Raw genomic sequence first — 57,671 nt, forward strand, 5'->3', positions numbered from 1 at the left:
CCATAGCGGTGTGGCACCACCTGAATCCATTCCGAACTCAGAAGTGAAACACACCAGCGCCGATGGTAGTGTGGGGTCTCCCCATGCGAGAGTAGGTCACCGCCAGACTACAAATAAAACGACCCCGGTGCTAACGCGCCGGGGTTTTTTTATGTCTGTCGGTTAACCTCCCGGCAGGCTGACTCAATGCCCCTCCCCCTCCTTTCGTATGTGAAGATCAGGCGACTATAACTTTTGTTTATATGGCATCACTTTCTGGACTGAACCATAGCTTAAATCTCCTGCTATATTAGTACTATATTTATAAGGGAGAGCAGTATGAAACGTTTTAATGCAATTACTCTTGCTATAGCAAGTTCCTTTTTAGTCGCGCCCACCGTCTCTGCTCAGCAAAACTCTGGAGCGGAAGTAGAAGAAGTTATTCAGGTAGTGGGTTCTCGTCTGTCTATGCGAACAGCAACTGACGGTGCGGCACCAATTGATATCATAAGTGGCGAAGACTTAGCCGCTACAGGTATTACGGAAACGGCTAAAGCACTTCAGTACGCGGTACCGAGTTTCAGTTTCCCCTCCTCGTCAATTACTGACGGCAGTGACGCTGTAAGACCAGCCTCACTAAGAGGTCTTTCACCTGATCACACCTTAGTGTTGATTAACGGAAAACGCCGCCACAGCTCTGCGTTAGTTCACCTCAATGGTACAACAGGCAGGGGCAGTTCGAATGTTGATCTAAATGCCATACCAATGTCAGCGATTAAGCGGATAGAAGTGCTGAGAGACGGTGCCGCCGCTTTATACGGTTCTGACGCAATTGCCGGTGTTATCAACATTGTTTTAAAAGACAACAGCGAAGGTGGCGACGCCAGCTTCCAAGTGGGTCAGACTCATAAAGGCGATGGAGAACAATGGAGACTTTCCGGAAGCACCGGCTTTTCCATTGGAGAAGAGGGCGCATTAACGCTATCAGGCGAACTACAGCACAAAAATAGAACTAATCGTGCGGGTTTGGATCTTCGTCAACAATACCCCTTATTAGAAAATGGGGAGCTGGACCCAAGGGAGGAAACCTTTAACAGACAAAGTTTCCATATTGGCTCAGGGGAGTACGAGAATGCTTCGTTGTTTGCCAACTTGGATATGAGCCTGGGTGAAGGAAACTTGTACGCGTTTGGTGGAGTGAGTGATCGTAAGTCTGAGTCGGGAGCGTTTTACCGCAGGGCATTACAGGATGGCAACTTAACGTCGATTTACCCCGATGGTTTTCTGCCTATTCTGGCTCCTGATGTTAAGGACTACTCCGCCTACCTTGGTTATGAATGGTTTATCAAAGAATGGACACTGGACTTAAGCGGCGGCTACGGCGTTAGCGAGTTTCAATATAACGTAGAAAATTCACTGAATGCCTCAATGGGTCCTGAGTTGACGCCTACCTCATTTGATGCCGGAACCTTAAGCAATAAAGAAGCGAACATCACTTTCGATGCACAACGGTTCATACCGTTTGCGAATAATTCGGAGTTATCTCTTGCCTTTGGTGTGAGTTATCGAGAGAACACTTACCAAATAGAAGCTGGAGAGAGAGCGTCATACCTTGACGGTGGTTACCAGGGAAGACCAGCAGGAAGCCAAGGCTTTACCGGCTTCAAACCTGAGTCAGAAGTTGATCAAAGCCGCGATAACACTGGGGTTTATATAGAAGCGGAAAACCAATTGACCACAGACTTCATGTGGGGAGCGGCAGTTCGCCATGAGAATTATTCAGACTTCGGTAACAACACCAGTTGGAAACTGTCTAGCCGCTATGATGTTACCGATAGAATCGCTATTCGCGGCACGCTCAATACGGGCTTCCGCGCACCGAGCGCTCAGCAACTCTACTTCACTAATATTTCAACTCTAGCGGTTGATGTTAACGGCGAAACGGTATTGGAACAATCCGGAACATTCAATTCGCTGAGCCCTATTACCGAAGCACTAGGCATTCCTGAATTACAACCTGAAGAGTCTGAAAGCTTAAGTGCGGGCATTGTCTGGAATGGCTATGACGGACTCGCAATTACCGTTGATTACTTCCAGATTAATATTGATGACAGGATCATCTTGTCTAATCAGGTTCGTCCGGCAGATTCGCCTGCGGTTGCTAATGCACTGAGTTCTGCCTCCGCAGAGAATGCTCGCTTTTTTATTAATGCAGTAGATACCAAAACCAATGGGTTAGATATTGTCGCGAGTAAGACATTCAACCTGAATCAATATGGCGATTTAAAAGCTCAATTTGCATACAGTTTTAATAATACTGAGATAGAGTCAGTTAACCTGCCTCCTTTATTTGACGGACTAGAAACTGTTTTATTCGATTACGATGAAAAAGTACGTATGACAGATTCAACTCCTGATAATAGTGGTTCGTTTGGTTTAACCCATAGCCTGGGGAATTGGCGAACCGACTTGAGATTCAGCTATTTCGGAACTTATATTATTGGTGACTATGATGAAGGTGAGACTGCCGAAGAAGCTAATGAATCTTATGGGCCTAATTGGATAACGGATTTATCCGTCCAATACGCATTTTCTGAGAATGTTAATTTAACGGTTGGTGGTCAGAATATTTTCAGCCAGTATCCTAAAGAGCAGGTAATTGAGAGTCCATTTGATCGGATATTTAAATACCCGAATACGAACTCCCCAATCGGCTTTAACGGCGGCTACTTTTACGCAAAAGTAGAGTATAAATTTTAGGGATCGTGACAATGAATAGTAGTAAAAACCGCCAATATTTGGCGGTTTTTTTATTTATTACGGATGCGGTAAAAGTTAAGTTGATGAAATAAAAAGAATAAATAGTTGGCACGGTAGTTGTAACTCCAATAGTAGTTGTGTCTATTACGTCGTTATTGGAGTTATCATCATGTCAAATCGAAACTTTGGTTGGTTACTGGTTTTATCTATCGTTGGTCTCTTATTCTTTGCCGAAGAGATATTCTCTTTTCTGGGAATAGCGGTTGGCTCAGTTATCGAGTTGTCAGTCAGTTTATTGGTTAGTCTATTTGTTGTTGGCCTTGTTTTCTTTATCGTTGTCAGCGTATTTGGAAGTGTGCTATTAGGTGTTGGTGCCGCTTTCGTTACTCTGCTACTGAGTGGAATCGGCTTTTTCTGGCCATTGCTCCTTTGTCTATTGGTTCTTTACTTTATTTTTCGCAAACCAAAGGTTTCTAGAATTGGTTAATCACGTGTAATATAGAGCCTTAGTTAAATAAAGGAGCTAAGGCGATGCGTAAAATGATGTTGGTTCTGCTTTGTTTGTTGCCGGCGACAGCAATGGCAGAGTCATTAAACGTTAGTGATGGCTGGGCTCGTGCTAGTATTCCGGGGACTGAAAACGGTGCGGCTTATGCTACGCTTGAAAACCCTAATAGTGACGCCGTTAAAATTACCAGTATAAGCTCAGATATAAGTGATGTTGCCGAAGTGCATCGTCATGTTGTGTCTGGTGATGTAATGAAAATGGAAGCGGTTAGCCCACTCGTAATTGCCCCCGGCGAGATTATTAAATTTCAGCCAGGCGGCCATCATTTTATGCTGTTCGATTTAAATTCACCTCTTAAAGCCGACGAAAGCTTCTCTCTGATTCTACACTTTGATTCAGGTAAACAGCAGAAAATTCAATTTACAGTTCAGTAATAGACATTCGAAACCTAATAGGGATAGTTATGTATAAAAAGACCTTAGTGCTAGCCGTAACGTTAGCGGTTGCTCCTGCCAGTGCCATGGCCGACACGCTTTTCGGTGTTTATGCCGGTGGGCAAGTTTGGAGTGCCAATAATGAAGGGCAATATGCTGTTGGCTCTAATTTAATCGATCCGAATTTCGAGGACGAAAATCACAGCAGCTATTACATTGCAGTTGAGCACCCTATTCCATTAATTCCTAATATTAAGGTTCGGGAGAATACGTTAGAAGTTAATGGCGGATATGGACAAAACGACTTTAGCCACAGAGATTATATTTTTTACTACGAAATTTTCGATAATGATTTAGTCTCTTTTGATATTGGTGTCAATGCCATGGATTTTGATGGAACATTGCGCACTGGTTTAGGTAATAGCATCGGTCGCCAGGACTTTTCTGTGACTGTTCCAACAGCCTACGCCGCAGCGAGAGTCGGTATACCCGCTACAGATTTGACGTTTTTTGCTGATGTCAGCGCTCTAAGTGTGAAAGACAGCAAAGTTCAGGATGCTCAAATTGGTCTGGAATATCGCTTAGTTGAAAATCTGGCTGTCGACATTAATCTTAACGCTGGTTATCGTCATTCGGTTATTGAGCTTGATGATGTGGATGAAATTTATTCGGATGTAACCTTCAAAGGTCCTTTCGTTGGAGTAGAAGTTCATTTTTAATCGAATATTTAGGTTATTCTAAGCTTGCAGGTCATTCATTATATAAGCTAGATTGTTATATGTTTGTAACTTATTATAAATGGATGGCCTAGGCGAATGGTCAGTAGTCAAGACGAACCTCTATTTCTTCATGATGATGAAGTAACTCAGGCAGAATACAGTAAAGGTTTTTGGAAGATATTGATCGTCGATGACGATCAGGAAATCCATGCAGTTACTAAAATGGCGCTTGCAGACGTAATTATTTGCGGACGTCAGCTTGAGTTTCATCATGCTTACAGTGGTAATGAGGCTCTGGATCGCTTAAGCGAACACGATGACTTCGCTATGGTATTGCTCGACGTTGTTATGGAGACTGATAACGCTGGGTTAGAGGTCGCTAAAGCAATCCGGGAGCAATTGGGAAACGATGAGATTCGAATTGTATTACGAACCGGACAGCCAGGATACGCGCCCGAAGAAAGTGTCGTTAAAAATTACGATATTAATGACTACAAAACAAAAACAGAGCTTACCCGAAGCCGCTTATTAACGACGGTATTTTCTGCCGTTCGCTCCTATCAACAACTCTGCACTATTAACGAAAACCGCCGAGGTTTACGTAAAATTATTCATTCAGCCTCGAACTTAATGGAAAAGCACTCCATTGTGAATTTTTCCGAGGGGGTCGTTACACAAATAGCGTCACTGCTTGGCTTGAATGCAGAAGGTATTGTTGGTGCCCGGGCTCCTCATAAAGATAACGATATTTTGGTGTTAGGCGCTGCAGGACATTTTGCCGATAGCATCAATAAAAGCCTGTCGACTCTTAATTCCGAAGAAATAGAAAAAAGTGTAAGACGATGTCTTAATGAACGTCGGCATATACACACAGACAATGCTACGGTATTTTTTATTGACGGACAGGTTCATCAAGCGGCGGCTTATATTGAAACAAAAAATATTGTTGCTGAGTACGATCAAGAATTGTTGGAAGTGTTTTTAGCGAATATCGCGGTTGGTTTTGAAAACGCGAATTTATTCGAAGAGTTACAAACTGCAGCGTACCTTGATCCTTTAACGGGTATTCCTAATCGTGCTGAGTTCACGCGTAACCTTCAAATGCTGTCGGAGAAACCCGACAAAGAGATCATGATAGCGGCCATCGACATTGATCATTTTTCTGACGTTAATGATGGTTTAGGACAAGATGTCGGAAACTTACTGCTGCGTTCTGTTGCATTGCGTTTAACCGAGCAGCTTGGTAGTCATGTGTTTGTTTCACGTATTGCCGCCGACGTATTCGGTATTTTCGGTCCCACAAGTATTATTACACCTGCGGCTTTCAACGAGCTATTCGCTTTACCTTTTCGAGCGGGCGAGCACTATATTCCGCTGCGTGTCACCTGCGGCTTAGCCTCGGCAGGTAACCCTGAGAAGGTGAATGGCAAAGGGCTGTTAAAGCAAGTTTACATCGCTCTAAAGAATGCCAAAAATAATTCTTTCGATCGTTACAATTATTATCAACCGTCGATGGAGCAGGACACCCAACGCCGGTTACACCTTGTGCGGCGCTTACGTGCTGACTTTGCGAACCGGAAACTGCAGGTCTGGTACCAGCCGCAAGTTGACCTTAAGACTCAAAGAGTTATTGGCGCGGAAGCGCTCTTGCGTTGGCCTCAGAGCGACGGCTCTTTCATTTCTCCGGCAGAATTTATTCCTTTAGCAGAGTACTCCGGACTTATTGTGGAAATAGGTTCCTGGGTTATTGAAGAAGCTTGTCGGCAAATCAATGCATTCGACGAAATCGGCTTGCCGGAATTACGGGTAGCAGTCAATGTATCAGTGCCACAATTCCGGAAGCGCGACTTTCCGGAGTTGGTTGAAAAGCAGATAGATCAATGGGGTATCGATCCCAAAAGAATTGAACTTGAGATTACAGAAAGTATTGTCATGGAAGATCCTGACTTAGTTGCTGATATTTTACGACGTTTGAAACAGCAAGGTATTCAGGTCGCTATTGATGATTTTGGTGTTGGTTTTTCATCGTTAAGCTACTTACAAAAATTGCCCTTGGACCGAATAAAAATAGATAAAACCTTTGTCAGTAATTCGGATCAGAGCAGCGGGCAGATAATCATTGAGACTATTGTCGACATGGCAGGACGCTTAGGGTTAAAGGTTTTAGCAGAAGGTATCGAAGAGCAATCACAGCTTGATTACTTTCTTGGCTTAGAATGTACTGAGGGGCAAGGCTACTTCTTTGCTAAGCCTATGCCCGCTAACCAGTTAATTAGTTTGTTGCAAAAGCAGATGAACGACTCTTAGTTATAAACTTCAACGTTATCAGCGTTCATTTGATAGCCGGTAACCGCCAGATCGCCTTCTTTTCGTTCTACTTTAAGGGTGCCCTCAATCCAAACCGCATCATAGGTCTTTTCGTAAGGAACACCTTCCTCGTATTTAACATGGATAATCTGGTTTGGTGGCGGTGGCGGCACGTGAATACAAGCCCCAAAGTAGGGAACTAGTAGAAACTCTGTCACTTTATCCGCATCACCTTCCAGTTGAACAACATAGCCGGGAATACGTACCTTTTTACCATCCAGCGCCTGAACGACAGGGGCGTCCAGATTCGACTGCCGGTCTTCTTCAGGATTCGCATCATAGTACGATTGAGGCTTAACCGGAGGCGGAGTAAAGCCCTCAGGAATTAAGTCTTTCCAACCAATTTTTTCTGCAGCTGCGAACGCAGGCAGCGTCAGCATGAGTAATACGACAGTTAATAACCTCTTCATATTTTCACCGTAAGTCCGTCTGCTAAAGAATTGCGATAAGCTCGCCAGGCTGGAATTAAACTTAACAAGAAACCGGCAATAATAACGAGCGCGATACGCCACCATTCTGCACTGCTGGGCCAGGAACTACTGAGTATTAAGCCGGTTTGAGACTGAATAATACCAGCTAATGACCATTGCAGGCCATAAAGTAATAGTAAGCCGGAAAAAGCTCCGACGACTGTCAATAGCAGAGCCTCACTGAGCAATAAACCAAATATAGTCCCCGGTCCCGCTCCTACTGCTCTTAAGACAGCCATCTCCCGGCGGCGTTCCCGTAAACTGGCGAGCATAATCGTCAGCATGCCCAGTAAGCCAATTAACACAACCATAGCCGATATTGCGGTTAGCGCTTGTTCGAAGACTCTTAATGTTTTCCACAGCTGCTGCAAGGTCATGCCGGGTAAGAGGGCCGTTAAAGGCTCTTTTTCATAGGTATTAATTTGGCGCTGCAAGCGCAAAGCCAAGGGTTTGGCTTTTAATCCGAGCAAGGCTGCGCTGAGGCTTTCAGCCGGCGCTTCGCCGCGATGGTCATGACCTGAGTGGTCTTGCTCGCCGCTGTGAATCATTTCCAGACTGTGAAGTGTTACCAAAACGGCTTGATCAACCGGTGTGCCAGTTCGTTTCAGTATGCCAGTGACAGTGAGTGGATGCTGATCGTGCTGGCTAAAACTAATTCCGCCACTCCCATGGGCAATCACGATATCGTCGCCAATCGTTTTTGAGAGCTTCTCAGCAGCGTCAGCGCCTAATACAACGTCTTCAGCAGAGTGGAAAGGTTGGCCTTGTGAAAATTCCAGAGCCTGCTTCTTACCGTACTTAAAGTGCTCGAAATAATCACCGGTTGTGGCGACAACGGGCAGCCCCTGAACACTATCACCCAATGATATCGGAATTGCCCAACTGACTTCCGGGCGTTCTTTAATATCGGTAAAGCTTTCCCAACTCATGTTGTTGGTCATACTACCAATGTGGAAAACCGAAGAAAGTAACAGTTGGGTTTGTCCCGTCCGTGCTCCGATAATTAAATCGGTGCCCGATACAGTGTTTGCGAAATGACTCTGAACTTGCTCGCGAACGCGTTCTACAGCCAGTAGTAAAGTGACACTGACCGCTATAGCAATAATGGTTAACAGGACACTGGCGCGCCGGTTTAATAAGCTTTTCACTGCCAGGCGAATCATGATTGAACTCCTGCCTGGTTGAGCTCGTTAAGCTCGACGTGCTTATCAAAATAGGGAGATAAAGCGGCATCATGTGTCACAAATATCACCGTGGTGTCATTCTGTGCACTCAGCTCAAGCAATAATTGAATAAAGGTATCTCGGTGTTCAGCATCGAGTGCCGAAGTGGGTTCGTCAGCTATGAGTAGTTTAGGAGCGCCAAGCAGGGCTCTTGCCGCCGCAACACGTTGTTGCTGGCCAACGCTGAGTGTATGAGCGGGTTGCTGGATTTGTTCTGAGGACAATCCTAAGCGGAGCAACATCTGATTGGCGCTGGTTTGCGCTGAAATATTTTGCTTTGCTAGCCGTTGCTGTCGCATTTTCGAGAATTGACAGGCCAGCAACGCATTATCCAGAGCGGATAAATAGGGCAGTAAATTGAACTGCTGAAAGATATAACCAATATTGTCGGCACGGTAACGGTCACGCTGTCTACCGGACAAACTGGAGAAAGACGTCTCAAACAGGTCCAGCCGGCCTGTTTGAGGCGTATTAATTCCGGCTAACAGCGAGAGTAGTGTGGATTTTCCACTACCGCTGGGGCCGCGCAGCAACACTGTCTCACCTTGTTTCACCTGCCAGGCAGGAATGTACAAAATAGGTTTTTGTGCCGCCCATGAAAAGCTCAGCTCTTCAATGTTGACGGCATTTGTTGCGCTGGTATTACTCAAAACGTTGAATTAAGATTTTTTAGCACGTTCAAAAGACGATACGATTTCTTCTTTTGCAGCGGCGGCATCACCCCATCCGTCAACTTTAACCCACTTACCTTTTTCCAGCTCTTTGTAGCGCTCGAAGAAGTGAGTAATTTGAGCTTTTAGCAATTCAGGCAGATCATCAACGTCATTAATGTGGTCGTATTCTTTCGTCAGCTTACTGACTGGAACCGCGATGACTTTTGCATCTTCGCCTGCTTCGTCGGTCATTTTTAACACACCAACCGGGCGGCATTTAATGACTGAACCCGCCTGCAATGGATACGGAGTCGGGACTAACACGTCGACCGGGTCGCCATCTAATGACAGAGTCTGATTAACAAAACCATAGTTAGCCGGATAGAACATCGCTGTCGACATAAAGCGGTCAACCCAAAGCGTTCCGGTATCTTTATCCACTTCGTATTTAATCGGATCTGCGTTTGCCGGGATTTCGATGATGACATTTACTTCTTCAGGCATGTTGGTGCCCGCGGAGACGTTTCCTAAGCTCATAGTACTTCCTGCTCTAGTAAAAAATTGAATAATAAAGTCATGGTTACTGCGCGATTATAGCGGCTCGCCCCAATCACGCAATAGTCATTCAGTCTAATAGGGTCTGGGATGCTGTTTATGGTACTCCATGCACATATCCACTTCGTTCGCCGATCCCATCACCACCGAAACTCGCTGGTGAATATGCTCAGGTACAATTTCCAGCAAACGGCGGTAACCATCAGACGCTTTGCCACCCGCTTTTTCAACGAGCATGGCCATAGGCGCGGCTTCATATAAAAGTCGCAGTTTAAAAGGCTTTTCCGGGTTACGGGCATCCCATGGATAGGTAAACAAGCCACCACGAGAGATAACTCTATGCACGTCCGACACCATGGCCGCATTCCAGCGCATATTAAAGTTTTTACCTCTGGGGCCTTCTTCTCCATCCAGTAAATCACTGATATAAGAGCGAATTGGATCGGCCCAGTGACGGCGGTTTGACATATTAATGGCAAACTCTTTGGTGTCTTTGGGTATCTCTGCCTTTTCGTGAGTGAGTAAAAACTCACCTACCGTTTGATCCAGTGTATAAGTGCGAACGGATTTGCCCGTAGTCATCACCAGCATGGTCGCCGGCCCATATAATACGTAGCCCGCTGCGACCTGCGCTTTACCGGGTTGCAAGAACATAGCTTCGCTGGTTTCTTCTCCTTCGGGTTTGCGCAGGATAGAAAAAATGGTGCCGACGCCGCCGTTTATATCAATATTAGAGCTGCCATCCAGTGGGTCGAAAGCAACCAGGTAGTGTCCTGAATTTGGGCTTTCGACAATGGAGTCTTCCTCTTCAGAGGCTACGGCATGAACGTTAGGTGACTCAAGCAACAGCGTTTTTAACAACTGATTGGCAACCACATCGAGTTTTTTCTGAGTCTCGCCCTGAATATTTTCATCCAGCGTTGAGCCTAATACACCGGCTAATGCGCCTTGATGCAGGCGAAAAGAGATTTCCTTGGCCGCAATTTGAATGGTGTTAATAACAGAGATAAGCGACTCGCTGGTTTGATCCGCTCTCAGTGTTGGTAATAAACGTTTCATGAAGGTTCCTGCAGCTCTGGTTATTGGGTGCTAACAAATGTTTGTTCAGAGGGCGCAAATGATACCTTATTTTTTGGTAAAAATCCTGCTTGTCGGCGACTACGGTGGTACACTTTCGATATTTTAAAAGCAAACGGGTTTGGATAACGCATGCACATTCATATCGTTGGGATTTGCGGTACTTTCATGGGGGGCGTGGCGGCAATCGCTCAGCAGTTAGGTCACCGCGTAACCGGCTCTGATGCCAAGGTCTACCCGCCGATGAGTACGCAGCTGGAAAGTCTTGGTATTGAATTGATGCAGGGGTATTCCCATGACAATCTAAAGCCTCGTCCCGATATAGTGATCATCGGGAATGCCCTAAGCCGTGGGAACGATGAGGTAGAAGCTGTTTTACGCGAACGTATTCCTTATGTTTCCGGTGCGCAATGGCTGCACGACAATGTGCTGACTCAACGTTGGGTGCTGGCAGTTGCCGGTACGCATGGTAAAACGACTACGGCCAGTATGCTGAGTTGGATTTTGCATGAAAACGGTTTTGATCCTGGCTTCATGATTGGTGGTGTACCAGGAAACTTTCCGGTCAGTGCCCGGCTAACCGACTCGAATTTTTTTGTGATTGAAGCGGACGAATACGACACGGCTTTTTTCGATAAACGCTCGAAATTTGTGCATTACGCACCTGATACGTTAATTTTGAACAACCTTGAATTTGATCATGCTGACATCTTCCCCGATTTAGCCGCTATTCAGCGACAATTCGCCCATTTACTGCGTGTGGTTCCCGACACCGGACAGGTGATCTTACCCAGTGGTGACAGTGCGCTGGAAGAGGTGCTTGAACAAGGGTGCTGGAGTTCGTTGGTGCGTGCCGGTGAGCAAGGTGAATGGCAGGCAAAGTTACTGAAAGCTGACGGTACCGAGTTTGAAGTGCATCACCAGGGGCAGTGGGTTGCCACAGTCCACTGGGATGTGTTGGGGCAGCATAATGTCAATAATGCCGTAATGTCGATTATTGCGGCAGCCCATGTTGGAATTAAAGCGGAACACAGTGCACAAGCACTGACTCGTTTTAAGAGTCCTAAGCGGCGGATGGAGTTACTGGGCGAGCATCACGGTGTGAAAGTCTTTGATGATTTCGCTCATCACCCCAGTGCAATAAAAACAACCGTATCCGGGTTACGACAGCACCAGCCTGATAACCGTATTATTGCGGTGCTTGAGCCGCGGTCAAATACCATGAAAATGGGCGTTCATAGCGATAACCTGGCTGAGGCGCTGGAAGATGCGGATGATATCTTTGTGCTTCAGACCGAAGGATTAAAATGGCGTCTGGCTGAGAAAATGCCGAATGCGCACGTTTTCGAATCGACCGACGACTTACTGGCGGGCTTGTTAACCGAAGTGAATGCAGGAGATTCGGTACTCATTATGAGTAACGGTAGTTTTGATGGTTTGCATCAACGTTTTCTTGAAGCACTGCGACAAATGGACGACACAGGAACCGAGTAATGAAAACAGACAATAGAATCACGGTTGCGATAACAGGCGCTTCGGGTGCCCCTTATGCATTGCGTTTGTTACAATGTTTGCTTGATCAAGATCAACAGGTGCTGTTGTTGATTTCAAGTGCCGCCCGAGTAGTGCTGGCGACTGAGCAAGACATGCAAATTCCGGTTGCCCCGGAAAAAGCGGCGGCTATGCTGTGTCAGCACTTCTCTGTAGGTGCAGAACAACTCAAAGTGTATGGTAAAGAAGAATGGTTTTCTCCGGTCGCTTCAGGTTCAGCTGCACCTGCAAAAATGGTGGTCTGTCCTTGTTCAACCAGCACCTTGTCCGCAATTGCTAACGGCAGCAGCAACACGTTGATCGAGCGGGCGGCCGACGTCGTACTGAAAGAGCGCGGACAATTAATTTTGGTTCCGAGAGAGTCCCCGCTGTCGACGATTCACTTACAGAATATGCTGCAACTCAGTCAGCAAGGCGTAACGATTATGCCGGCTGCACCGGGCTTCTATCATCAACCAGAAAGTATTGATGACCTTATCGATTTTATGGTGGCCAGAATGTTAGACCACCTTGGCCTTGAACAGCGCTTAGTTAGCCGCTGGGGCTATGGAAAGGAGTCATAAAGAGATTTATGAAAGCGTTAGAAATTGAAAATTTGCGTAAGACATACGGCGGTGGTTTTGAAGCTTTAAAGGGCATCAATTTAGTGGTTGAGGAAGGTGACTTTTACGCGCTTCTGGGTCCTAACGGCGCCGGCAAGTCGACCACTATTGGTATCATTTCGTCGTTGGTTAATAAGACCTCGGGCACAGTGAAAGTCTTCGGTTACGATTTAGATACCCAGTTAACCGACTTGAAGCGTCAAATTGGCCTGGTACCGCAGGAGTTTAACTTCAATCAGTTTGAAACCGTGCACCAAATTGTTGTGAATCAGGCGGGTTATTACGGTGTCCCACGAGCATTGGCGAAAGAGAGATCTGAAAAATACCTAAAGCAACTTGGCTTGTGGGACAAACGCAATGAGCCCTCCCGCTCGCTTTCTGGTGGTATGAAACGACGCTTGATGATTGCCCGGGCCTTATTGCATGAACCAAAACTATTGATTCTGGATGAGCCGACCGCAGGTGTTGATATTGAACTGCGGCGATCAATGTGGGATTACCTGACCAAGATAAACCAGCAGGGAATTACCATTATTCTGACGACTCACTATTTGGAAGAAGCAGAAACACTGTGTCGCAATATTGGTATTATCGACAGTGGCCGGATTATCGAAGACACCTCAATGAAGCGCTTGTTGGCACAGTTAAGTCGCGAAACTTTTGTGTTGGATTTAGAGCCAGGTCACAAGGGTGCCGATATTAAAAACTTCAAGCATCAATGGAAAGATGATCACACGCTGGAGGTTGAAGTCGATAAAGACGCGGGGTTAAACGCGGTGTTTGAGCAACTGACAACACAGAAGGTTAAAGTCTTATCAATGCGCAATAAAGCGAACCGGTTAGAGGAATTATTTGTGTCTATGGTTGAACGGGGACGTCAGCAGGAGGAAGCGAAATGAGTCATTCCGCCGCTAACTTTATCGCGTTAAAAACCATTTGGATAAAAGAATGCACGCGTTTTCTTCGTATCTGGATACAAACGTTGGTGCCGCCTGCTATCACAATGACCTTATATTTTGTCATTTTCGGTAGCATAGTTGGCGAGAGAATTGGGGAGATGAGCGGCGTTGGCTATATGGAATTTATTGTTCCTGGTCTGATCATGATGTCGGTTATTACCAACTCCTATTCCAATGTAGCTTCGTCCTTCTTTAGCGCTAAATTTCAGCGCAACATAGAAGAAATGCTGGTGTCGCCGGTACCTACAGCCGTTATTATTGCGGGCTATGTCGGCGGAGGTATGGCCAGAGCCTTGATTGTCGCCGTTATTGTCACCTGCGTGTCTTTCTTCTTTGTAGAAGACATTCAGATTGCTCATATTGGCTATGTCATATTAACCGTTATTCTAACCTCTACCTTATTCTGTCTGGGTGGGTTAATTAACGCTGTTTATGGTAAAACTTTCGATGACATTTCTATTGTGCCGACCTTTGTTCTAACGCCATTAACCTACTTAGGTGGGGTGTTTTATTCGGTGAGTCTGTTGCCGGAATTCTGGCAGAAAGTATCAATGGCAAATCCTGTCCTGTATATGGTTAATGGTTTCCGCTATGGCTTTTTGGGTCAGTCTGATGTGGGGATTGGCCTTGCGATAAGTGTTTTAGTTGGCTTCAACATACTGTTCTTCGCAGTGGCCTATTATATCCTTGATAAAGGCATAGGAATTCGCTCCTGATGCAGCAGGCAAGACCGGTTACGACGAATCAAAATGGGCCGCACGAAGATACCGAAGCGGCCGTTCGTCGGCATTTAGACAGTGACTTTTTGAAGCCTATACAAGCGCACAATCAACAGGCCTTTGATGACATTAACGCGCAGGTTGAAAGCTGGGGTGGGCCGATTATTCTGGACTCCTGCTGTGGCGTGGGAGAAAGTACGGCGAAACTGGCTGAACTTTACCCCCAGGCGATGGTTATTGGCGTCGACAAATCAGCGCACCGAGTGGATCGTCACAGCCACTATCAGACCAATGAGAAAGGTCAGCGATATTGGGTTGTGCGGGCCGATTTAAATGACTTTTGGCGACTGGCCAACAGAGCGAGCTGGCAACCTCAGCAGCACTGCATCTTTTACCCTAACCCATGGCCTAAATCCGCTCACTTAGCGCGACGTTGGCATGGTAGCCCGGTATGGAAAGACGTTGTTGCGCTGGGCGGTGAATTGCAGATGCGTTCAAACTGGAGCTTGTACTTGCTTGAAGTGGCTCAGGCACTTAAGGTGAGCGGATACTACGCCAATATTTCGTTGCTGGCGGACGAAACGGATCCGATAACGCCGTTTGAACGCAAATATAAAAACAGTGGTCAGGCCTTATGGCAACTGCAAGCAAACTTATCTAAGGAGTCCTGATTGAGCCCGAAAACTGAGATAGCGGAAGTTAACCAAGAGTCTCTGTATCGCATCTTTACCATACCAGAAGCTCCTGATTCGACGCTGGGTAAAATCGAGAAACATCTTTCGGAAAACCTGATGGGCTTTTTGGGGGAGCACATTGTTGCCCGTGAAAAGCCTCTGCAGGAAATTGAACGCGACTTTGATAAGTCGCAAATTCCGGAAGAGCCTGCTTTCGTTTCTGACCATACAGAGTTTCTGTTGGATAAATTGGTTGCGCACTCAGTCCATACGGCGTCGCCACGCTTTATTGGCCACATGACGTCTGCTTTGCCGTATTTTCTTCTGCCTCTGGCTAAGCTCATGGTCGGGCTTAATCAAAACCTGGTGAAAATCGAAACCTCGAAAGCTTTTACGCCGTTAGAGCGTAATGTCATCGGTATGATGCACCACTTAGTCTATCAGCAGGATGCTCCTTTCTATAACCGCTGGATGCACAGCGCTCAACATTCACTGGGTGCTTTTTGCTCGGGCGGAACCATCGCTAATATGACAGCACTCTGGGTGGCACGTAACCGTTTGCTGCAGGCTGATGGAGATTTTGCTGGTATTGCAGCGGATGGCTTAGCGGCAGGGCTGCAGCATTATGGTTACTCTAAGCTAACCGTAGTGGTGTCTGAGCGTGGTCACTATTCGTTGAGCAAAGCGGCCGATGTGCTGGGTATTGGTCGTAAAAACTTAGTCTCGGTGGCAACCGACAGCGATAACCGCATTCGCATTGATGAACTTCGCAAAACTTGTGAGAAAATATCAAAAGAAGGTGGCAAGGTTCTGGCGCTTGTCGGTGTTGCCGGCACAACGGAAACAGGACACATAGATCCGCTGGACGACATGGCAACGGTTGCAGAAGAAGTGGATGCTCACTTCCATGTTGACGCCGCGTGGGGCGGAGCAACCCTCCTTTCAGAGCAGCACCGGCCGCTACTGGCGGGAATTGAACGGGCAGACAGTGTTACCATTGATGCCCATAAGCAAATGTATGTCCCAATGGGTGCCGGCCTGGTGTTGTTTAAAAGCCCGTCGTTGGTTAAATCTATAGAGCATCACGCGGAATATATTATTCGTCAGGGCTCGAAAGATTTGGGGTCGCATTCAATGGAAGGTTCGCGGGCAGGCATGGCGATGATGGTCTTTTCTGCCATGCATGTTATCGGTCGCCGAGGTTACGAGCTACTGATTAATAACAGTATCGATAAAGCGCGTTATTTCTCAACACTAATTGCCCAGCAGGATGACTTTGAGGTGATTACAGAGCCCGAACTGTGCATTTTAACGTACCGGTTTGTCCCTGCTAAGGTAAAAGCTGTGCTGGAAAAGGCAACGCCCCAACAGCTTGCCCGCTTAACACCGCACTTAAACGCATTAGTCCGTTATATTCAGAAGCGTCAGCGTGAAACAGGCCAGTCTTTTGTATCGCGGACCAAGCTAACCCCCGCGCAGTACCATCACGAACCGACGGTCGTCTTTCGAGTCGTTTTAGCAAACCCGTTAACAACGGATGAGATGTTGCAGGAAGTTTTAGACGAGCAGCGAAAAATCGCAGCGAAAGCCACCAGCTTGAGAGGCGCACTCCATAACGAAATGCGTGAACTGGGTATGCTTACGTAGCGCTGGTATTGGTCACCCGCAGGTTATCAATCAAGCGCGTTTTTCCCATAAAAGCAGCGGCCAGAATCACCCATTCAGGGTCCTCAGCTGTCGCTTCCTGCAAGTCTGCTGCATTGCGAATACTGAAGTAATCTGGGGTGAAGCCCGCTTCAGTTAAGTCTTTAAGTGCAGCTTGCTCCAGTTCTGCGAAGTGAGTATTTGCGGCTAACTCCGTTCTGACTTTTTGAAGCGTGCTATAAAGCGCTGCAGCTTTTTGTTTTTGCTCTTCTGTTAAATACCCGTTGCGCGAGCTCATTGCCAGACCACTGGTTTCCCGCTGGGTTGGGGTACCTAAAACCTCAACCGGTAAGCTTAGGTCCTGAGCCATTAAGCGAATAACCTGTAACTGCTGATAGTCCTTTTCACCGAAGACTGCTAACTGCGGCTGTACCATATTAAAGAGTTTGCAGACAATGGTGGCTACACCGGTAAAATGTCCTGGACGACTGGCACCACAGAGAATATCGCTAATACCTGGAACCTCTATACGAGTCTGCTTGTCGAGTCCTCTGGGGTAAACATCGCTGACCTGCGGCGTAAATACGGCAGAAACGCCAAGGGCATCAAGTGCCTGACAGTCGGCTTCTAAGGTTCGAGGATAACTGTCGAGATCTTCATTTGCACCAAATTGCATAGGGTTCACAAAAATGCTGACTACCACGTTATCGCAGCGCTCTAGTGCTGTTTTGACTAAATGCAGGTGACCGTCGTGTAGGTTGCCCATGGTCGGCACTAAAGCAACTTCAGACTGTTGCTGGCGCCATTTTCTTAATTCAGCAAGTGATTTTAGAACTCTCATTTGTAGCTGTGCTCGGAAGTTGGAAATTCACCTGAACGTACTTGCTCCGCAAAGGTTCGGAAGGCATCCGCAAGGGAGCCGCCCTGACCTAAGAAGTTTTTAGCAAACTTAGGCAAGTAGTCGCTGTTCATGCCGAGCATGTCGTGCATGACTAGTATTTGACCGTCAGTATCCGGACCGGCTCCAATGCCAATAGTCGGAATCGATACCTGCTCGGTAATGCGCTTGCCAAGTGAAGCGGGCACACACTCTAATACCAGGAGTTGTGCACCGGCCTTTTCCAGCGCCAGAGCCTGATTCAGCGTATCGTCGGCTTGTTGCTGCTCTTTGCCTTGTACTTTATAACCGCCCAGTACATTGACTGATTGAGGCAGCAAACCAAGGTGTGCGCAAACTGGAATGCCACGGGTTTTGAGTCCCTCAATGGTTTCAACCAACCACTGACCTCCCTCGAGTTTAACCATATTAGCGCCGGCCTGCATGAGCCTCGCGGCAACCTCATAAGCTTGCTCTGGTGTGCTGTAGGTCATGAAGGGCATGTCCGCTATAACAAAAGCATCGCTCACGCCACGGCGTACACACTGTGTGTGGTAAACCATGTCATCAGTAGTCACCGGCACGGTTGAATCCCGGCCTTGTACAACGTTACCTAACGAGTCACCGACTAAAATAAAGTTTACACCCTGTTCGGTCATGAGTTTCGCAAAGCTTGAGTCGTAGGCAGTAAGGGAACTTATCTTTGTCCCTTCCTTTTTCATTTTCTGTAGCGTTGCAATGCTGGTTTTGGTTGTTGCCATAACGCACCTTCAGCAGTATTAGATGGATATATCGGACCGACAGATTATCATGTCTAAGCTATCTTCGGTAAGAGTGTCTTTTTGTTGTGTAACTGTCCTGCCATTCGGTAGCAGCCAATCAGACGCTATGTCGGCTAAGGGGACAAGCACAAAGTTACGCTCATATAAGCCGGGGTGAGGTACTCGTAATTGCTCAGAGTGATGTTGTTGCTCGCCGAACAGCAGCAGGTCAAGGTCCAGAGTGCGCTCGCCCCAATGTCTCACGCGTTTGCGACCAAAAGCATCTTCGATATCGTGCAAGGCCTGTAATAGCGCAGCTGCCGTCAGCTTAGTGCTTACCGAGCAAACCGCGTTAACGTAGTCCGGTTGGTCTTGAGGGCCCATCGGTTTACTGCCGTAAAGAGAGGAGTACGCCAACAACTGCCAGCGGGGGTCTTCACTCAAAACCTTTAAAGCCGACAATATGTTTTCTGCCGGCTTGCCCAGGTTGCTGCCCAGTGCAATAAAGGCGTTAAGTTGACTCATTGCCTTTGTTTTCCTGAGGCTTTCGGCGCGGACCACGACGACGGCGTGGTTTGCGACGGCCTGATCCTGATCCCGGCCCCGGCTTTGATGCTTTTAGCTGAGCGGGATTGTCTTGTGCTTTGCTCCAGTGTGCCGCGAGCTCGGACAGTTTTTTATCATCGCTTTCAGCATGAGAGCGCAATAACAGGAAATCGTAGGCTGCTCGAAAACGTTTGTGCTCAAGTACTTTCATGGCACGAGCGCCTTTCGTCACATTCAGCCGGCGTTGTAACTGCCAGATATCTCTGGCCGGCAGGCTGAACCGTTTAGGCAGAGAGAGGCGTTGTGACTGTCGGTGGATGACATCAGCCGCTGCTACGTTGAGTGCGTCCATTGGTGGCAGGCCACCTTCGTTTTCAAGTTGCTCGCGACGAGCTTGCAGCGGCCACCATAGCAGCACAGCAATTAAGTACGCTGGCGTAACCCGCTGTTCTTCGGCTATACGTTTGTCAGTATCCTTAAAGGCTTTCAGCATCATCTGGTAAGGCGGCGCTTGTTCATCATCCAGGTAATCTTTTAGCATAGGGAATAGCTGCTGGAATAAGCCGAATTCCGTCATCATCAGGAAGTTAGCTTCGGCTTTACCTGCCATAAACATTTTTAGGAATTCGTCAAATAAACGGGCAGGCGGAATGTTAGTCAGCAGTGGGGCCAGCTCTTTCAACGGGCCGCTGACGGAACTATCCATCTGCATATTCAGCTTGGTGGCAAAGCGCACCGCTCGCAGCATCCTTACCGGGTCTTCCCTATAACGTACTTCCGGGTCGCCAATCATGCGTAAGAGGCCTGCGTTAATGTCATCAACACCGTTGGCAAAATCATAAATGGCGAAGTCGGCGATATTGTAGTAGAGCGCGTTGGCGGTGAAATCCCGACGTTCAGCGTCTTCTTCTATGCTGCCGTAGACGTTATCGCGAACCAGCTGGCCATGTTCGTCCTGGTCTGCCGTTCGGTTTTTCTTGTTTTCTTCCTGAGGACTGTCGCCATGGTGACCACGGAAGGTTGCCACCTCAATAACTTCCCGGCCAAACACTACATGTGCCAGACGAAAACGCCGGCCAATTAACCGGCAATTGCGAAACAGAGACTTTATCTGTTCCGGGGTAGCGTTAGTTGTGACATCAAAGTCTTTCGGCTCAAGCCCCAGTAAAATATCACGGATACAGCCACCCACCAGATAGGCTTCAAAACCACTGTTATGCAGCCGGTAAAGAACCTTGATGGCATTTTTACTGATATCGTTGCGAGATATCGGGTGCTTGTCCCTGGGGATAATTTGTAATTTTGGTAACCGGCTGGATTCAGGCTCTGCCGCTTTACTGGAAAAGGCTCGCTTCGCCAGTGCTTTAATTCGCTTAATAATGGTGGTTCTCCCTTACCATTGTTTTTAATTAGAATTAGTGGTTGTTTGTATATTGTACCGTTAACGACCCGTTTTATGCCACTTTTTGCGCCAACTTTGCAACGCTTGCTGCAATAGGTCAGTAATTGGACCATGCCGCAGTTCTGGTTCGGGGTGAATATCAAGGTACTTAAGGGCACTAAATACGTTGTTGCTGGCCTGGCTGGAGTCTACTGGCGGGGCGTGGTTCTGCTTACTTAGCTTGCGACCGTCGTTATTCATTATCAGCGGTAAGTGCATCATTTGCGGCTGCGTGCCGGTAAACTCCTGCCATAATGTCAGCTGCCAGAAGCTGGGAGTAATTAAGTCGCTGCCTCGCACAATATCGGTTATTCCCTGCTCAATGTCGTCGACCACCACGGCCAGTTGATAGGCATAAAGCCCATCCCGACGTTTCAGTACAAAATCTTCGCGAACGGAGGGCGCATTATCAGTGACCAAGCCATGCGCGCGGTCGGTAAATTCAGTAACAGGGTTTTTATTCACGAAACGCAGGGCGTAGGGTGCCGTTCGGGGTTGGCGGTTGCGACAGTAACCATCATAGTGACTACTGCGGGCACGAATGGCCTGACGACTGCAATCACACTGATAAAGCAGCTTGGCTTCCTGCAATTGGTTTAGTCGAGACTGGTAAGTCAGGTCGCGTTGGCCTTGAAATAAAACAGGCCCATCCCACTCTAAACCATGTGCTTCCAGCTGCGCTAATATGGTATTGGCTGCTCCGGGAACTGCTCTGGGCTTATCAACATCCTCGATACGAACTAACCATTCGCCATGGTGAGCTTTGGCATCTAAGTAGCTACCAACGGCAGCTACCAATGATCCCAAATGTAAAGGGCCAGAGGGGGTTGGTGCAAAACGGCCACGATACATGAGCCGTTAGGCTCCAGTCATTTGCTTCTCTTTGATTTCGGCTAGTGTTTTACAGTCGACGCATTGGTCAGCTGTAGGGCGTGCTTCTAAACGCCGGATGCCAATTTCAATGCCACACGAGTCGCAAAAGCCAAAGTCATCTTCTTCGATCTTTTGTAATGTCTTTTCAATTTTCTTAATCAATTTACGTTCGCGGTCGCGGGTACGTAATTCGATACTGAATTCTTCTTCCTGAGCAGCACGGTCTACCGGGTCAGGGAAATTCGCCGCTTCATCTTTCATGTGATGCACGGTACGGTCAACTTCCTGACGTAATTGACGACGCCATTCTTCCAGAATACGGCGAAAATGCGAACGTTGCGCATCGTTCATGTATTCTTCGCCCTGTTTCTCCTGATACGGCTCCAGGCCGGCCATCGCCAGGATGCCATGGGTTTTCTTATCCTTGCCTTGAGGCATCATGGATCTCCTACATTCTCTATATAAAGAGTGCTTTAAAAGCGTGCGTTTAAAAAAAGGACGCTACGTATACCAGAAAGGATCGGTATTGGCAACGTTATTAGCGTCAAATTTCTTGTTAAAAATCGCGAGTGTGCTGAGTTTCAAAGGGTTACGGGCACTGGTCTCTCCAGTTTAATTTCTTGGGGTGAGACAGTGCATTTCACTGCGTAGAACTCGACTCCTTCAGACACTGCCTTTTTACAGAGTTCCGCGTATTTAGGATCAATGTGCGATGCTGGTGTAACGTTGTCGATACCTTCATGCATGATCATATAAAGTTGTATTGCACGATGCCCCTGTTTAACAACTTGCATGAGTTCATTCAAGTGTTTATGGGCACGCTGACTGACCGCATCAGGGAAGTAGCCATAATTTCCATCGGCTAGCGTGACACTTTTTACTTCAACAAAACACTCACGACTATTTTTATCTATTCCCCACCAGTCGATGCGGCTTTTTTCTTTACCGTAACGTTGCTCAGGTTTGAGCTCTTGCCACTGGCTAAGTTCAGGTACTAAGTCGGTTTGCAGTAACTCTCCTGCCATACGGTTGGCGTGCTGAGTGTTTACTACAATCATATCGCCTTTTCCGTTCTGCGCCAGCTCCCAGGTAAGTGAGTATTTACGTTTCGGGTTATCAGAAACGCTGCACCACGCTTTAAATCCGGGCTCTGCGCAGCCTGTCATCGCACCTGTGTTAGGGCAGTGTACGGTGGTTATTTCGCCCTGATTAAAGCCGATGTCAGCCAAAAAGCGCTTGTACCTTTTTTGTAAAACTCCCTGGCGCAGGGGCTTGTTAAATTGCATCAGAGGCCTCATAACTCTAGTATAAACAGACAGCAAATTATCGGGAGAGGTACAGAATGTCCAGCGCACTCGCAATCTATTTAACTCAGGAAGCCCCCGCAAGCTATTGGAACCCGAAATCAAACTTAGTATTCGGTGAAAATAAAGCACAGATCGTTTTGGTTGAAGATGAGGCAGAAAACCTGCGGCGGATCCAGAAAGCAGGCCGGACTCTGGACAACACCGGAGCCGTAACCATTGAAGCGGCCGGCAACGACTGGAACCTGGAGCGTCAGTGGGCGTTGTCGCAGGGCTTTACGTCAACCTTGTCGACCAATCAGATTATCTGGAATAAAACAGATGAACCAGCGATCAGAGAGCTGGATGCTATGCGTGAAGCGACTCGATTCAGTCGCGAGCTGACTAACTTGCCGGCAGAGGATATCTACCCTGAAAGCTTGGCGAACCGTGTCATTGAGCATTTTAAAGCGCTGGCGCCAGACGCAGTGAGTGCTGAGTTCATAAAAGGTGAAGCACTGAAAGACGCCGGGTGGATGGGAATTTACACGGTAGGCCGTGCAAGTCAGCAGGAACCGGGCTTATTGGTATTGGACTATAACCCGACCGGTGATGACAACGCGCCGGTAGAGACCGCACTGATTGGTAAAGGCGTTACTTATGACAGTGGCGGTTACAGCATTAAGCCGAGCGAAGGCATGTTGTCGATGAAATGTGATATGGGCGGTGCAGCAACGGTATCCGGCGCATTATCATTGGCAATACGCCGTGGTCTCAATAAACGTGTGAAACTGTTGCTTTGCTGTGCAGAGAACATGATTGATGGTCGTGCTTATAAGTTAGGTGACATTATTCGCTACAAAAACGGCCTAACGGTCGAAGTGGTTAATACTGACGCAGAAGGACGTCTGGTGCTAGCTGACGGATTACAGGCCGCTGGTGAGTTTGGTGCTAAACAGATCATTGATGCAGCCACTCTGACCGGTGCCGCGCAAATGGCTGTCGGCAACGAGTACAACGCGCTGTTTAGTGTGGATGAAGTGGCTGCGACTAAAGCACTTGCCAATGCGGATCAGGAAAACGAGCTGTTGTGGCGCTTGCCGTTGGCACCATGGCACAGTGAAAACTGTCCGTCGGCCTTTGCTGACACTGCAAACAGCCGTCCTCAGAAAGGCGGTGGAGCCGGTGGAGCTAGTAATGCGGCGGGCTTTTTACTGCGCTTCGCACCGAATAAAGGCAAAGGTTGGTTACACTTTGATCTAGCCGGTGCTTACCAAAAATCGGCTACCGCCATGTGGGCCACCGGGGCAACTGCCGCTGGCGTCAGAACCATAGCCGCAACCGTACAAGGTGATTAATTTGGCATGACGTTGCCAATTGAGAGCGTGCTGCCGGCGTTGGCGAAAGCCTTTCCGGCAGCGCGTGTCGTTATAGAGGCGCCGCCCGGCGCTGGTAAATCAACACAACTTCCGTTATTTCTGTTGCAGCAGGGGATTGCTGATGACGGCCTTATCGTTATGCTCCAGCCCCGGCGTGTTGCCGCTCTCAATATTGCCCACTATTTGGCTAAGCAGCTCGGTGAGCCCGTGGGACAGCAAGTGGGTTACACCGTACGAGGCGACAGTAAACGAAGTAAAGCAACTAAACTCCTTATTATTACGGAAGGTGTCTTAGTACGATGGTTACAGGACGACCCTGAACTTAACGGCATTGGCACACTCATTTTTGATGAATTTCATGAACGCAATTTGCACAGTGACTTGAGCCTTGCTCTGGTAATTGATGCACTGCCGCTGCGCCCGGACTTAAACTTGCTGGTTATGTCGGCGACCTTACCGGCTGAAAACCTTAAGCTCTGGCTGGAAAACTACTGCGACAACGTGCAGGTTTTGCGCAGTGAGGGCCGGAGTTATCCCGTGGAATATCATTACCGACCTCCTTCTCATGTCACCCAATGGCTGGCGGAATTACCCAAAGTGGTGGCAGAAGCTTTTGCTGCCGCCGAAAAAGGTGTTCTGGTGTTCCTGCCTGGTGTTTATGAAATCCAAAAAGTGGCGACAGAACTGAGCAAACAGTTAAACGCAGATACGCCCATTTTTTCATTGCACGGTCGTATACCGCTGCAGAAACAACGGGAAGTATTAAACGCCACTGACGAAAAACGTATTATTCTGGCGACAAATATTGCGGAAACGAGCTTAACGCTCGACGGTATCGATGTTGTTGTCGACAGCGGCCGCGAACGCCGGTCTCAGTACTTACCTCAATATGGACTGAGCAAGCTGAGCACGTACCGGATTGCGAAAGCATCGGCAACACAACGAGCCGGGCGTGCAGGACGGCAGCAGGCCGGGCAGTGTTTTCGCTTATGGGCACGCTCCGATGAGCACGGCTTTGCTGAATATGCCCCACCCGATGTTGCAACACAGGATTTATCGGCCTTAGTGCTCGATGTTCTGCGTTGGGGCAGTCAGGTTAATGAGCTTGCCTGGTTTACTCAGCCTGAACCGGGACATTGTGCAGCCGCTGAAGACTTTCTGACTCAAGCCGGGCTGCTAGCGCAGCGACAGTTAACAGCGAAAGCCCGACAGTTAGAGTCAGGTGGTTCGGAACCCCGAATTTTACTCGTTGCTGATGCAGCAAAAGCGCTTGGGAAAGAGCAGCAGGCCGCTATGGCACGTGTTCTGGCGACACTGGAAGAGCCTCAAAGTGCTATTAAAGAGATTGATTTGGCGGAGCGGAGCCAGCGCCATTTCCAACAACGCCAACAGTCAGCTCTTTGGCAGCAGCGCTGGCGCCATTGGCTTAACTACTTTGAGTTGAAAGAGTCGTCGCAAACGAATAACGACGGGCTGATCACAGCTTTACTCCAGGGTTACCCCGACAGAGTCGCAAAGTATGATGCTGACCGGGGTGACTTTCAGCTAGCTTGTGGCGGGCGGGTGAGCGGCGACAACAGCCGACTTAAACAATTGCCCTGGGCCATTATTTTCGATGTGACCTTTCATGAGCAAAATAATTTAAGCCGCAGCCGCTGTCTGTTGCCAGTTGATGACATTCTGGCGCCGTTGAAAAAGGCCGGGATCCCACTGCAGAAAAAACAAACAACCGAATGGATAGGAGAACAGCTGCAACTTCGGCAAGTGGCCCGTACTGAACTCGGTGCCATTGTGCTCAGTCAGACCGTCGAGAGTGGCCCAATAAATGATGAACAAAGATTTGACGCCTTCTGTCGGTGGTTGCGGAGCAATGGTCTTGAAAAGCTGAACTGGAGCCGGCGGGCGCAACAGCTGCAAGCTCGGGTCTATTGGCTACAACAAGCCAATGAATTGAGTGTATACGACCTGACGGATGAAGGTTTGCTGGACAGTCTGGAACGCTGGGCTGCTCCTTACTGGACGACTATCCGTTCGTTAAAGCAATTGCAGCAGTGGGATCCCTACGAGGCGCTGTGCTACTTTCTTGACTATTCGGATTTGCAACGAGTTAACAAAGCGTGTCCTGAATGGTGGGAGACACCCACAGAACGTAAAGTGTTTATAAATTATCTGGACGCCAACCCCAGAGTTGAGGTCAAATTGCAGGAAATGTTCGGTGTGTCTGAGTCACCCAGAATTATCGATAATCGGCAAATAGTAACCCTTGATCTTCTGTCACCGGCGGGCCGGCTACTGCAGCGAACGAACGATCTTGGCAGTTTTTGGCAAAACGCCTATGCCGATGTGCGTAAAGAAATGCGGGGTCGTTATCCTAAGCACCCATGGCCAGAAGATCCGTTAAATGCGACCGCAACCTTCAAAACCAAAAGGCATCAGTAGTGATTAAAAGTCGGTGGTTTCAATACCTATTCTGGACAAGTGTAAAAATTGGTTTGGTATTTTCTGCCGTCATTGCGTTGTACGCAATTTATCTGGATGCCAGTTTATCGAAACACTTTAGTGATAAGCGTTACCAGGCTCCTGCCCTGGTTTACGCCGGCGAAGTCGTTTTGGCCAGAAACCGACCCATGAGTTTGCCGCAACTAGTCAATACGCTGGATAGAGCGGGTTATGTGCGCAACAGTAATACTGAACAGTCTGGCTATTACTCAGTCGCTGATAGTCACGTTATGGTGCATCGACGCCCTTTTGATTTTTCTGACGGTCCGCAAATGGCGCAACGGGTTCGGGTTAATTTTAGAGGGGAACGTATAGAGTCTATAGAAAGCTGGCCAAGTGGAGCAAAGCTTGAACGCTTTAGGCTGGAGCCTGAACTGATTGGCCGGATTAGCACCTTAAGTAAAGAGGATCGTTTATTAGTCGGGTTGGAAGTCGTTCCTAATCTACTGATAGAAGCCTTATTAAACGTTGAGGATAGAGAGTTCTATCATCACCAGGGAGTATCGCCCTGGTCAATTCTTCGCGCTCTGGTTGCCAATATAAAGGCGGGTAGAACCGTTCAAGGTGGCTCTACTCTGACTCAGCAGCTGGTCAAAAACATTTACCTCACAAGAGAACAAACATTGTGGCGTAAGTTTCACGAAGCCATGATGTCGTTGGTAATAGACTACCGCTTTGATAAGAATACGATTTTAGAAACCTATTTGAACGAAGTTTATTTCGGTCAGGATGGCCGCAATGCAATTCATGGTATTGGTCTGGCAAGTCAGTTTTACTTTGGGAAGCAAGTGCAGGAGCTAAACCCTGATGAAATTGCTCTGTTAGTGGGAATGGTAAAAGGACCGTCCTATTACGATCCAAGGCGCTTTCCCGAGCGAGCACGAGAGCGTCGTGACACGGTTTTAAAAGTGATGTTTGCCAATGATTTATTGAGCAGAGAAAGCTATGTGGCGGCGGTAGAGCAGCCAATTGATGTTAAGGAAAGCCGGCGTTTAGTGGAGCATCCTTATCCGCATTATATGGACTTGGTGCGTCGTGAAATGAAACGCATCGCCTTACCAGAAAACTGGCAAGAAACGGGATTGAAAATTTTTACTCACTTACAAGTTGATGTGCAAAATGCTGTGCGCCGCTCCTTGGCTCAAAGGCTCATGGCCGGCGATGCCGACCAACAAGTGGAAGGCGCTATGGTGGTGGCCAATTATCGTCGCGGCACAGTGACTGCATTGGCCGGAGCACGATTGAGTCAGGCAATAGGTTACAACCGGGCATTATTGGCATTACGGCCCATTGGTTCGTTGATGAAACCTATTATCTATGCAGCGGCTATGCAGGATAAAGGTATCGGTTTACACACCCCGGTTGCGGATGAACCTATTACTTTGCCGGGTAAAGACCAAACAGAATGGAAACCGCAGAACTACGACAAGGAATTTAAAGGAAGCCTGCTGCTGTATGATGCGCTGGTTCAGTCGCGAAACTTACCTGCGGTCAGAGTCGGTATGGAAGTTGGAATTGAGGGACTGGCGAGTTATTTGCGCGAGCTGGGCGTCGTAACTCCGATAGACTCTTACCCTTCTATGACGCTAGGCTCAGTGTCACTGTCGCCTATGGCGGTGACACGTATTTATAGTGCATTAATGAATGACGGACGCTACCAGCCATTGGCTGCCGTTTCTTCTATTACGACCCACCAAGGGGAAACCTTATATCAACGCCAGGAACCCGAGCAGAAAGAGGTTTTTGATAAAACGGTTTCGTACTTGACCCGCTATGGTTTGCATGGCGTGGTTGCTGAAGGAACGGCCAGCCGCTTACAAGATGCGTTAGCCGGACAGATTGTTGGTGGAAAGACAGGAACGACGAATGATTACCGGGACAGTTGGTTTGTTGCCGTAGATGGTGAGCAGGTTATTACGGTTTGGCTTGGGCGTGATGACAACCAACCGGTTGGTCTTACCGGGAGTAGTGGCGCATTAAAAGTGGCAGCTGATTTTTATGGTTATCTACCACCCATGAGCATTGCTTTAGATGTTCCGGAACCACTGGTTATGCAGAACTTTCACCCAACGACCGGGCAAAAAATACCGGATGACTGTGAGAATGGTCGCAAATTACCTGCGGAGGAAATCCGGCTTCCTGCGGACATCACCTGCGAGGGTGATATCCGCGAGAAAAGCTGGTGGGAGAGTTTATTTGGGGGTTAGAGAGCCAGCTTAGCGAAGGCTTTTTCAGCGGCATCAAGTGTTGCCTGAATGTCTTCCTCGGTATGGGCTGCAGACATAAAGCCACCCTCGAACGCTGAAGGAGCCAGGTACACGCCTTGCTCTAACATAGCGTGGTAGAAGGTTTTAAAGTGTTCCATATTGCACTGGGTGGCTTGAGCGTATGTGGTGACTTCAGGTTCTTCAGTAAAAAAGAAGCCAAACATGGAGCCGGCACGGTTGGTGGTCATGGGGACACCGGCGCGATCAGCGCGCTCTTGCAGGCCATTCAGCAGAGTATCAACGCGTTGATAAAGCTGGTCGTACAGCCCCGGTGTTGACAGTTGCTGGAGTGCCGCTAAGCCGGCAGACATAGCCACCGGGTTACCGGATAACGTACCTGCCTGGTACACTGGGCCGACTGGCGCAATGTAATCCATTACCTCTTTCTTACCACCAAAAGCGCCTACCGGCATACCACCGCCAATGACTTTACCCAAAGTGGTAAGGTCAGGTTTTACATTGTAACGTTCCTGAGCACCGCCGGGAGCCACACGGAAACCGGTCATCACTTCGTCAAAAATCAACACAGAGCCATGGTCGTCACAAATGCTGCGTAGACCTTCCAGAAAGCCGTCAACGGGTGGAATACAGTTCATATTTCCTGCAACCGGTTCAACGATGATGCAGGCAATTTCATCGCCCATTTCAGCAAAAATTTGCTTCACTGACTCAATATCGTTGTAAGTCACGGTCAGGGTGTGTTTGGCAAAGTCTTCCGGAATACCAGGAGAGTTTGGAACGCCCAGCGTTAGTGCACCAGAACCGGCTTTAACCAGCAAAGAGTCTGCATGACCGTGGTAATTACCTTCAAACTTCAGGATTTTATCCCGACCGGTGTAACCGCGAGCTAAGCGTATGGCTGTCATAGTGGCTTCGGTACCGGAGTTCACCATGCGTACTTTTTCAATCGAAGGTACAATTTTGCGGATGGTTTCCGCCATGGTAATTTCGATTTCTGTTGGCGTCCCGAAACTCAAGCCACGCTTTGCAGCCTGTATTGTCGCTTCCAACACGCTCGGATGGTTGTGGCCTAAAATCATTGGGCCCCATGAACCCACATAATCAATATAACGCTTACCATCAGCGTCATACATATAGGCGCCTTCGGCACGCTCGAAGAAGATGGGAGTGCCACCAACGCCGTTAAAAGCACGAACCGGCGAGTTAACGCCGCCGGGTATGCTAATTTGTGCCTGAGTATATAATTCTTCTGAGCGACTCATGTTGTAACTCCCTTCTTATGATTGGCTCTTCATGGTTGTCTCTTTAGGGTTGGCTTTTTTCGCTGTACCAGATGACATCGCATTCGTGTTGGTCAACCTGATCAACGACCCCAAGCGTTAATGCAAACAGAGCCATACGAATCAGAACTCCGTTGTCAGCCTGACGGAAGATAGCCAGGTTGGGGTTTTGGTTTAAATCGTTATCCAGTTCATTCGCCTCGGCACGGGAATCTCGTGGCAGCGGGTGCATAATGACGGTGTTCGGTTTGTAGTGCTTAGTATAAATATCCTGGTTTAAACGGAACTTCCCACGATACTGATCGGCGTCTTCCGGGCTGGCAAAGCGTTCCTGTTGTATACGAGTCTGATACACAATATCGGCGTCGACAATGCCATCAACCTTTTCGGTGACGGTTACGTGATGTCCCGCATTTTCCAGCGTATCTAATACGGAACCTGGCATGGAAAGTTCACGAGGAGAAATTAGGGTAAATTTAATATTCTTGTACATAGATAGCAGTGTAGAAAGCGAATGAACGGTGCGTCCATATTTTAAATCGCCAATCATGCAAATGTGCATGTTATCTATGCTTTGCTGGTGGTACGCCAGCTCTTTTTGAATGGTGTACAGGTCAAGTAGCGCCTGAGTCGGGTGTTCGTTGGCGCCATCTCCCCCGTTAATAACAGGTACCCGGCTTCCCTCAGCAAACTCTCTTACAGAGCCAGATTTAGGGTGACGCATAGCAATGACGTCGCTGTAACTGCTTAAAACACGCGCTGTATCATAAAGCGACTCGCCTTTTGCAATAGCGGAACTTTCCATACCCGTGGTTTCCCGGACTTCGCCCCCTAACAGGTTGAACGCAGTACCGAAACTGACCCGGGTGCGGGTGGAAGGCTCAAAAAATAGATTTCCAAGAATGGCACCATCCAGAACTCTGGTGCGCTTTTTACGACGAGCGTAGGGTTGCATCTTGTCTGCAACGGAAAATATGTAGTCAATACTGTCGCGATCGAACTGATTGACGGAAAGAATGTTGGAGCCGGTGAAATTCATCTTTAGGTGCGCCTCTGCCGCAGAATGTCACTGGGCGAATACTATAGCAAATCATGCGGCACAAGAGAATCTAATAAGGCTTAACCACGGCTAAAATGATGATAGCGAACAGTGCCAGTACAGGCAGTTCATTAAACACACGATAGAAGCGGTGGCTGCGACGGTTTCTGCCTGTTTTGAAGTCTTTTAGCAGTTTGAAGCAGTACCCGTGGTAAATATAAAGCAGTAATACTAGTACTAGTTTGGTGTGCATCCAGCCGCTGGCCGCAAACCATGCTGAGCCATAGGCAAAAATTAGCACCAAGCCGAAAATGAGAGTCAGTATTGCAAATGGCGTGACAAAGTACAGTAGACGTCTTTCCATAACACATAACTGTTCGTCAACAGCGGGCTTTGCGTTCATTGCGTGGTAAACAAACAGCCGTGGTAAATAGAATATACCGGCAAACCAGGCAACCATAAACGCAATGTGCAGGGCTTTAACCCATAGTATCCATGTCATGAAAGTTCTCTCTGTAAGGCTTTACGCACAATTTCCCAAGTGACGATACCGCACGGCTGACCGTCGTCTATTTCGTAGATAAACACCGCACCACGCCGCTGCTGACCTATTTCATCATAAACCTCTGCCAGGGTCGATGTCACCCGAATACCCTTAATGGGTGTATAGCTTAGACTGGGGCTGTCGCCGGCGTTGATATCATAGGAAACAAGCCGGTAAGTGGCTTGATTGTCCTCGTCAACCGACATAACGATAACGGTTTTAGCGTGAGCAGATTCGAGCGCGTCGACCAGCTCATTCTGTGTCGGCTCAAGCAGTAATTTGAAATCCGTTTCCATAACGTTTTCTACGCCAGTTTTTTGCAAAGCGACGTGAACCGGAGCCAGTTGGTAGGGCAAGTTTTGCAGCTCCAACTGAGCAATGAAAACCGATTTAGATTTTAAAAGCTGGCTGGAGATAAGATACGCAGGCACAATAACCAGCATAGCTGGAATAATAATCTCAACGCTACGGGACAACTCAACAATGGCTAATAATGCGGCCATGGGGGCGTGGATGCATGCGGCCAGGATACCGGCCATGCCTAAAAGAATGAAACTATCGAAGGACAAAGCCTGTTGAATGCCCAGACCATTAACTGCCCCGACAAACACGGCGGCAATAATGGCGCCAATACCGAACACCGCACCAATTAAACCGCCGGGAATACCCATACCTAAAGCAATGGCTGAGGCAAACAGTTTCGCAATCAGTAGCGTGGTCAACAACGACATTTGTCCTTGATTGTTCAGGACTTGTTCAATAGCGGTTAGTCCAGGTCCGAGGCTGGTAGGGATGATTACTGCCAGCATTGCTGTGATGAGACCCGCAAAGAGCAGGCGAGTGAATAATGACATGTCCTTTACGGTTTCCATAACGTCCAGCATGAGCTTTTTAAACAGCACGCCGACTAAACCCAGCACAATGCCGAGTAACACCACCCAAGGTAGCTGCGTGGTCGGGATGTCCTGTGCGGAAAGCTCGGCTAACTGTGATGTCACCCCAAAAATTTCTTCGGTAATCAGCGACCCCGCAACGGCCGACAGCATCACCGGAATAAAAACGTGAACCTTGTATTCTCTTAAAACCACTTCCATGACCAGAACCATGGCTGCTAAGGGGGTGTTGAACGATGCGGCAATAGCCGCAGCAATACCGCAAGCGGCAAGTGTTCGAATTGCATTTTTGGGAGCATCAAAGTGAAATCCCATCCACGTGGCTGCTGACGCCCCCAGGTGGACGGCCGGACCTTCACGGCCAACACTGAAGCCAGCGACTAGAGCGATAATGCCGCCGAAGAACTGATTAATGGTACTCCGCCAGGGCAGCATGCCGTAGTGTTGTTTCATGCGGTGAATAACATAAGGAATTCCCATCCGCACTTGCTTAGAGCCGGACAGTCGAAAGAGAGCATAGATAAGCACGGCGGCAACAATGGGCAGTAAAAAGCGGTAAGTGGTTGGTAAAGGTTGTTGCCAATAGCTGCCATTACCGACAAGATGGGCACCCTGCTCAATTGCAAAGCGAAAGCCAGCAATGACCAGAGCAGCTAAAATGCCGCCGGCTAAGCCCATAATACAAATTGCGATAGTGGTCGACGGAGTCGCCAACTGCTTTCGAAGTTGTTGTCGAAGTACGGAGCGATAGGCCATTAAGAATACGATCCTTACCTTAAACCGTGGGATGACGCTTGCATATTTATCAATAACATATCAGCATAAACGCTCAATGGAAATGAACAGGAAGTTATGAAGCCCTATTTTAACCTGAAATACTGGCAAAAGCGCTGGGGAGCTTTCCCTGTGTTTGTGGTAATGGTCTTTATGACTGTCGCAGTTGTTTATATCGCTTATTTAGCCGGTGTCTGGCATGCCAAAGAGTTGAAGGAAGAGGTTGCTGAGCAGTCTCAGCAACTGGATATTCTCTATAAACGACTCGACCAGATGGAGTATCAGCGTCACGTATTGCAAGTTGAGTTGGACATTGAACGGTCAGCAAATCAAAGTTTGCAGGATGAGCTGACTGCGCTGCAGAATGATAATTACGGTTTGCGCCGTGACTTGGCATTTTATCAAAAAATAATGGCACCAGAATTACAGGAAGGCGGCGTTACTATTGATTCGCTGACCATTACGCCTAACCGCTCAGAAAATCATTTCCACTTTTCTTTAGCATTACTGCAAATAGAGCAACGCCGTAACTTTGTTCAGGGAAATGTGACTGTTGAGCTTGTTGGCCAAATTAACGGCAAAAAGAAGCGCTATGATTTACTCGACTTAGCGAACGTCGGGCAAGAAGAGCGCAGTTTTTCAATGCGTTACTTCTCGTTATACGAGGGCGACTTCTTTATGCCTGAAGGGCTTATTCCAGAGCGGATAGAAGTCGTCGTCCGGCTAACTGAAGGCGGCAGTGGTTCGTTAGAGCGAGCATTCTTTTGGAAAGAAATTAGCCGGGGTGATCCTGCTCCCAGTGTTCGCAGCGACGGCGATACTTGACCAAAATACTCAGGTAAGAGAAAATAGCGACAGAGTTTAACGAAGGTAGAGAAATCATGAGCAGTGCAGCAGAACAGGCAATGCCAATTGAGTTCACCGAACAAGCGGCGAGCAAAGTAGGGAAGCTGATTGCTGAAGAAGAAAACCCCAATTTGAAATTACGCGTTTACGTAACCGGGGGCGGGTGTTCGGGCTTTCAATATGGTTTTACCTTTGATGAAAAGAAAAACCCAGGTGACATGGAAATTGAAAAAGATGGTGTCACCTTGTTGGTCGATCCGATGAGCCTGCAATATCTTATGGGCGGTGTGGTCAGCTATGAAGAAGGTCTCCAGGGGTCTCGGTTTTTTGTTGATAACCCGAACGCAACAACAACCTGTGGTTGTGGCTCGAGCTTTTCGATTTAACACGAGTTTCCAATCCGCGGTAACGGCTGAAAGTCCGCGCGTTTTCCGCTAGAATAACCTCACAATTTTTTGTGAGGTTTTTTTATGAGTGCGTACGCAGAACACATCAAGACAGTTTGTAATCGCTTTGATAAAGCGCTAGAAGACAACCAGTTTGAATCCGTATTGGTTTACTCAGGCCAGCCGCGAGTTGATTTTCTTGATGATAACGCGCCGCCGTACCGGGTGAACCCACTGTTTAAGTACTGGGTACCGGTTACAGAAAGCCCCAAAAGCGCCATTTTTTATCGTAAAGGCAGCCAACGGCCAACGGTCTATTTGTTCCAGGCGCGTGATTTTTGGCATGCCTCAGTTGATGTTCCCGAAGAAGAATGGCAGCAATACGTTGATTTAAAAATCATTGATGATTTAAGCCTGCTTACCGAGGATTTAGGCAGTGACTTAGAGCAATCCGCGTTTATTGGTGAAGACTTTGCACAACCCGTCAGCAATTGGAAAGTCAAAGCCCGCAACCCGCAGGCATTGATTGATCATTTGCATTTTCACCGTGCAGTGAAGACCGAATGGGAAGTCGAAAACTTACGCGAAGCAAACCGTTTAGCGACAAAAGCTCACGTTGCCGCAAAAGAAGCCTTTTATGCCGGAAAAAGCGAACTGGAAATACACCACGCGTATCTCTCCTCTATCGATTTTCGTGAGTCACAGGTTCCTTACAACAGCATCGTCGCTCTGAACAGCCACTCAGCAATTTTGCACTACGATGTTTACGATACAGTTCCGCCAAAGCAACTTCGCTCTTTCTTAATTGATGCTGGCGCACGTTATCGTGGTTATTGTGCCGATATAACTCGTTCGTATGCTTACGAAGAAGGTTTCTACGCTGATTTAGTAGAAGCGATGGATAAAGCCCAGCAGGAGTTATTAAGAGAAATTAAACCGGGCGTTAGTTATTACGATTTACACGTATCAATGCATCTCAAAGTGGCGCAAATTCTCAGTGATTTTGACTTCATCAAAGGCGATGCGCAAAGCATTTATGAGAAAGGCTACACGAGCGCCTTTATGCCTCATGGGCTGGGCCATTTCATTGGTTTGCAAGTGCACGATGTGGGTGGTTTTCTGAAAGATGATAAAGGTAACAGCTACGAGCGTAGCGATCGCCATCCGTTCTTGCGCTTGTTGCGTGATGTCGAAGTAGGCCAGGTATTTACCATTGAACCAGGGCTGTATGTTGTTGATCAGTTATTGGAAGAACACAAAGACAGTGCCGACATTAACTGGGATAAAGTTGACGAACTTCGTCCATATGGTGGTGTGCGCATTGAAGACAGCATTGTGGTTGGCGCCGATGGCAATGAAAACCTAACGCGTGATGCTTTTAAAGAGCTTGGCGCTGAATAAAACCTTTATTGGTGCAGTACTTTAGCGCCTAATATCACCGGGCGACTGGCGCCTGTTACGGCAGGCTGATTGCCCGGTTTTTTGTGTTCGTAACACCAGCCTAGCCAGGCAAACGCCATGGCTTCAACCCATTGCGGGTCAACGCCTAAACGGGCGGTGGTATCGCATTCGGCCGGCGCCAGAAGCTGGGCTAATAATGACATGAGTAGTGGGTTTTTTGTTCCGCCGCCACAAAAGTAGACAGCCGCTGGTTTTTGCGGAAGCGTCATTAGGGCGTTTTTAATACTGATAGCGCTAAGTTCAGTGAGCGTGTGCTGGACGTCTTCAGGCGCTATGCTTTGTTCAGCCAACTGGCGCTTAAGCCAGTTCAGGTTGAAGTCCTCGCGGCCGGTGCTTTTAGGCGCACGCCGTGAGAAGAAAGGGTGTTCCAAGAGTTGTGCCAGCAGGCTCGGCTGTGTCTTCCCAGAAAGTGCGAACTGGGCGTTTTCATCGAAGCCTTTATTGGGGTGGTGATATTGGACCCATTGATCCAGTAAAGTATTAGCCGGTCCGGTGTCAAAGCCCTGTACCTGTCCTTCAGAGCCTAACCAAGTAACATTCGCTATGCCACCCAAATTAACCACCGCAATACTCTGTTCTTTATTGCCAAACACTTGTTGGTGAAAAGCTGGAACTAAAGGTGCTCCCTGGCCTCCTGCGGCAATATCTTTACGGCGAAAGTCATAGATAACATCAATGCCGGTAGTCAGCGCTAAGCGGGTGGGATCGCCAATTTGGCAAGTGTATGAGGGTACTAAGTTAGGCTTATGGCGTACCGTTTGCCCATGGCTGGCTATTGCAATAATTTTGTCCGAGTGAATATTTGCTTTAGAAAGAAGTTTATTCACTGCCTCAGCTGAGTGCTCAGAAAAGGCTATATCCAAATTTGCGAGTTCATCGGCTGACCAAGTGTCACTGTGGCTGATGTTCAATAGGCGGCTGCGAAGCGAGTTCGGTATGGGTAAGGAGTAGTGAGCCTCGAGTGTCAAACCTTGTGCGTCTATTTGGACTAATGCGGCATCAACAGCATCCATACTGGTGCCCGACATCAGTCCTATAAAACGTTCAGGCATCATCTCATCGCCAGGTAAACGCGCTTGTTATCGTTAAGTATCGCCATGACCTGATCGGCATGCTGACGAAAAGAAGGCAGTTCTGACTCACTTAATGATTGAGCCTTCGGTAACTCAACGGTACGCGGGTTGCGATGGGCGCCATTGACTAGGAATTCATAGTGTAAATGTGCTCCGGTAACACGGCCCGTTGCGCCTACGCGGCCAATAACCTGACCTTGTTTTACGCGATCGCCGGTTCTGACGTGCTTGCGACTGAGATGGAGATATTTAGTCACGTAGCGTTCGCCATGCTGAATAAAGACATAATTACCATTGAGCGAATTATAACTGGCTGAAATAACTTTACCGTCACCAGATGACATCACTGGCGTGCCAGTAGCAGCTGCGTAATCAATTCCATTATGAGGTCGCACGCGACCCGTCACCGGGTGTAAACGACGGGGATTGAAGCTTGAACTGATATAGGTAAAGTTTACTGGTGAACGCAGGAAAGTCTTCCGCATCGCACGGCCGTTAGGGGTGTAATACTGGCCATTATCATGCAGTATGGCTTGAAAACGTTCGTCGCGATTGACGAATTCGGCTGCAAGAATCTTCCCATAACCAACAAACTCGCCATCGACATAGTGCGTTTCGTAAAGCACGCTGAACTCATCGTTTTTACGTAGATCCAGAGCAAAGTCGATGTCCCAGCCAAAAATATTCGCGATACGCATAATTTGGTTATCCGTCAGACCCGAGTCTATACCCGCGTTCCAGAAGCTGGAATCAATGACGGCATGGGTGAATTCGGTCCGAACCTCAACGTCTTTGGTTTCTATTTCAGCAACAAAGCTATCGTTCTGGCGGGTAATGATAAGAGTTTCGGTATCATTTAACTGATAGACCAACTGAACCAGTTGGTCGGTATCGTCTGTTGCAAAACGAAGTAAATCGCCCGGGTATACCTGGCGCAAGTATTTCGCGTCTTCGCCGGATTCCGTTACTTGATACAGCTGTTGAGCACTGTAGCCAACTTTATTAAACACTTTGGCCAAGCTATCACCGGATTTGATCTGATAGGTCTGCCAGGTCAGGTTTGCACGCTCAGTGTTTTTATCTGAACCTGCCTGCTCGAAGGCTAGCTCCAGCTGGTAGCGTTTACCCGGCATGAGCTGTTCTGCCGGCGTCGTGTTCTTGGAGGCAGTTGCTGGCTCTGACGGTATGATCAGTAATAGCAAAAGAGCAACGCTGATCACACTGACCAGAATTTTATGAAAATGCGGAAGTTGTAAAAACATCCGCTGAATTTGGGTGACAAATTTTAATGTCATATTTTAGCGCACTTCACTTTCTTTATTGTGATTATCCAGTAAACACTTACCACTATACAAGTGGTTTACCGCAACTGTTTACAACCACAGAATAACCTTATGCTTTCGAGGATAATACGAAAAAATGAAGAATACCAGCCTATCGCGCTTAAAACAGTGTTAAGAATGGCGTAAAATGATTGGTTTATGAGTTTCTACAGTTGGAGAAAAGGATGAAAACCGAAGTGGCGGAAGCTATTGCCGAGATTACTCGCGGTGCCGAAGACGTTTTACTCGAGCAGGAACTGGCTGAGAAGTTAGCGAGTGGTAAGCCGCTGATAGTTAAAGCAGGCTTTGATCCAACTGCGCCGGATCTGCATTTAGGACACACTGTTTTGATTAATAAACTGCGCGTGTTCCAGGATTTTGGTCATAAAGTGGTGTTTCTGATAGGAGACTTCACTGGCATGATTGGCGACCCGACCGGAAAGAATGTCACGAGAAAGCCGTTGACCCGCGAGCAGGTCATTGCGAATGCAGAAACTTATAAGGAACAAGTTTTCAAAATTCTCGACCCCTCTAAAACCGAGATTCGTTTTAATTCCGAATGGATGTCGAAAATGAGCGCGGCCGATATGATCAAACTGGCTGCTCGTCAAACGGTGGCACGCATGTTGGAACGCGATGACTTTAAAAAGCGTTACCAGAGCAATCAGTCCATCGCGATCCACGAATTTTTGTATCCGTTAGTACAAGGGTGGGACTCGGTTGAATTAAAAGCCGACGTTGAACTGGGGGGCACGGACCAGCGTTTTAACTTACTCATGGGACGTGAGCTGCAAAAGGAAGAAGGGCAGCGGCCGCAAACCGTTATTATGACGCCGCTGCTTGAAGGCTTAGACGGTGTGCAAAAGATGTCGAAGTCGCTCAACAACTACATAGGTATTACTGAAAGCGCCAACGATATGTTCGGTAAAATCATGTCGGTCTCAGATGAACTGATGTGGCGCTACTTCCAGTTATTGAGCTTCAGGTCTATTACTGAAATTGATGAGCTGAAAGCCGCTGTAGCCGATGGTCAGAATCCTCGCGACGTGAAGGTTCTTTTGGCCAAGGAAATCATCGCACGATTCCACTCAGAAGATGATGCCGAAAAAGCGGAGCAAGATTTTATTCAGCGTTTTCAAAAAAATGCCTTACCCGATGATATTCCGGAAAAGACCGTTAATGTAGGCGTTGAAGGTATGGCTATCGGTAATGTCCTAAAGGAAGCCGGATTAGTGCAGTCAACTTCCGAAGCCTTGCGGATGATAAAGCAAAATGCGGTTAAATTAGATGGCGAGAAATTCAGTGACTCCCGCTATGTTTGCACAGAAAAAGATTCTGGTGTTTACCAGGTGGGCAAACGCCGCTTTGCTAAGCTAAATTTAATTGCTTAGCCGGTGTGTGGTTTAGACAATAAAAAAGGCGCCAGTTGGCGCCTTTTTTGTTTCCTTCTCTCTAAACTCTAAAGCTCTTGATGGAGTCCTGGAGTTCGTCTGCCAGCTTCGCGACTTCAGTAGAGGCCTGAGCGGTTTGTTTCGAGCCGGAAGCGGTCTGCTCGGCAATTGAAACGATAGATTCAAGGCGTTCGCTGATGTCATGCGCAGTACTGCTTTGTTCTTTCGCTGCGTTGGCAATGTGATTACTGCTATCAGACGCTTGGTGGACTGACTCGGTAATCGACTGCAGGGCTTGAGCGGCTTCGTCAGATTGTTGTACGCTGAGCTCTGCTTGCTCACGGCCTTTATTCATGACGCTAACGGCTCTCTGAGAGTCGTTTTGAAGACTTTCAATCATGTCCTGAATTTCTTCAGTCGATTCTTGGGTGCGGCTCGCCAAGGTTCTGACTTCATCGGCTACAACAGCAAAGCCTCGGCCTTGTTCACCCGCGCGAGCGGCTTCGATAGCAGCGTTCAGAGCCAGTAAGTTGGTCTGATCGGCAATGCCACGAATAACGTCCAGAATGCCGCCAATATTTTTACTGTTTTCAGATAACTGATCGATAACTTCAGATGCGCCCTTAATTTCGCGGGCCAACCCTTCAATGGTGGTGCGGTTCTTGTCTGAAATTTCTCTTACTCGTTTGGCTTCATCATCAGAGTGCTGAATTTCGCGTAACGCTTGATCGGCACCATCGGCCATTTCACTGGCGGTGTTATTCATTTCCTGAGTCGCGGTAGCCACTTGTTCTATTTGACGGCGTTGCTCGTCAATGGCGTTAGTGGTTTCGTCTGAAACATTAGAGGACTGTTCTGCCGCCGTCGCTAGCTGAGTCGCGCGATTAGCTATTCCTTCAATTAGTTTGCGCAAGTTGCCGGTCAACTTATTGGTGTTTGAAGCCAATTCGCCAAATTCATCCTGAGCGTCGTAATCAACACGTTCTGTCAGGTTACCATCGGCCATAATATTCAGCATATGGTTAACACGAGATAACGGATTGCTAATGCTGCGGACGGTATACCAGGAGATGAGCACTGCCAGTGCAATAGAAATAATGGTGATAATACTGTTCAGCCAGCTGCTCGTTGAAATAGAGTCGGAAACCGATACGCGAGTGTCCTCGGCAATTCCCCGTACAGCGCTCTGCAATTTATCGGCGTCGGCCATTACCTTGGCCAACTGAACTTGTGACTGTTTCAGGGAGGCTTCAGCGTCTAAGCGAAGCTGTTGGCGGTTGATGACATTATTTGGATACGATCCCGTGCCTTCCAGTTTATCAAGTGCGTTACGAACCGTCGTGACAACGTCATTTACCGCAGTTTCCATGTTGCCTGTGGCTTCGTTACTCAAAACTTCCAAACGGGGACGAATACTATCAAGACTAATATCGATTTCACTTTTAATGATTTGCGCTTTGTCTAATTGATCGGCCTTATTTAAGTCGTACATTAACGTAATAAGGCTCGACAATGATGATTCAATATTGCTTGCTTCGCGCGAAATGACGGCGTTTTCAGACATGTCCATAATGTCTAATAACATAATGGCTGCATCATCGATATTGAATGCAATTTCATCTAACTGTCGTCCAGTCAGCGCCTGCAATTCCAGGTAGCCAGTCTGCTGGTTAAACAGACTGTCGATTAAAGCGACATAGTTTTGTGAGTCTTTTTCTATCGAATTAATTAACTCGCTGTGACCAGACCCATTGATCAAACGTTGCAACTCTTTTAAGGAGTCAAATAGCGAGCTACGAGAATCCTGGAATTCTTCTCTGTGATCTTCAACCTGGGCTAGGGTTTCGTCATAGAAAGTTTCTAACTGCACGTTACCAAGTTCTAGAATATCTACTTTGACGGCAGCAACTTCATTCAGTGCGGGAACCGCCTGGTCGTTTAGATTATCAACCGATGAGCCTATGCTGTTGATATTAAACAACGAGCTTAAGCTAATGATGAGTAACAGCAATGTAATGATGGCAAACCCACCAATGACTCGCATAGCAACAGTAATTTTCATGAAACTTTCCTCAGCACTGCATGATTATTATCATTTTCCGGTTAAAGCCGGTTGATGAAAGAATGTTTTACTTTCAACGTTATACAACGTCATGTGCTGGCCCCAAACACAGCCAGTATCTAAACCAATGATATCCTGACGCCGGGTCTCACCCATTAATGCAGCCCAGTGACCAAATAGTACTCGATTGCCGGATTCAGGCCAAAAGGTAAACCACGGTTTATACGAATCCTGCGGTGAACCTTGATACGGATTATCTTTTTGGGAGAAATCCAATTCACCATCCGAACGACAGTAACGCATTCTGGTAAACGCATTCACTATAAAACGGTATCGGTCGAATCCTTGCAGACTTGAGCGCCATTTTTTAGGAGTATCGCCAAATAGTTGCTGCATAAAGCTTTCAAACTGGCTGCTAACAAGAACGGCTTCAACCTCTTTTGCGTGTTGGCCTGCTTCACTCAGTGTCCACCAGGGATAAATTCCTGCATGGGCTAATACGGTATTAAAACCTTCCAGCTCCTGCATTAATGGTTGCTGGCGCAGCCAGTCAAGCCATTCAAAACGGTGTTTGTCTGCCAGTAAGGCATCGAGTTTATCTTTTGGATTGGGCTGGCGGAAACCGAGTAGCACCGCCATCAAATTTAAGTCGTGATTACCTAATACCGTATGGACAGAGTGACTGTTTTGATAAAAAAAACGAAGAGCATCGCGAGAGTCAGGGCCTCGCGCAACAATATCACCAACACACCAAAGAGAGTCTTCAGTAGGGTTAAAACTGACCTGAGTAAGCAAGGCCTCTAGTTCACGGAAGCAGCCCTGGATATCACCAACAATATAATGACTCATAATTAATGAATGATATTAGGAATGGCCAGGCGAAAAGAAGGAATCGGCGCCTTAAATTGTGATCCCTGTTCATCAATCATCAGGTAGTGGCCTTCCATGGTACCTATGGGTGTCGCTAACACGGTTCCACTGGTATAGCTGAACGACTCGCCAGCCTTAAGTTTAGGCTGCTGACCAACCACACCGTCACCCGCTACTCGGGTAATTTTATTATCGGCATCGGTAATACGCCACTCGCGAGCCTGTAATTGCACTAATTGGCTGGAGTGATTGGTTATGGTAATCGTGTAAGAAAACACATATTGGCCAACGTCCGGGCTCGATTGGGCCGCTAAATATTGCGTCTTAACATCAATTTTTATATTACTGAGTGTCATTGTTTTCCGTTTGTTCGGTAAGCCAGTCGGATATTCTGCAATAATCATCAACCGATAAGGTCTCAGGCCTCGCTCCTGGATTAATACCAAGCGCTTCTAACTGTTCTGCAGGAACCAGTTGCTTAAGGTTGTTTCTTATTGTTTTACGACGTTGATTAAATGCTGTCAAACACAAGCTGTGCAGTTGTGCTTTGTCTTTAACTGGATGAGGACTGTCAGTGTAAGGTTCCAAACGAACAACGGATGACTCGACCTTTGGTGGTGGTGTAAAAGCTGACGGTGGCACAGAGACGACCGGAGTGACTTTACACGCTTGCTGGACTCCGACACTTATTCGTCCATAACTTTTTGAGCCGGGCGCTGCCGCCAGGCGATCCACAACCTCTTTTTGCAACATAAAGTGCATATCTTTTATGTGGCTGGCAAACTTGAGTAAATGAAAAATGAGTGGGGTAGAAATGTTATAGGGCAAATTACCAAAGACGCGTGCCGGGCTTTCTTCGGCAAACTGTCGGAAATCAATGCGTAAAGCATCCGCCTGGATAACTTCCAGCTTTTGACTTAAAAAGGGATGATGTTGAAGCCGCTCAACCAGGTCCCGGTCAATTTCAATCACTTTCAGGTGGCCACTACGGTCAGCCGTTGGCTCTGTTAATGCAGCGAGTCCCGGTCCAATCTCGATAAGGTTTTCGCCGGGTAGCGGATTAATAGCGTCGACAATTTTCTCAATAATATAATCGTCATTCAGGAAGTTTTGACCAAACCGCTTACGTGCTCTGTGGCCGAGATGGGTTTTGCTCCCGCCTTGGTGTTTATTCATAATACGCTGCTCTTGCCATATCAATTGCGGTTTGCATTGCCAGTTGGCAGCTACCGTCGTTTATCTTTCCTGTTCCGGCCAGCTCGAGTGCTGTGCCGTGATCCACGGAGGTTCGAATATAAGGTAACCCAAGCGTAATGTTAACCGCTTGTCCAAACCCTTTGTATTTTAACACCGGAAGGCCCTGGTCGTGATACATAGCAACCACTGCACTGGCATCTTCCAGGTATTTCGGCTGAAAAATGGTATCGGCAGGGTAGGGGCCGTGAAGGTTCATGCCTTGTGTTTTTAAGTGCTCAATTACCGGGGTTATCGTCTCAATTTCCTCTCTTCCTAAATGTCCCGACTCGCCTGCATGCGGATTAAGGCCGCAGACTAAAATTTTAGGTGATGATTCACCGAACTTCTTAGTGAGATCGTTGTGTAAGATAGAGAGAATATTTGTCAGACGTTCTTTGGTAATTGCCTTTGCGACATAAGCCAGCGGGATATGAGTGGTGACCAGAGCCACGCGCAACCCTTCGGTCGCCAGCATCATGACGACATCATTGCAGTTGGCTTCATGTGCTAAAAATTCGGTATGCCCTGAGAAAGCGACTCCGGCCTGGTTAATCACTCCTTTATGCACCGGGCCCGTGACGATAGCATCAAACTCACCGGCAAGGTTACCATCAGAAGCTCGTTTTAAGCAGTCAACGACATAATGACCGTTGGCCACGCAAAGCTCACCGACAGTCACGTCTTCACAAACAGGAATATGCTCTACCCACAGATGACCGGGCTGATGTTGAGGCAGAGTTTCACCCTTCTTGTAGCGGTGAAGGGTAATAGGAAGCCCCAATTGCTCTGCCCGCTTTGTCAGTAAATTCTTGTCGGCACAGACAACGACAGCAGCCGACCAAGGCTGCTGTGCAATTTTTATTATCAGGTCCGGGCCTATGCCAGCTGGCTCCCCGGGCGTGAAAACGAGAGTTGGTATGCTCACTCAGCGACTCTTCGTATATACGCCTGATCGCGAATTTCCTGCTGCCAGTTATCCAGCTCCTCTCGGAATTTGCGACTAAACAGCATTTGGTAGGCTCGCTCTTGTTTATTTTCTTTCGTCGCGTCTTGTATTCTGCGATCAGTTACTTCAACAATATGCCATCCGAACTGTGTGCGGAATGGCTCGCTGATAGTATCCGTCTCCAGCGTTTCAACTTTTTGTTCAAATTCTGGTGCGTACTTGTCTGGGCGTGCCCAGCCTAAATCACCACCGCGTGAAGCGGAACCCGGATCAGCGGAATGCTCACGAGCTAATTCGGCAAAGGTCTTTTCACCGCTCATAATTTGTTCGCGGTACTGACTCAGCATTGCTTTCGCTTTGTTGTCCGAAAGGATAACGGAGGGTTTTATTAAAATGTGACGCGCTTCTACTTCCTGAACTTCGACGATTTGCTCACCGCGTTTGTCTTTTACTTTTAAAATATGAAAACCAATACCGCTGCGAATCGGGCCAACGATATCGCCAACTGATTTTCCGTCAACCGCTTCAGCGAAAAGCGTTGGCATACTGTTGATAGTCATCCAGCCCATGTCTCCGCCATCAAGTGCGGCTGAACCCGATGATGAACGTACGGCTAAATCAGAAAAGTCATTGCCACTTTCAAGAAGCTCTAGGACAACATTGGCTCGCTCTTTTGCTTTCTCGAGCTCAGCTTGTGGCGCATCGGAATTTACCCCAATGAGGATCTGCGCCAGGTGGTACTCTGTCTGCACCTCTTGATTATCATTAATTAAAGTAACCAGATTATTCACTTCCTGAGGAGTAATAGAGACTCGTTGCTGTACCGCGGCTCTTTGAACCTGTTGTATTATTACCTCGTTGCGTATGTTCTCGCGGTAAGCTGCCCAGCTCATGCCACTGTTAACGATTTTTTCGCGGAGTTCAGCGGTGGTCATATTCTGGTTCTCCGCAACGCTGCTAATGGCTTGCTCCAATTGACTGTCATCGACCTGTATACCCATGCGTTCAGCCATTTGCAGCTGAATTTCTTGTAATACAAGGCGCTCGATAGCTTGGGTTTCCAACACTTCATCGGATGGTGCATTGGAGGTGTTAAAGTTCTGGCCACTTTTGACTTGTTTAATCAGCTGCTCAATTTGACTCTGTAATACAACACCATCGTCCACAACCACCACAACACGATCTAAAATCTGTTGAGCCTGAACTGTGCTATTGAGTAAAAAAGACGATGCAATCAGCGCCGCTGCTGAGCAAAACATTGCAATTTTTTTCATTATACCTACCACTAGTTACTGAGATAAAAAGGACGGCGATAGCCGTACGTACTTTTCTCAAGCATGTTAATTAAACCACTGTTATCGGAGGCTAAGCCACTGATAATAAATTGTATGCTAATGCCATTATCAAACTGGGTATCCCCATTCGTCTGATTACCTCTTACTGCCGGTTCGAGGTCGCGGTTGATGCGCCGGTAAGCGCTTACCCGTAAGGCCCAGCAACAACTACTGTATTGGACGCCCACCATAGCATCATTTAAGCGATCATGTGTGAGATCATAAAAGACATTTGCCGCTACTTGCCAGCGTGAACTGGCAACCCAAACTGTCTGCGTTCCAACTTGTTCAATATCGTTGTTCAATATGTTGGTTGCTGTGCGATGACTGACCTGTACCAGGTTTGATTCATCTTTACGGAACTCTATCGCGGTCTGACTCTTACGGGTGGTGTTAAGTTCCGTGTCGTATTGAATAGAACTGCGCAAAGACCAGTTTTTATCTACCGCCCAGTTGATGTCGGCGACCCATTCACTGTTGCTGGAGGTTTCGATTTCGCCATTACCGGCAAATAATTCCGTTCTGCTGTTATTGATATTGTAAATCTGACCAATGCTGGCACGGAAGACTTCGCGTTCGTTTTGGGTAAAAAAACTACTGCTGACGCCATAAGTCACCTGGTTTGCTTCAGCAATACGGTCGAGTCCGGAAAAACGACGGCTGCGGAATAGGCCATGATAATCGTCCTGTAAAAGCGACGTATCGTAAATACCGATATTTTGTTGGTTTTCGTAAGGCACATAGAGGTATTGAATTTGCGGTGACAGCGTTTGACGGTATTGAGTGTCATTGATTTCTACCGGGCGTTCCATGTGCAAGCGCGCGCGAATTCGTGCGCGGGGTAACGCACGGGTGACCTCTTCTTTGATAGCGCTGTCGGGGCTTTCTTGCCAATAGTGAGTGTAGAGATAAGATAGCTCAGCTTCAGCGTCAAAAGCGGGCTTTTCGTAACGGTACTGAATGCTTGGCTCTATGTGCGCACGCGTTGCATACTCTTGTGACTGATTTTGGTTTTCAAAGTGCGTCAGCTCGTTATAAAGACTGGCACTGAAGCCTTCAAAGTCATTGGAGCTGTAGTCAACGCTCAGCTGGGGAAGAGTGCGAAAAGGGCTGCGATAGTCTCCAATCAATTCGTAGTCTTCTGTACGCAGCTGTGCCGCCCAATTTTTATGTGCATAATCAAGTTGCGCAACGCGGTATAGGTGGGTGTCGGCCCGTCCGGCAAAATCACTACCAAAGTCATTTAGATAATTGTCGTCACTGATTTCTGTCGCATTAAGGTAAAAACTTAAATCCCGGGTAAGCTGCGCTGAATGCTGAACATGCCACAGATAGCGTTTCTTCTCATCGGTTCGGGTATCGTCGCTGTTCAGATACGAGATGTTAACTTGTCCGCCGCTTTGCTGGAATAAGTAGCGGTATTCGCCTTGTAACATAGTGCCGCGCTCTGACATGTAAATTGGTGATATGGTCGCGTCCATATTGGGGGCAATATTAAAATAGTACGGCACTTCAACCTCAAAACCGCTGTTTGAAGAGGAGTCAAACGTAGGGAAAAGCAAGCCAGTTTTGCGATCATCACTTAGCGGAAAATTAAAGTAAGGCAGATAAAGAACGGGTACATCAAACAGTTCGAAACGGGCATGCCACGCTTCACCGTAGTCACTGGTCTCGTTTATTTCTATACGTTCAGCTCGCAGTTGCCATGCGGGTGAATCGCCCGGGCAAGTGGTAAAGCTGGAATCTTTTAGCAACATTTTCTGACGTGACAGTAACAACAGTTGGGCGTGGCCTCGTGCGTTATAATTTCTTAAACGGTAATTGCTGTTATAGAGTTCTGCAGCGTCCTGCTCAAGATCAAGATAGAGCGAGTCACCGGTAACGGTCAACTCTCCGTCATTAAAGATAATGCCATTGGATGCGATAATTTCGCCGCGTTGTTGGTCAATTGTCGCTTTTGCCGTTGAAAGCCATTGACCGTTGCGCTGAATAATAACGTTGCCGGTAAAATATGCTTTTTCATCGGAAAGAATTTCAGCGCTACGCGATTCAACGCCAATAGTACCGGCGTCAGTTTGCTGCAGCTGCACTGGGTCGATTACATCCTTAGAGGACGGAGTAACCGCGCAAGTTTTGCCGTATTGTACGTCTTGATTTTGTAAAACCGCTAGCGCATTGCCGGTAAATGACAGTAGCATCAGCGGAGTAATAAACCTTAGCAGCAATTGAATTTTCCGTTTTTGATTATTAAAAGCATTTTTTCTGTTGCCCAGCGCGTGAGTATAATAAAGCAATTTTGTTTGTTTCGCTATTTGGTACACTGCTAGTTTTAAGGCTTGGCGACAAAATTGGTGGAGGAAGTTTTGGAAGATAAACGTGAGGTGGCCCTGCAGGCATGGTGTGAAGCCCAAACCGGCGTTCCGCAACCAAAGTTAGAGGTGGTATCCGGTGACGCCAGTTTTCGTCGCTATTTTCGCGCAACAAACGGCAGCGAAAGCTTAATAGCGGTTGACTGCCCTCCCGAAAAAGAGCCGATGAAACCATTTTTGGCTGTGGCTGAAGCGTATGCTGATGCCGGGGTCACTGTGCCGGAGGTCATTGCCGCGGATATCGAACAAGGTTTTATGTTGCAGTCCGATTTTGGGCAGATACTACTGCTGAGTAAACTTCATCCCCGCAACGCTCGACAGTATTATCAGCAGGCTTTATCGGCGCTGCCCGATATCATGTCCGTGCGTCGTACCGAACTCGGTGAACTGCCGAAGTTTGATAGTGAACTGCTGGAGCGTGAACTTTCTCTATTTAAAAACTGGCTATTGCAGACGCATTTGCGATTGGACTGGCAGGATGAAGACGAGCGGATATGGCAGCAATTCAGCGAAAAATTAATTAGCAATGCTCTGGAACAACCGCAAGTGGGGGTGCACCGCGACTTTCATTCCCGCAACCTCATGTTATTGGATGACGACCGTATTGGCATTATCGATTTTCAGGACGCGGTGCTCGGCCCCATAACTTATGATGCGGTATCGCTATTGCGCGATTGCTATATTGAATGGCCCGACGATTGGGTTAGCGAGCTGAGTCAGGGCCTACGGTTGAAACTGATTGAAGCGAATCAATTAGCCTCTCAGATAGGAGCGGAACAGTGGCAGCACTGGTTTGACTGGATGGGACTGCAGCGGCAAACCAAGGCGGCGGGCATTTTTGCTCGATTAGCGCACCGGGATCATAAGCCGGGTTACTTACAGGACGTACCAAGAACTCTAGGCTATCTGAGGCGAGTAAGTGCTAACTACCCAGAGCTTTCTGAGTATAACCACTGGTTGGAAACGCGTGTTATACCGGCCTGGGAAGCGACTGTATGAAGGCAATGATACTCGCTGCCGGCAGGGGTAAGCGTATGCGTCCGTTAACGGACAGTCAGCCAAAGCCGTTATTACCGGTGGCTGGCAAGCCTATGTTAACTTATCACATAGAGAAGCTGGCAAAAGCAGGTGTTAATGAGGTTGTGATTAATCACGCCTGGCATGGCGAGCAGATAGAGAAATTTGTTGGTGACGGCAGTCAGTGGGGATTGCAAATTTCGTTGTCAGCTGAGCCTGAAGGCGGTCTTGAAACCGCAGGGGGGATTATCAAAGCATTGCCGTTATTAGGGGAAGAACCTTTCTGGGTTATCAATGGCGATATCTGGACCGACTGGGACTACAGTAATTTGCCGACAGATCTGGTGCCCGGGCAGCTTGCGCATTTGATCATGGTTGATAACCCCGTTCATCATGCTGAGGGGGATTTTGGCATTGAAAACGGTTTGCTAGTAAATAATAGCGCACCACGAAAAACATTTTCTGGTGTCGGTCTATACCGTAAAGAGCTATTGGCACCTTACCCTCAGGGAAAACATGCGTTAAAGCCGTTTTTTGAACAGGCGATGAGTCATAACCAACTGGCGGCAAGCTGCTGGGGTGGCTTTTGGACTGATGTCGGTACGCCGGAACGTTTGCATCAACTTAACCAACAACTGGAGACATAGAATGGTTTGGGGAAAAGTGGTTGGTGCGTTAGCCGGCTTTGCTTTTATGAAATGGCCCGGCGCGATATTAGGAGCTTTGATTGGCCACTGGTTTGATCGGGGAATGGCTCAGGATTTCTCCCGCAGAGGTGCGTGGGGACGCTTTTTATATGGTGCTGAACAAGCTGCAGGAGACGCGAATTTCATTTATACGTTGTTTGCTGTGATGGGGCATGTTGCCAAAGCCAAAGGACAAGTCACTGCGAGAGATATCGCTCAAGCTCAAGAACTGATGCGTCGCCTGAACTTGGGCTCTGACGCGACCAAAGAAGCGCAGGAAGCCTTTCGGGAAGGTAAAGAACCGACGTTTCCATTGCAGCAGGTAATGAAAGACTTTAGTGCGTCGTTTTACGGCAACAGAGATGTATTGCAGCTGTTTATGGAACAGTTGATTGGTCTGGCACTGAATGATGGAATTTTGGATAAGTCAGAGCATGAAGTGCTCGCTAACGTGGCCAAGTCCCTTGGCTTTACCCGATTTCAACTGGACCAGTGGCTAATGATGGAGAAAGCGGCATTTCGCTTTCATCAACATCGTCGGCAGCACGGACAACAACAGCAAAAGGCAAATAACCAGGAGCAAATTGATAATGCCTATCAGGTGTTAGGGGTTACCGCGCAGAACAGTAATGCTGAAATTAAGAAGGCGTACCGCAAACTCATGGCCAGACATCATCCCGATAAACTTGCTTCAAAAGGGTTGCCTGACGAAGTCATGAAACAGGCGCAACAACGTGCTCAGGATATTCAGGCTGCCTATGAGAAAATTAAGGAAAAACGCGACATCCGATAGGCCCTGACGTTGCTAAAAACCGTGAAACTCAAGCCAGCCTTTAATGGTGGATGTTAGCTCTTGTTGCCCGGTATTGCCGGAATTGATCAGCTGATGCGGACGGTAAGCGGGGTGCTGATATTTATTGGCTAACTTTTTGCGCAGTTGCCAGTGCTCGTTGACCCAACGGTTACTTTCCGCACTTCGAATATCCAGCACCGGTAACTGAGATTGACTGATGCGCGTTGCCAGATCACGGTTGAACTGAAACTGTGGTACATAGGCATTAATTAAAATAAGTGCGTCCGGCATCATGGCCGGGTCGCTTTCAAACAGTCGCAGTACAATATCCGCGGTAATACCTTCCACAACCCAGACAGAGAATCCTGGACGGCTGATGGTTTCCTCTATGAGCGCTTCCAGGCGTTGTTTTAATGCGCCGACCAAGGGGGTAAAAACGTCTTCACCCGCGGCGTCAGGAAAATGTGTGGTTGTGGCTGGGGTCTGTAACTTGCTGGTGCGTATAGCGCTGTCCGGAGGGGTCAGTGCCCACGTCGTCCAGCCAAAATCCGGGGCGCTTTCATAAACCGGACGAATATAAAACGACTGCAGCGGATGGTAGTGCCAGTCAGGTAACAGCACCATCTGTCCTCGCTCGAAAGCCTGCAAGTACTCCTTTTTTAACGCCAAATAGCGCTCGTCGCCATCTCCGGATAACCAATGTAACTGGTCTTGTGGTAGATAACGTTGTAAGTCGTCCTGGCTGAGAGCCGGCGTTGTAAAAACCGCCACCAACAGCATCAATAAATAGCGCTTCATCCTGCCTATATCGGCCGCTGTGGCACTAGCTTGAGTGCAAACTTTTAAAACGGAACCGGGCTATGAAATTCGATTGGTTGTTCGGTTGTCGGGTGCGTTACGGCAAGATATTCAGCGTGCAGTAGTAGCCTGTCAGCTGCAGCAAACGCATCGTCATGAGCATAGAATTTGTCGCCCAATATCGGGCAGCCAACAGCCTGCATGTGAACCCGTAATTGATGCGAGCGTCCTGTATAAGGTGTCAGTTCAACGCGCGAGCAATTACCGTCAACATCGCTAACCCGATAGAAGGTTGTGCTGGCTTTGCCGGTAAAAAAGTCCATGTGTTGCCGCGGTCTGTTAGGCCAGTCGCAGGAAAGGGGCAATTCGATTTCTCCTTGTGGAGCCGGAAGTGTGCCCCAAACTTTAGCTACGTACTTCTTGTTCGTCGTACGATTTTGGAACTGTCGGTTCAGGTGGCTTTGTGCCGCTTTGGTTTTAGCCAGTAATAAAATGCCCGAGGTTGCCATATCCAGCCGGTGAACGACTCTTATGTGCGGGTGCGCTCGTTGTACCCGGGTATAGACAGAGTCTTTATGTTCTGGCCGTTTACCCGGAACGCTGAGCAAGCCGCTGCTTTTATCAACCACCAACAACTGGCCGTCCTCATAAACAACGTTAAGGAAAGGGATTGTGGGTGGTTGATAATGTAGCAACGTCATTAATGGTTATTCACCAGAATACGAACCGCCTGCAGTGATAACTGTGGGTTTTCCAGAGCTGACGTGATCTGTTGTTCGCGCCAGTCAATTGCTTCTATTTCACTGGTACGCACCGAGGGGTTCTTCGTTTGCAAATCGAGAAGCCTGGCTCGCTCAGACTGCAATGCTTGCAGCGCTTTTTCCTTTACTTGCGTAAGCTGTTCTTGTTGCCACTCACGTGCCTGTTGTTGGCCTGACTGAATCAGTTTTTGTGCTGGTTCACGCAACTGTCGCAATATTTGACGAGCGGTCTTTTTGTCAATAAAACTGGCCTGTTGATCAAGAAGTTCCCGCGATACTTTGCTGGACAGTTCCTGACCTTGTCCGTTAAACAACAAGCGTAAACTTTGCAATGGACAAAATTCCTGCAGCGCTGCCGCTTTGGGGGCTGGTACCAAACTGCCGAAGTCTAGCTCTAAGAACCAGCTTCCTGCCGGAATAGCCGGGTTCTTCAGTTCTGCAACGCAAGTACTGCCAAAGTCATCTGCGGTCAGCAGTTCCAGCGCAGCCTGCACCATCGGGTGATCCCAACTGAGAAAGTCAGTATCTTCAAAGTTTAGCGCGGTGACTCGGTCAAAGGTTACCGTGACACCATCGTCGGGTAGTCCGGGTAAGCTGCCGACACGCATATGCTCGCCGGGTCGAATAAACCAACGCTCTTCATCCAACACTTCGTTGTTAATACCAAAGCGGTCGCAAAAGGCAATCATAAAGTCGGCCAGTGTGTCGGTATCGGCGTCTTTGTTTATCTGCTCGATAATTTTTTCCGCCTGTTCAGGACGACAGGCATTTAAGGCCTGCAATTTATCCTGCCCTTCGCGGTTACGTTCTATCCAGGCGCTATGAAGTTCAACCGTCTGCTCCAGCAGCTCTTTACTCAGTGGTTTGCCCTCAGCTATGGTGTGTTCAATGTCAGCACCAAAGGCATCGTATAGCTTACGGCCTATTGCGTTACATTGACGAAAAGCATTCATGCCCTGCTCATACCAGGGCAGTAGTATGGCTTCCGCTGAGCCCTTGCAATAAGGCAGGTAAATATCAATGTTTTGCTGCTGGCCGATACGGTCTAAACGGCCAATGCGTTGCTCGAGTAAGTCTGGGTTAGTCGGTAAGTCGAACAAAATCAGTTGCTGTACAAACTGGAAGTTACGTCCTTCACTGCCAATTTCTGAACACAATAAAATAGGACTGCCGTCTTCGTCGCTGGCGAAAAAGGCGGCTGAGCGGTCGCGTTCGGTTAGCGTCATGCCTTCATGGAAGGTTGCCGCCTGAACCCCGGCCAGTACCCGCAACGCTTCAGATAAGTCCAGCACCTGTTCTGCGGTTTTGCATATTAGCAGCGCTTTTTCAGAGCGGTTCTGTTTAATGTGTTCCAGTAACCAGTCAATGCGCGGATCTTCCATCCACCAGGGCATATCGTCATCAGGCTCGCATTCGTCCAGCTCTACCGGATGAAAATGACGCTCAGGAAAGCCGCCAATGTCGGCCCGACGGTTACGGAACATCACACGGCCGGTGCCATGCTTATCCAGCAGCTCGTCCAGCTTAGCTGAGTCAGTGACCGACTCAGCTTGCTCTGCCAGTTCTTTGTAATGTGCTTGTTCTTCCTGAAAGCTGGCAAAATCAGAAAACCGGTCTGGATCTAACAGTTGAAGTCGCTGAAAGTGTCCTTCAGCGCCTTCTTGTTCGGGTGTTGCTGTGAGCAATAGCAAACTAGGTACCGCTTCGCAGAGGTTTTTTACAGCGCTAAACTCTGGCGCATCAGGCTGCAAATGATGCGCTTCATCGATAATCAACAGGTCGAATTCAGCATCAAGCAGTGCCGGGCTCCAGCGCGATTCGTGCATAAAGCGGCTACTGATAATAATGTGCTGTTCGGTCAGGAACGGGTTTTCGCTGTCGGCTTCTGCCTGTTCACAACGCTCATCGTCAAACAAAGTAAAGCTCAGCGCAAAACGACGGCGTAGCTCAACCAGCCATTGATGCATAAGAGACTCGGGAACAACAATCAGGACACGCTGCGAGCGGCCAGTCGTCAGACGGCGCTTTATAATCATGCCGGCTTCAATGGTTTTTCCTAAGCCAACTTCGTCAGCTAACAACACTCGGGGGTGGTAACGGTCGGCTACGGTTTTTGCAATATATAACTGATGAGGCAGTAAATGCGTACGAACGCCCAGTAAACCAGCAACCTCGCTAGCCTGATGATGTGCCAGGTGCTCACTTGCTTCGCAGCGTAATTGATACATGTCGAGTCGATCAGCCTGCCCGGCCAGTAGTCGAGTTAATGCCGGGTTGCTGTCAACCTGATGGGAAAGTTGAGTTTCCGAGACCACGACGGACTCTTGTGTGTCGTCGCGTAAACCATGATACGTCACAATGCCTTGCGACTCTGTCAGCTCCTGAATAGTGAAGCTCCAACCATCGGCGTGTTTGCCTTGTTGTTGAACGTTCAGTTGATAGCGGGCCAGAGGGGCTTCTTGAGCCGAATACAGTCGCACTTCACCGGTAGCCGGGAACATCACGGTTAGGTGACGACCTTCGGCCTGGGTGATCATGCCTAGCCCTAATTCGGTTTCCGTTTCACTAAGATAACGCTGTCCTACTCTAAACTCGCTCACTACTCACTCCCGCGCGCCATTTTCCAAGGTCGCAATGGTACTTAATTCGTGCGCCAATTCCGAGGAAAAATTTATGTCTGTCACCGTTGTGTCATGAATTTTAGGCTAAGCTGTAAGAAAAGAATAATCACAAGCAAAGGTATGCGCTAATGGCAACAAACACTGGCAAGTTCTTTATTCTGGATACCAATATTCTTCTGCATGACCCTCTCGCCTTTCTTAATTTTGATGAGCACAACGTCGTTATCCCTATGGTGGTATTAGAGGAGCTCGATAAAATAAAAGATCGTAATAAGGATGTGAGCCGGGAAGCCCGGGTGGCCATTCGCTCTCTGGAAGAGGTGCTTAAGGAGGCGACGCCCGAGGAAATTGTTGCTGGCGTCCCTTTAAGTCGACTGCATGGCGAGCACAACGCAAATGGAACTCTGGCTATTTTTCCAGACTACCAGCTGGAACAAACTGAGTCGGCTTTGTCGCTAGCTGAAAATGATCATCGAATTATTCAGGCGGCGCTGGAAATTCAACGTGAACGCACGCCGGCAGGTGTCGTTCTGGTCACCAAAGACATTAATATGCGTCTGAAAGCTAAGGGCGCGGGTATGAAGTATGTTGAGGACTACCGTACCGATCAACTTATTGACGATATTCGCTTATTGACCAAAGGCTTCTACCGGTTTGAAGGCGACTTCTGGTCACAGGTAGGAGAGGTAAAAACTCAGCAGGAAGGGCGGGATGCCTACCATACGGTAAGCCGCGAGTTACTGCCGCAAATCTTTGTGAATGAATACATCATTGACGCTACCGATAATTTTGCGGCCCGCGTAGAAGAGTACGACAACGACACTGTGACCTTAATGGATTTAAGCGTAGAGAGGATGATGTCGTATGGCGCGTGGGGTGTGCACCCTAAAAATATTTATCAGGCGATGGCGCTGCATGCACTGCTTGATACGAGTATGGATATGGTGGTTCTGACTGGGCCTGCCGGTAGCGGCAAAACTTTTCTGGCGCTTTCAGCTGCTTTGCAGATGGTGGTTGAACAGGGAATTTATGAAAAAATCATCGTCACTCGCAATACCCCGGAAATTGCTGAGTCGATTGGCTATTTACCCGGCACTGAGGAAGAAAAAATGGCGCCCTGGTTGTCCGCAATAACGGATTCGTTAGAAGCTCTGCACAAGCATGATGAAAGTATGGAGTCGAGCCTCAACTACATTATGAAAAAAGCGAATATTCAGTTTAAGTCACTGAACTTTATGCGTGGTCGCAGCATACAGAACGCGATTGTCATTTTAGATGAAGCGCAAAACTTAACCGCCTCGCAGCTAAAAACTTTAATCACGCGTTGCGGGGAGAATACGAAGTTAGTGGTGTCAGGAAACCTGGCGCAAATTGACAGCTATTATCTTACCGCGGTGACGTCAGGGCTGACGTATATTGTTGAGCGATTCAAAGACTATCCCGGTAGCGCAACGATTAATTTAAATGGTGTCGTGCGCAGTCCGTTGGCACAGTTTGCTGAGGAGCATCTCTAATCAGTTGACCGAAACGACGGTGTATTGCCCTGTTTCGATTTGGAATTCTGTCTTTTCACTTACCTGGCCCAACGGCATGGCTGCGGGGCCAGTTACATCCACCAACACATACTTAATACCGTCATGCTCAACGGTTGTGTCATCATCCCTGCTACTAATCGCAATGCCAAAAACAGCATGTTCAGGCAGGTAAAAGATGGCCATTTTCGGTGTTTTTATAATTTGCTTTATTACCGACGTTAATAGGGTCACTTTACTGTCGCAGTCACCCTGGTTGTAGTAGAGCAATTGGTTGGGAGGGACAAATCCATCGCCGCGGCTATCCAGGCGATCACTTAAGTCGTTATAGGGAATGTGTTGAATGAAACTTGCAATGTAATTGATGTAATTGCGCTGTGTATTGTCACCCAACTGCTCCCCAATAGCCTGTATCAGCGGTCGTATGGTGGGGGTGACCTCACGTGCGATAGCCTGATGATCAGGAATAATGCCTTGTTCACCCAAAGGTAAGGTTAATTTGCGATAAAAGTTCGCTTCCAGGTAGTCATTCCAACGCTCGTCATAGTAGTCATGTAAGCGTCGTTTATACTCATTTAGCTGTTGTTGGTGCTGCTGATTTCGGGCCTTGCCCGTGACCAGTTTAACCGATTGCTGGCGCGGAGTTAGGCGTGCCTGAATACCTCTCCATTGCTGCTGATGAATATAGCGATTTAATTGGTGAGCAAGCTCGCGCTGGCTGCGTTCAAGATTAAATCCCCGGTAACGCTTTAGGGGCATCAAAAAATCTTTTTTATCAACCTGAAAGTTAAATGATTGTTGGCGGTCATCAAAGTCACGCCATTGGTAAGAGAAAGCCAGTTGACCGTTGTCGGTT

At 47.9% G+C, this 57,671-nt stretch carries 51 protein-coding genes and 1 rRNA gene (1 of these 52 running past the window's edge); 23 read left to right on the forward strand and 29 right to left on the reverse strand.

The window, feature by feature from the left end:
• From rrf to RBK99_RS04055, 6 genes are all read left to right on the forward strand, one after another.
• Positions 1-108, forward strand: a 5S ribosomal RNA gene (gene rrf, locus RBK99_RS04030); the annotation flags it as partial.
• 210 nt (positions 109-318) lie between these two features.
• Positions 319-2,739: a TonB-dependent receptor plug domain-containing protein gene (locus tag RBK99_RS04035; RefSeq protein ID WP_317503364.1), complete on the forward strand. Its 2,421-nt coding sequence runs from the start codon at positions 319-321 to the stop codon at positions 2,737-2,739.
• Positions 2,740-2,908: 169 nt separating this feature from the next.
• A complete protein-coding gene (locus RBK99_RS04040; protein ID WP_317503365.1) occupies positions 2,909-3,226 on the forward strand; it encodes a hypothetical protein in 318 nt (105 codons plus the stop codon).
• Positions 3,227-3,270: 44 nt separating this feature from the next.
• Complete coding sequence (locus tag RBK99_RS04045; RefSeq protein ID WP_317503366.1) at positions 3,271-3,681, forward strand: copper chaperone PCu(A)C; 411 nt, start codon at positions 3,271-3,273, stop codon at positions 3,679-3,681.
• A 29-nt stretch (positions 3,682-3,710) separates the two neighbouring features.
• The gene (locus RBK99_RS04050; RefSeq protein ID WP_317503367.1) at positions 3,711-4,400 is read left to right on the forward strand and encodes a TIGR04219 family outer membrane beta-barrel protein; all 690 of its coding nucleotides are present in this window, start codon (positions 3,711-3,713) and stop codon (positions 4,398-4,400) included.
• Between the two features lie 96 nt (positions 4,401-4,496).
• Positions 4,497-6,707, forward strand: coding sequence for a two-component system response regulator (locus RBK99_RS04055; protein WP_317503368.1), 2,211 nt, complete (start codon positions 4,497-4,499; stop codon positions 6,705-6,707).
• On the opposite strand, the gene RBK99_RS04060 is transcribed toward RBK99_RS04055, so the two are convergent.
• The 5 genes from RBK99_RS04060 to RBK99_RS04080 all read right to left on the reverse strand — a co-directional run bounded on the left by RBK99_RS04060 (position 6,704) and on the right by RBK99_RS04080 (position 10,727).
• Positions 6,704-7,177 (reverse strand): DUF3299 domain-containing protein, encoded by a 474-nt coding sequence (locus tag RBK99_RS04060; protein ID WP_317503369.1) that lies wholly within the window; start codon positions 7,175-7,177, stop codon positions 6,704-6,706. The genes RBK99_RS04055 and RBK99_RS04060 overlap by 4 nt on opposite strands.
• Entirely contained in the window at positions 7,174-8,400 is a 1,227-nt protein-coding gene (locus RBK99_RS04065) for an ABC transporter permease (RefSeq protein WP_317503370.1), read from the reverse strand. Before RBK99_RS04065 ends, RBK99_RS04060 begins: the two co-directional genes overlap by 4 nt.
• On the reverse strand, positions 8,397-9,110 hold the full coding sequence (locus tag RBK99_RS04070; RefSeq protein WP_317503371.1) for an ABC transporter ATP-binding protein: 714 nt from the start codon (positions 9,108-9,110) through the stop codon (positions 8,397-8,399). Before RBK99_RS04070 ends, RBK99_RS04065 begins: the two co-directional genes overlap by 4 nt.
• 9 nt (positions 9,111-9,119) lie before the next feature.
• A complete protein-coding gene (ppa, locus tag RBK99_RS04075; RefSeq protein WP_317503372.1) occupies positions 9,120-9,650 on the reverse strand; it encodes an inorganic diphosphatase in 531 nt (176 codons plus the stop codon).
• A gap of 93 nt (positions 9,651-9,743) precedes the next feature.
• Entirely contained in the window at positions 9,744-10,727 is a 984-nt protein-coding gene (locus tag RBK99_RS04080) for a class 1 fructose-bisphosphatase (protein WP_317503373.1), read from the reverse strand.
• Between the two features lie 150 nt (positions 10,728-10,877).
• Here RBK99_RS04080 and mpl point away from each other — a divergent pair, with 150 nt between their 5' ends.
• The 6 genes from mpl to panP are packed head-to-tail and all read left to right on the forward strand — an operon-like array spanning position 10,878 to position 16,897.
• A complete protein-coding gene (gene mpl, locus RBK99_RS04085; RefSeq protein WP_317503374.1) occupies positions 10,878-12,239 on the forward strand; it encodes a UDP-N-acetylmuramate:L-alanyl-gamma-D-glutamyl-meso-diaminopimelate ligase in 1,362 nt (453 codons plus the stop codon).
• The gene (locus RBK99_RS04090) at positions 12,239-12,859 is read left to right on the forward strand and encodes a flavin prenyltransferase UbiX (RefSeq protein ID WP_317503375.1); all 621 of its coding nucleotides are present in this window, start codon (positions 12,239-12,241) and stop codon (positions 12,857-12,859) included. Before mpl ends, RBK99_RS04090 begins: the two co-directional genes overlap by 1 nt.
• An 8-nt stretch (positions 12,860-12,867) precedes the next feature.
• Positions 12,868-13,797: an ABC transporter ATP-binding protein gene (locus RBK99_RS04095; protein ID WP_317503376.1), complete on the forward strand. Its 930-nt coding sequence runs from the start codon at positions 12,868-12,870 to the stop codon at positions 13,795-13,797.
• Positions 13,794-14,573 carry an ABC transporter permease gene (locus tag RBK99_RS04100; protein WP_317503377.1) on the forward strand — a complete coding sequence of 260 codons (780 nt, stop codon included), beginning with the start codon at positions 13,794-13,796 and terminating at the stop codon, positions 14,571-14,573. The genes RBK99_RS04095 and RBK99_RS04100 overlap by 4 nt, the downstream gene beginning before the upstream one ends.
• Entirely contained in the window at positions 14,573-15,247 is a 675-nt protein-coding gene (gene trmB, locus RBK99_RS04105) for a tRNA (guanine(46)-N(7))-methyltransferase TrmB (RefSeq protein ID WP_317503378.1), read from the forward strand. The genes RBK99_RS04100 and trmB overlap by 1 nt, the downstream gene beginning before the upstream one ends.
• Positions 15,248-16,897, forward strand: coding sequence for a pyridoxal-dependent aspartate 1-decarboxylase PanP (gene panP / locus RBK99_RS04110; protein WP_317503379.1), 1,650 nt, complete (start codon positions 15,248-15,250; stop codon positions 16,895-16,897).
• On the opposite strand, the gene panC is transcribed toward panP, so the two are convergent.
• From panC to sfsA, 7 genes are all read right to left on the reverse strand, one after another.
• Positions 16,890-17,735: a pantoate--beta-alanine ligase gene (panC, locus tag RBK99_RS04115; protein WP_317503380.1), complete on the reverse strand. Its 846-nt coding sequence runs from the start codon at positions 17,733-17,735 to the stop codon at positions 16,890-16,892. The two genes, panP and panC, sit on opposite strands and share 8 nt — an antisense overlap.
• On the reverse strand, positions 17,732-18,532 hold the full coding sequence (panB, locus tag RBK99_RS04120; RefSeq protein WP_317503381.1) for a 3-methyl-2-oxobutanoate hydroxymethyltransferase: 801 nt from the start codon (positions 18,530-18,532) through the stop codon (positions 17,732-17,734). Before panB ends, panC begins: the two co-directional genes overlap by 4 nt.
• An 18-nt stretch (positions 18,533-18,550) precedes the next feature.
• Positions 18,551-19,057 carry a 2-amino-4-hydroxy-6-hydroxymethyldihydropteridine diphosphokinase gene (gene folK, locus RBK99_RS04125; protein WP_317503382.1) on the reverse strand — a complete coding sequence of 169 codons (507 nt, stop codon included), beginning with the start codon at positions 19,055-19,057 and terminating at the stop codon, positions 18,551-18,553.
• Positions 19,044-20,369 (reverse strand): polynucleotide adenylyltransferase PcnB, encoded by a 1,326-nt coding sequence (gene pcnB / locus RBK99_RS04130; RefSeq protein WP_317503696.1) that lies wholly within the window; start codon positions 20,367-20,369, stop codon positions 19,044-19,046. Before pcnB ends, folK begins: the two co-directional genes overlap by 14 nt.
• Positions 20,370-20,519: 150 nt before the next feature.
• Positions 20,520-21,371, reverse strand: coding sequence for a tRNA glutamyl-Q(34) synthetase GluQRS (gene gluQRS, locus RBK99_RS04135; protein ID WP_317503383.1), 852 nt, complete (start codon positions 21,369-21,371; stop codon positions 20,520-20,522).
• A gap of 6 nt (positions 21,372-21,377) precedes the next feature.
• Positions 21,378-21,830 carry an RNA polymerase-binding protein DksA gene (dksA, locus tag RBK99_RS04140; RefSeq protein WP_054489640.1) on the reverse strand — a complete coding sequence of 151 codons (453 nt, stop codon included), beginning with the start codon at positions 21,828-21,830 and terminating at the stop codon, positions 21,378-21,380.
• A gap of 143 nt (positions 21,831-21,973) precedes the next feature.
• Complete coding sequence (gene sfsA, locus RBK99_RS04145; protein ID WP_317503384.1) at positions 21,974-22,678, reverse strand: DNA/RNA nuclease SfsA; 705 nt, start codon at positions 22,676-22,678, stop codon at positions 21,974-21,976.
• Positions 22,679-22,734: 56 nt separating this feature from the next.
• On the opposite strand from sfsA, the gene pepB reads away from it, so the two are divergent.
• From pepB to mrcB, 3 genes are read left to right on the forward strand one after another with little or no spacing between them, the layout of a single operon-like run.
• Positions 22,735-24,033, forward strand: coding sequence for an aminopeptidase PepB (pepB, locus tag RBK99_RS04150; protein ID WP_317503385.1), 1,299 nt, complete (start codon positions 22,735-22,737; stop codon positions 24,031-24,033).
• Between the two features lie 6 nt (positions 24,034-24,039).
• Positions 24,040-26,493, forward strand: a complete 2,454-nt coding sequence (gene hrpB / locus RBK99_RS04155; RefSeq protein ID WP_317503386.1) for an ATP-dependent helicase HrpB — start codon at positions 24,040-24,042, stop codon at positions 26,491-26,493.
• Positions 26,493-28,760, forward strand: a complete 2,268-nt coding sequence (gene mrcB, locus RBK99_RS04160; protein ID WP_317503387.1) for a penicillin-binding protein 1B — start codon at positions 26,493-26,495, stop codon at positions 28,758-28,760. Before hrpB ends, mrcB begins: the two co-directional genes overlap by 1 nt.
• Here mrcB and hemL read toward each other — a convergent pair.
• The 4 genes from hemL to RBK99_RS04180 all read right to left on the reverse strand — a co-directional run bounded on the left by hemL (position 28,757) and on the right by RBK99_RS04180 (position 33,293).
• Positions 28,757-30,043, reverse strand: a complete 1,287-nt coding sequence (gene hemL / locus RBK99_RS04165; RefSeq protein ID WP_317503388.1) for a glutamate-1-semialdehyde 2,1-aminomutase — start codon at positions 30,041-30,043, stop codon at positions 28,757-28,759. The two genes, mrcB and hemL, sit on opposite strands and share 4 nt — an antisense overlap.
• Before the next feature lie 43 nt (positions 30,044-30,086).
• Positions 30,087-31,100, reverse strand: a complete 1,014-nt coding sequence (locus RBK99_RS04170) for an aspartate carbamoyltransferase (RefSeq protein ID WP_317503389.1) — start codon at positions 31,098-31,100, stop codon at positions 30,087-30,089.
• 70 nt (positions 31,101-31,170) lie between these two features.
• A complete protein-coding gene (gene hemJ, locus RBK99_RS04175) occupies positions 31,171-31,602 on the reverse strand; it encodes a protoporphyrinogen oxidase HemJ (protein ID WP_317503390.1) in 432 nt (143 codons plus the stop codon).
• Complete coding sequence (locus RBK99_RS04180; protein WP_317503391.1) at positions 31,599-33,293, reverse strand: chloride channel protein; 1,695 nt, start codon at positions 33,291-33,293, stop codon at positions 31,599-31,601. The genes hemJ and RBK99_RS04180 overlap by 4 nt, the downstream gene beginning before the upstream one ends.
• Positions 33,294-33,389: 96 nt before the next feature.
• Between RBK99_RS04180 and RBK99_RS04185 the strand changes: the two genes are divergently transcribed.
• The 3 genes from RBK99_RS04185 to pepQ all read left to right on the forward strand — a co-directional run bounded on the left by RBK99_RS04185 (position 33,390) and on the right by pepQ (position 35,944).
• On the forward strand, positions 33,390-34,136 hold the full coding sequence (locus tag RBK99_RS04185) for a DUF6776 family protein (protein WP_317503392.1): 747 nt from the start codon (positions 33,390-33,392) through the stop codon (positions 34,134-34,136).
• Between the two features lie 56 nt (positions 34,137-34,192).
• Positions 34,193-34,543: an iron-sulfur cluster insertion protein ErpA gene (gene erpA, locus RBK99_RS04190; protein WP_126782256.1), complete on the forward strand. Its 351-nt coding sequence runs from the start codon at positions 34,193-34,195 to the stop codon at positions 34,541-34,543.
• 84 nt (positions 34,544-34,627) lie between these two features.
• Positions 34,628-35,944: a Xaa-Pro dipeptidase gene (gene pepQ / locus RBK99_RS04195; protein WP_317503393.1), complete on the forward strand. Its 1,317-nt coding sequence runs from the start codon at positions 34,628-34,630 to the stop codon at positions 35,942-35,944.
• A 5-nt stretch (positions 35,945-35,949) separates the two neighbouring features.
• On the opposite strand, the gene RBK99_RS04200 is transcribed toward pepQ, so the two are convergent.
• A complete protein-coding gene (locus RBK99_RS04200; RefSeq protein WP_317503697.1) occupies positions 35,950-37,056 on the reverse strand; it encodes an anhydro-N-acetylmuramic acid kinase in 1,107 nt (368 codons plus the stop codon).
• Positions 37,056-38,372 carry an OapA family protein gene (locus tag RBK99_RS04205; protein WP_317503394.1) on the reverse strand — a complete coding sequence of 439 codons (1,317 nt, stop codon included), beginning with the start codon at positions 38,370-38,372 and terminating at the stop codon, positions 37,056-37,058. Before RBK99_RS04205 ends, RBK99_RS04200 begins: the two co-directional genes overlap by 1 nt.
• A gap of 212 nt (positions 38,373-38,584) precedes the next feature.
• Between RBK99_RS04205 and tyrS the strand changes: the two genes are divergently transcribed.
• A complete protein-coding gene (tyrS, locus tag RBK99_RS04210; RefSeq protein WP_317503395.1) occupies positions 38,585-39,790 on the forward strand; it encodes a tyrosine--tRNA ligase in 1,206 nt (401 codons plus the stop codon).
• A 61-nt stretch (positions 39,791-39,851) separates the two neighbouring features.
• Here tyrS and RBK99_RS04215 read toward each other — a convergent pair whose 3' ends face one another.
• Genes RBK99_RS04215 through RBK99_RS04245 form a run of 7 tightly spaced genes read right to left on the reverse strand, consistent with a single transcriptional unit; the run spans position 39,852 to position 48,463 of the window.
• Positions 39,852-41,852 (reverse strand): methyl-accepting chemotaxis protein, encoded by a 2,001-nt coding sequence (locus tag RBK99_RS04215; RefSeq protein WP_317503396.1) that lies wholly within the window; start codon positions 41,850-41,852, stop codon positions 39,852-39,854.
• Positions 41,853-41,882: 30 nt separating this feature from the next.
• Positions 41,883-42,701 carry a symmetrical bis(5'-nucleosyl)-tetraphosphatase gene (locus tag RBK99_RS04220; RefSeq protein WP_317503397.1) on the reverse strand — a complete coding sequence of 273 codons (819 nt, stop codon included), beginning with the start codon at positions 42,699-42,701 and terminating at the stop codon, positions 41,883-41,885.
• 2 nt (positions 42,702-42,703) lie between these two features.
• Positions 42,704-43,078, reverse strand: a complete 375-nt coding sequence (apaG, locus tag RBK99_RS04225) for a Co2+/Mg2+ efflux protein ApaG (RefSeq protein ID WP_317503398.1) — start codon at positions 43,076-43,078, stop codon at positions 42,704-42,706.
• Complete coding sequence (rsmA, locus tag RBK99_RS04230) at positions 43,065-43,898, reverse strand: 16S rRNA (adenine(1518)-N(6)/adenine(1519)-N(6))-dimethyltransferase RsmA (protein WP_317503399.1); 834 nt, start codon at positions 43,896-43,898, stop codon at positions 43,065-43,067. Before rsmA ends, apaG begins: the two co-directional genes overlap by 14 nt.
• Complete coding sequence (gene pdxA / locus RBK99_RS04235; protein ID WP_317503400.1) at positions 43,891-44,883, reverse strand: 4-hydroxythreonine-4-phosphate dehydrogenase PdxA; 993 nt, start codon at positions 44,881-44,883, stop codon at positions 43,891-43,893. Before pdxA ends, rsmA begins: the two co-directional genes overlap by 8 nt.
• Positions 44,880-46,178, reverse strand: coding sequence for a peptidylprolyl isomerase SurA (gene surA, locus RBK99_RS04240; RefSeq protein WP_317503401.1), 1,299 nt, complete (start codon positions 46,176-46,178; stop codon positions 44,880-44,882). Before surA ends, pdxA begins: the two co-directional genes overlap by 4 nt.
• An 11-nt stretch (positions 46,179-46,189) precedes the next feature.
• Positions 46,190-48,463, reverse strand: coding sequence for an LPS-assembly protein LptD (locus RBK99_RS04245; RefSeq protein WP_317503402.1), 2,274 nt, complete (start codon positions 48,461-48,463; stop codon positions 46,190-46,192).
• A gap of 138 nt (positions 48,464-48,601) precedes the next feature.
• Here RBK99_RS04245 and RBK99_RS04250 point away from each other — a divergent pair, with 138 nt between their 5' ends.
• From RBK99_RS04250 to djlA, 3 genes are read left to right on the forward strand one after another with little or no spacing between them, the layout of a single operon-like run.
• The gene (locus tag RBK99_RS04250) at positions 48,602-49,606 is read left to right on the forward strand and encodes an aminoglycoside phosphotransferase family protein (protein ID WP_317503403.1); all 1,005 of its coding nucleotides are present in this window, start codon (positions 48,602-48,604) and stop codon (positions 49,604-49,606) included.
• Complete coding sequence (gene murU, locus RBK99_RS04255) at positions 49,603-50,271, forward strand: N-acetylmuramate alpha-1-phosphate uridylyltransferase MurU (RefSeq protein WP_317503404.1); 669 nt, start codon at positions 49,603-49,605, stop codon at positions 50,269-50,271. The genes RBK99_RS04250 and murU overlap by 4 nt, the downstream gene beginning before the upstream one ends.
• A 1-nt stretch (position 50,272) precedes the next feature.
• Positions 50,273-51,103: a co-chaperone DjlA gene (djlA, locus tag RBK99_RS04260; protein WP_317503405.1), complete on the forward strand. Its 831-nt coding sequence runs from the start codon at positions 50,273-50,275 to the stop codon at positions 51,101-51,103.
• Positions 51,104-51,115: 12 nt separating this feature from the next.
• Here the strand turns inward: djlA and RBK99_RS04265 are convergent, their stop codons facing one another.
• Genes RBK99_RS04265 through rapA form a run of 3 tightly spaced genes read right to left on the reverse strand, consistent with a single transcriptional unit; the run spans position 51,116 to position 55,262 of the window.
• Positions 51,116-51,901: a DUF3530 family protein gene (locus tag RBK99_RS04265; protein ID WP_317503406.1), complete on the reverse strand. Its 786-nt coding sequence runs from the start codon at positions 51,899-51,901 to the stop codon at positions 51,116-51,118.
• Between the two features lie 44 nt (positions 51,902-51,945).
• A complete protein-coding gene (locus RBK99_RS04270) occupies positions 51,946-52,602 on the reverse strand; it encodes a pseudouridine synthase (RefSeq protein WP_317503407.1) in 657 nt (218 codons plus the stop codon).
• On the reverse strand, positions 52,602-55,262 hold the full coding sequence (rapA, locus tag RBK99_RS04275; RefSeq protein WP_317503408.1) for an RNA polymerase-associated protein RapA: 2,661 nt from the start codon (positions 55,260-55,262) through the stop codon (positions 52,602-52,604). The genes RBK99_RS04270 and rapA overlap by 1 nt, the downstream gene beginning before the upstream one ends.
• 149 nt (positions 55,263-55,411) lie before the next feature.
• Between rapA and RBK99_RS04280 the strand changes: the two genes are divergently transcribed.
• On the forward strand, positions 55,412-56,797 hold the full coding sequence (locus tag RBK99_RS04280) for a PhoH family protein (protein ID WP_317503409.1): 1,386 nt from the start codon (positions 55,412-55,414) through the stop codon (positions 56,795-56,797).
• Here the strand turns inward: RBK99_RS04280 and RBK99_RS04285 are convergent, their stop codons facing one another.
• A protein-coding gene (locus RBK99_RS04285; protein WP_317503410.1) for a hypothetical protein crosses the window boundary here: on the reverse strand, positions 56,798-57,671 show its 3' portion. It continues 86 nt past the right edge of the window; the window shows 874 of its 960 coding nt (coding positions 87-960); the start codon falls outside the window, past its right edge; it ends in the stop codon at positions 56,798-56,800.

Origin of the sequence: Idiomarina solivarensis, from assembly GCF_033052755.1 — a bacterium.
In the GTDB taxonomy this organism is placed as follows: Bacteria; Pseudomonadota; Gammaproteobacteria; order Enterobacterales; family Alteromonadaceae; genus Idiomarina.

Excerpts from the sequence above, each read along its gene's own strand:
- RBK99_RS04035 (WP_317503364.1), top strand. The coding sequence starts at position 319 with ATGAAACGTTTTAATGCAATTACTCTTGCTATAGCAAGTTCCTTTTTA.
- RBK99_RS04040 (WP_317503365.1), top strand. The coding sequence starts at position 2,909 with ATGTCAAATCGAAACTTTGGTTGGTTACTGGTTTTATCTATCGTTGGT.
- RBK99_RS04045 (WP_317503366.1), top strand. The coding sequence starts at position 3,271 with ATGCGTAAAATGATGTTGGTTCTGCTTTGTTTGTTGCCGGCGACAGCA.
- RBK99_RS04050 (WP_317503367.1), top strand. The coding sequence starts at position 3,711 with ATGTATAAAAAGACCTTAGTGCTAGCCGTAACGTTAGCGGTTGCTCCT.
- RBK99_RS04055 (WP_317503368.1), top strand. The coding sequence starts at position 4,497 with ATGGTCAGTAGTCAAGACGAACCTCTATTTCTTCATGATGATGAAGTA.
- RBK99_RS04060 (WP_317503369.1), bottom strand. The coding sequence starts at position 7,177 with ATGAAGAGGTTATTAACTGTCGTATTACTCATGCTGACGCTGCCTGCG.
- RBK99_RS04065 (WP_317503370.1), bottom strand. The coding sequence starts at position 8,400 with ATGATTCGCCTGGCAGTGAAAAGCTTATTAAACCGGCGCGCCAGTGTC.
- ppa (WP_317503372.1), bottom strand. The coding sequence starts at position 9,650 with ATGAGCTTAGGAAACGTCTCCGCGGGCACCAACATGCCTGAAGAAGTA.
- RBK99_RS04080 (WP_317503373.1), bottom strand. The coding sequence starts at position 10,727 with ATGAAACGTTTATTACCAACACTGAGAGCGGATCAAACCAGCGAGTCG.
- mpl (WP_317503374.1), top strand. The coding sequence starts at position 10,878 with ATGCACATTCATATCGTTGGGATTTGCGGTACTTTCATGGGGGGCGTG.
- RBK99_RS04090 (WP_317503375.1), top strand. The coding sequence starts at position 12,239 with ATGAAAACAGACAATAGAATCACGGTTGCGATAACAGGCGCTTCGGGT.
- RBK99_RS04095 (WP_317503376.1), top strand. The coding sequence starts at position 12,868 with ATGAAAGCGTTAGAAATTGAAAATTTGCGTAAGACATACGGCGGTGGT.
- RBK99_RS04100 (WP_317503377.1), top strand. The coding sequence starts at position 13,794 with ATGAGTCATTCCGCCGCTAACTTTATCGCGTTAAAAACCATTTGGATA.
- trmB (WP_317503378.1), top strand. The coding sequence starts at position 14,573 with ATGCAGCAGGCAAGACCGGTTACGACGAATCAAAATGGGCCGCACGAA.
- panC (WP_317503380.1), bottom strand. The coding sequence starts at position 17,735 with ATGAGAGTTCTAAAATCACTTGCTGAATTAAGAAAATGGCGCCAGCAA.
- panB (WP_317503381.1), bottom strand. The coding sequence starts at position 18,532 with ATGGCAACAACCAAAACCAGCATTGCAACGCTACAGAAAATGAAAAAG.
- folK (WP_317503382.1), bottom strand. The coding sequence starts at position 19,057 with ATGAGTCAACTTAACGCCTTTATTGCACTGGGCAGCAACCTGGGCAAG.
- gluQRS (WP_317503383.1), bottom strand. The coding sequence starts at position 21,371 with ATGTATCGTGGCCGTTTTGCACCAACCCCCTCTGGCCCTTTACATTTG.
- dksA (WP_054489640.1), bottom strand. The coding sequence starts at position 21,830 with ATGCCTCAAGGCAAGGATAAGAAAACCCATGGCATCCTGGCGATGGCC.
- sfsA (WP_317503384.1), bottom strand. The coding sequence starts at position 22,678 with ATGCAATTTAACAAGCCCCTGCGCCAGGGAGTTTTACAAAAAAGGTAC.
- pepB (WP_317503385.1), top strand. The coding sequence starts at position 22,735 with ATGTCCAGCGCACTCGCAATCTATTTAACTCAGGAAGCCCCCGCAAGC.
- hrpB (WP_317503386.1), top strand. The coding sequence starts at position 24,040 with ATGACGTTGCCAATTGAGAGCGTGCTGCCGGCGTTGGCGAAAGCCTTT.
- hemL (WP_317503388.1), bottom strand. The coding sequence starts at position 30,043 with ATGAGTCGCTCAGAAGAATTATATACTCAGGCACAAATTAGCATACCC.
- RBK99_RS04170 (WP_317503389.1), bottom strand. The coding sequence starts at position 31,100 with ATGAATTTCACCGGCTCCAACATTCTTTCCGTCAATCAGTTCGATCGC.
- hemJ (WP_317503390.1), bottom strand. The coding sequence starts at position 31,602 with ATGACATGGATACTATGGGTTAAAGCCCTGCACATTGCGTTTATGGTT.
- RBK99_RS04180 (WP_317503391.1), bottom strand. The coding sequence starts at position 33,293 with ATGGCCTATCGCTCCGTACTTCGACAACAACTTCGAAAGCAGTTGGCG.
- RBK99_RS04185 (WP_317503392.1), top strand. The coding sequence starts at position 33,390 with ATGAAGCCCTATTTTAACCTGAAATACTGGCAAAAGCGCTGGGGAGCT.
- erpA (WP_126782256.1), top strand. The coding sequence starts at position 34,193 with ATGAGCAGTGCAGCAGAACAGGCAATGCCAATTGAGTTCACCGAACAA.
- pepQ (WP_317503393.1), top strand. The coding sequence starts at position 34,628 with ATGAGTGCGTACGCAGAACACATCAAGACAGTTTGTAATCGCTTTGAT.
- RBK99_RS04200 (WP_317503697.1), bottom strand. The coding sequence starts at position 37,056 with ATGCCTGAACGTTTTATAGGACTGATGTCGGGCACCAGTATGGATGCT.
- RBK99_RS04205 (WP_317503394.1), bottom strand. The coding sequence starts at position 38,372 with ATGACATTAAAATTTGTCACCCAAATTCAGCGGATGTTTTTACAACTT.
- tyrS (WP_317503395.1), top strand. The coding sequence starts at position 38,585 with ATGAAAACCGAAGTGGCGGAAGCTATTGCCGAGATTACTCGCGGTGCC.
- RBK99_RS04215 (WP_317503396.1), bottom strand. The coding sequence starts at position 41,852 with ATGAAAATTACTGTTGCTATGCGAGTCATTGGTGGGTTTGCCATCATT.
- RBK99_RS04220 (WP_317503397.1), bottom strand. The coding sequence starts at position 42,701 with ATGAGTCATTATATTGTTGGTGATATCCAGGGCTGCTTCCGTGAACTA.
- apaG (WP_317503398.1), bottom strand. The coding sequence starts at position 43,078 with ATGACACTCAGTAATATAAAAATTGATGTTAAGACGCAATATTTAGCG.
- rsmA (WP_317503399.1), bottom strand. The coding sequence starts at position 43,898 with ATGAATAAACACCAAGGCGGGAGCAAAACCCATCTCGGCCACAGAGCA.
- surA (WP_317503401.1), bottom strand. The coding sequence starts at position 46,178 with ATGAAAAAAATTGCAATGTTTTGCTCAGCAGCGGCGCTGATTGCATCG.
- murU (WP_317503404.1), top strand. The coding sequence starts at position 49,603 with ATGAAGGCAATGATACTCGCTGCCGGCAGGGGTAAGCGTATGCGTCCG.
- djlA (WP_317503405.1), top strand. The coding sequence starts at position 50,273 with ATGGTTTGGGGAAAAGTGGTTGGTGCGTTAGCCGGCTTTGCTTTTATG.
- RBK99_RS04265 (WP_317503406.1), bottom strand. The coding sequence starts at position 51,901 with ATGAAGCGCTATTTATTGATGCTGTTGGTGGCGGTTTTTACAACGCCG.
- RBK99_RS04270 (WP_317503407.1), bottom strand. The coding sequence starts at position 52,602 with ATGACGTTGCTACATTATCAACCACCCACAATCCCTTTCCTTAACGTT.
- RBK99_RS04280 (WP_317503409.1), top strand. The coding sequence starts at position 55,412 with ATGGCAACAAACACTGGCAAGTTCTTTATTCTGGATACCAATATTCTT.